Raw genomic sequence first — 57,671 nt, 5'->3', positions numbered from 1 at the left:
CTCTGGTATCAGGGGACACTGTTTCGCCGCCCTAATCAGTCGGCCAGGCTTCAACTCAGCTCTCAGCTCGGCGTTGAGGCGTTTGGTTATTCTGGGGTGGCCATTGAACTTGAGCAGCTCATTTTACAATATCGTTTCTTCCAGTTTCTCAAACTCGACGACTATGCCGAGCTACGAATTAACAATCCCGGATCGCCAGAGGAGTACCACCAGTTTCGTCGCGCCCTGTTAAACTACTATCACCCAATCCGTCATCTTCTTACCGCCGCTCAGAGTGAATTATTAGATACACAACCGGAGCTGCTGCTAACAGACCAGGACAGCCTTTTGCAGAGGCTGGCGACCACCGCGCCGTCACTTACCCACTTTCTGTCTGCTTCATCTAAAGCGCGCTTTGAGCATCTCGGCAACGGCCTTAATTGCATGGGGATTCCCTGGATACATGATACGAATATGTACCCTACCAATGACTACTGTCATCTGGTAGCCGAATGGCATAGTGATCGGAGCGCCTACACGGGATTACTGTGTCGCGGTGGGCGTTATGATGGGTGTGCCAGCCGGGTTACCGGGCAGCCAACCTTCGCCTGCGGCTTCGCATTTATGCTGGAGCCTATTATGCACTTGCTTCACGAGGTACGGCGTCCGACACTGCCAGCCAGGAAAGTGGATGTCATACTGATCCCCACGCAAAGTCACGCGCACTCACTCACGTTACATATTGCCGATCAGATACGGCAAGGCTACCCGGACCTCAGCATCGCCAGTGACTTCTCCGCGCTTAAAACCGCAACCCGACAAAAAAATGCCTGTCGTCAGGGAGCACGTTTCATTGTCACCGTCGATGATGAACTCCAACACGTGGTGCTCGACGATCTGGAAAAACAGCGACAGCAGCAGCTTTCCCCTCAAGCGTTACTGATGGCGCTGGGCAGCGCTACAATACTTTAAGCTCGCCGTCACAGATCCAGAATGTGTATTCAGGTTGTAAGAAACAGCTCAAAGCCCGCCTAACGGCTGGCATTTTATCTCTTCAGTCCGTATAACTGTCCCCTGTTTCTTTAGCCACTAAGTATCCGCAAAGATGAGTCATTCGCTAAGCCGCATTATCGCAACCGAATTGCAGGTCCGGGACGAACAGGTTGAAGCAGCCGTTCGTTTGCTGGATGAAGGAAATACCGTGCCCTTCGTGGCGCGTTATCGTAAAGAAGTCACTGGGGGGCTGGACGACACTCAGCTGCGCCAGCTGGAATCCCGCCTCGGTTATTTGCGTGAACTTGAAGAGCGACGCCAGACAATCCTCAAATCCATTGAGGAGCAGGGTAAGCTGACAATCGAGCTTGCCAGAGCGATAGGCGGCACGCTCAGCAAAACCGAACTGGAAGATCTTTACCTGCCCTATAAGCCCAAACGACGTACTCGCGGGCAGATTGCTATCGAAGCTGGTCTTGAACCACTGGCTGACAGCCTGTGGCAGGATCCATCCCAGCAGCCAGAAATCCTTGCACAACGCTACGTTGACAGTGAGAAAGGCGTTGTCGATAGCAAAGCCGCACTGGATGGCGCACGCTATATCCTGATGGAGCGATTTGCTGAAGACGCCAGCCTGCTAGCGAAAGTGCGTGATTACCTGTGGAAAAATGCGCACCTGGTAGCCAAGGTTGTTGAAGGCAAAGAGGAGGCAGGGGCTAAATTCCGCGACTACTTCGATCACCACGAAGCATTGGCTACCGTGCCTTCCCACCGGGCGCTGGCCATGCTGCGCGGGCGCAATGAGGGTGTTTTACAACTGTCACTCAATGCAGATCCCCAGTTTGATGAAGCGCCCCGCGAAAGTCAGGGTGAACAGATTATCACCAGCCACCTTAATCTCCGGCTGAATAACGCCCCGGCCGATAGCTGGCGTAAGGCCGTGGTCGGATGGACATGGCGCATTAAAGTGCTACTCCATCTGGAAACGGAATTAATGGGTGTGGTGCGAGAAAGAGCCGAAGAAGAAGCGATTAACGTTTTTGCCCGCAATTTGCACGACCTGCTAATGGCCGCACCGGCCGGGCAGCGTGCAACCATGGGACTGGACCCCGGACTGCGCACCGGTGTGAAAGTTGCCGTGGTAGACGCCACCGGTAAGCTGGTCGCGACGGATACCATCTATCCACATACCGGCCAAGCCGCTAAAGCGGCGACGGCCGTTGCTGCGCTGTGTGCTCAACACCAGGTTGATCTGGTTGCCATAGGCAATGGCACGGCCTCACGCGAAACCGAACGCTTCTTCCTCGATGTACAGAAACAGTTTCCACACATCCAGGCGCAGAAAGTCATAGTCAGTGAGGCGGGTGCATCGGTGTATTCAGCATCTGAATTAGCTGCGCTGGAGTTTCCCGGACTGGACGTTTCACTACGCGGGGCGGTTTCAATTGCCCGCCGGTTGCAAGACCCACTCGCTGAGCTGGTTAAAATCGAGCCGAAATCAATCGGTGTCGGTCAGTATCAGCATGACGTCACTCAGAGCCTGCTGGCTAAAAAGCTGGATGCCGTGGTGGAAGATTGTGTAAACGCCGTCGGCGTTGACCTGAATACCGCTTCCGTAGCCCTGCTAACACGCGTTGCCGGCCTGAGCAAAGTGATGGCGCAGAACATCGTTAGCTGGCGCGATGATAATGGCCGCTTCCAGGATCGCCAGCAGCTGTTGAAAGTCTCCCGGCTTGGCCCCAAAGCATTTGAACAATGTGCGGGCTTTTTGCGTATTGGTCAGGGTGATAACCCTCTGGATGCCTCTACCGTTCATCCGGAAGCTTATCCGGTGGTGGAACGCATTATGAAGGCTACTCACAAGACGATTAAAGAATTGATGGGCAATGCCGATGTGCTGCGCGCCATCAGGGCCGTCGATTACACCGATGATCGCTTCGGTTTGCCCACCGTTAACGATATTCTAAAAGAGCTTGAGAAGCCTGGACGTGACCCTCGTCCAGAGTTCAAAACGGCACAGTTCGCCGAGGGCATTGATACGCTTAACGATCTTCAACCAGGAATGATTCTGGAAGGTGCGGTAACCAACGTGACCAACTTTGGCGCTTTCGTTGATATCGGCGTCCATCAGGATGGCCTGGTACACATTTCATCGTTGTCGGATAAGTTTATTGACGATCCGCACAAGGTGGTAAAGGCAGGTGACATTGTTAAAGTCAAAGTGATGGAAGTGGATATCCCGCGTAAGCGTATTGCACTGACTATGCGCCTTGACGAGCAGCCCGGTGAGAATGTTAATCGGAAAAGTGGGGCAAATTCAGCGCCGCACGAGCATAACCGCAGCCAGCAAAAAATTAAGCCTCGCGGTCAGACCACCCTGGAGCCAGCAGGTAATAGCGCGATGGGTGATGCCCTGGCGGCCGCATTCGGAAGGAAAAAATAAAATTGCCAGCAATCCGCCCTGGCTCTGATCAGCGCCAGGGTAGCGGATTTGAATGCGAGATCTCTGCGGCCAGCCGCCGGGGAGACACCGGCAATGGCCACAGGCTTAATGCGTGTTACTTGTATACCTCTGCGGTAGCGTGAACATGCCCATTATCGCCCGCAGCAATAACCACAAAGTATTTGCCACCTTTCTCATCTGCTTTTCCCGAAAGGATACGCTTAGCATCCATCGGGCTGAGAGTGGAATTGGTATCGACGGTGCCGATCATTTCAAGCTTCATCTCTTTTGCTTTTTCGCGCGTGATCTCCTGTGCAGCAAAAACGCTAAAAGATAACGTGCTGATGATAGCGGCAGCGGTAAGGGTTTTGAATAATTTCATATTATCTCTCCTGAGCAAATAACGTCCATGCAAGGCCATCTAACCCGTCGGCACAGTTTTGCCCACCAGATAGCAACCTTACGCTGCTAATAGTATTAGTTGTAAATAATAAAAAATAAAGCAAAACCACTCAGTAAATGTGGTGATTTAGTGCTCAGATAGAATTTAACCGCCAGTAGTCCAGTAAAAAACGCGCCAGAGTTTAGCTATCGCCATGACCTGACGTTGCTTTACTGGATGTCAGCAGTAAAATTCAATAAATGGTCGCAAAACTCATGTGGATGAGAAATGAACGGCGCGTGGGCGGCATGAGCGATCACTTTGCTTTGACTACCGGGCCAACATTTATCCAGCAGCTCAGCTACTCGTCTTGGCACCAGGCCATCAAGATAGCCATAGATACGCAGTAAAGGCGTCGACAAATTAATCATCGTCTCACGCAGATCGGCTGTTTTCAGGATTTCCAATCCACCATTCAGCACCTCAAACGCCGGTGAAGGTTGCGCCAGAACGATCTGTTTTAGCGTACGAGTATCCTCACGCGCATTGCGGGTTCCTATTGACTGCAGGCCAATAAATCGCGCTACCGTGCGCGAATAGTTTTCACTGAGCTGACACTGAAAATCTTCAAGCGTACGGGGTTCAATGCCGGGCCAGGCTTCGCTGGCAGCAAAACGGGGCGAAGACGCAACGGTAATCAACGAAGCGATCCGCTCAGGTGCCTGCAATGCCGCCTCGCTCGCCACCAAACCACCCAGCGACCAACCCAGCCATATAGCCCGCTCCGGAGCGCGTTCGAGTAATGTCCCGGCCATCTGTGGAAGTGACATCGCGTCGAATCCCTGGCTTCGGCCATAACCCGGCAGGTCCACAAGATGCAGACGAAATTGTGCACTCAGTCGCGGGACAATGTCGTACCACACTTCGGCGTTCAATCCCCAGCCGTGGAGCAGCACAAGATCGCGATCGCCACTGCCTGAAGTGTGCCAGTAAAGGGAGGTCATCAGTTATGGTCCTTATTTTAACTATGAGGTCACTATGCTAACAATCCCAGCCTGCTGTTGGCTATGCCAGATGCCGCTGCGTCTGCCGCAGCACGGTATATGCAGCGTCTGTCTGGAGGCACTACCCGTGCCACCGTCGGTTTGTCCTCGCTGCGGTCTCCCTGCCAGTAAGCGCAATGTACCCTGCGGTCGCTGCCAGCGGCATCCCCCCCCCTGGCAACGAATGATTCTGGTCAGTGATTATTGTGAACCGCTGCGCAATCAGGTTCATCAGCTGAAATTTTCACAAGGAACCGCACGTGCGGTAATGCTTGCCCGGCTGATTCTGCTAACCTGGTTGGCGTTACGTCGCCAGTATGTTTTACCTCGACCTGACCTCATGCTGACAGTGCCGTTGCACCACAGGCGGGCGTTTAAGCGAGGATATAACCAGCTAGCCCCCCTGGCCCGGCAACTATCGTACTGGAGCCGAATTCCGTGGCAGCCGGAGGCACTGATTCGCTGGCGGGCAGGTAAAATACAGCACCACCTGAGCGCCAGCGCTCGCCGACTTAATATTCGCGGTGCATTTCGCCTTGAAACTAACGTAAGCGGTCTTCATATCGTCCTTCTTGACGATGTGGTAACGACTGGCAGTACCGTCGCTGAGCTGAGCCGCCTGCTGATGCGCGCCGGTGCGGCCAGTGTTGATATATGGTGCCTGTGCCGAACCTTGTGAACAGGCTGGCATCGGCGTATAATAACCAAGTAATTCAGTCAACTATTGAGCAATCACCATGATCCGTATCACTGATGCAGCACAAGAACATTTCGCCAAATTACTTTCAAACCAGGAAGAAGGCACCCAGATTCGTGTGTTCGTTATCAATCCGGGTACACCGACGGCAGAATGCGGCGTTTCCTACTGCCCGCCGGAAGCGGTGGAGGCAACCGATACTGAACTCAAGTTCGATAAACTCTCTGCCTATGTTGATGAGCTGAGCGCCCCCTATCTGGAGGATGCAGAAATCGATTTTGTGACCGATAACCTCGGCTCCCAACTCACATTAAAAGCGCCAAACGCTAAAATGCGTAAAGTCGCTGACGATGCGCCGCTTATTGAACGTGTGGAATATCAACTTCAGGCGCAGATCAACCCGCAGCTTGCCAGCCACGGCGGCCGCGTTTCGCTGATGGAAATTACCGATGAAGGTTATGCCATTCTGCAATTCGGCGGTGGCTGCAACGGCTGTTCAATGGTCGATGTCACGCTGAAAGAAGGTATCGAAAAGGAGCTGATGAATGCTTTTCCGGAGCTAAAAGGCGTTCGCGACCTGACCGAACATCAGCGCGGCGAGCACTCCTTCTATTAAACCAGCCAGGCCAGCGCGATGATTATCGCGCCGGTCCCCTGCTACGCCGTCGGCGATCGACCGCCATTACCAGTTTTTTTATTTCTTTATCGGCGAAAATACCGTCCAGCGGCTGGCTCAACTTACGCCGCCAGTTTGGATATTCATCTACCGTTCCCGGTACGTTGACCGGCAAATGCATCGCCAGCCAGTCTTCAGGCTGCAATCCCAGCAACGCGGATTCAGTTTGGGCCAGAAACAGATGTATTCCCCGACGCAACCCCGGAGACATAGCCATGCGCCGGGCATTTTTTCCCGCGGATGCAGGCAAACAGCCAGCATGATGCAGGGCATTAAGCAGCGCCTGCTTCTGACGCTCACGATCCTCCAATAACGACGGATATACCCCGGCGTCGGAATACATTGCAAGCTTCGCTCCCAGCTGTAAGTCTCTGCGGGTCCAGAAGCCTTCCAACGTAGGGAGATCGTGCGTGCTGGCGCTGGCAATTGCCTGCCGTGCCCAACGCGAAGGGGCACGATAGCGATCCGCTGCGGTCTGCTCAAACCACAGTACTTTCCATGAGTAGACAGCGCTGCGGCGAAGTTTACTGACGACCTGTTGCGGTACTGTGCCGAGATCTTCACCTATCACCATACAGCGATGACGCTGACTTTCCAGCGCCAAAACTGCCAGCAGATCGTCCACCGGATAGCTCACATAGGCACCGTGATCGGCGCTTTTTCCTTTCGGTATCCACCATAGCCGTAGCATCGACATAACATGATCGATACGCAGCGCGCCGCTGCTGGTCATATTGGCGCGCAGAAGGTCGATAAAGGGCTGATAGCCCCGCGCCTGTAAAACCTTTGGGTGTACGGGGGGCAAGCACCAGTTTTGGCCGAGTGGCCCAAGCGGATCGGGTGGTGCACCGACTGAGGCCGCCATACAGTACAGCTCACGATCGCACCATGTTTCAGCGCCACCTTGTGCTACGCCAACGGCCAGATCACGATAGAGGCCGATAGTCATGCCACTTTGCAGGCAGACCTGCCAACAACGATCGTACTGGCGTCGCGCCAGCCACTGTAACCATTGATAAAATTCCAGTGCATTTTGCCGTGGCTGGCAAAATGCTTTCACCGCGTCGCTGTTACCTTGACGCAGCGCTGCCGGCCACTGCTGCCAGTCGCCCCCCGAACCATCGCCGCCGGCCTGTTCAGCTTGTATCAGATCATACGCGGCCTGCTGCCACAAACTATCACCGCCTTGTTCGATGAAGGCAGCAAAAGCTATGCGTTCATCCTCCCCCTCATCACGCTTGCAGAAATAGTGCCAGGCGTGGCGTAATGCAGTCATTTTTAGCGTCGAGACGGCCGTGTAATCGACGAACTGGGTTTCGCGCGCCGCATCAAGCTGGCGCTGCGTTTTTTCACTTCGCCACCAGCGCTGCGCCGAACTGCTCAGCTGAAAATCTTCAACGGCCGGTACGTCGATATAATTGATATTAAGCCAGAGACGCGATGAAGGACTGTAAGGACTGGCGTACTCAGGCAGCGCAGGATAGAGCGCATGCAGCGGATTCAATCCTATAAAATCGCCCCCCCAATCCGCCACCTGACGAATTAGCTGCTGCAGATCGCCAAAATCACCGATTCCCCAATTATTCGCAGAGCGCAGGGTGTAAAGCTGCACCATAACGCCCCAGCGTTTCTCCCCGGCCTTCAATTCTGCGGGTTGGTAACAGCGCGAAGGCGCGATAATGATGCGACAGTGCCACTGCTGTTCCTGTACCATCAGGATCAGTCCGTGATAACCCAACGGCAGCGAGGCCGGTAATTTTATCTCCCCGCCATGCTCGACGCTTCCTCGCCAGCAGCGGCCTTGTTCACTGATGAGTTGCCAGCTACCACCGCGGCTGACCGCAATGCGATTACCCCGACGGCGTGTAAAGACCCTGACCCGTGGCAGCGGCCCGGTTTCTTCGGCAGGAGCCTGCGCCATCGCTGCCAACAGCAAAGTGATGTTTTCATCGCTGACTGTCAGCACCTCACCTTTAGCAGAACGGTATTCATCGATGATCCCGGCCGCCTGTGCGGCCTGATAGATTTCCGGGCTTCTCATTGTGGCTCCAGCTTAACGTTTAGCCTGCCGAGGCGCGGCTGATGCTTATTACCGCGGCCATTGTCGCGTCAGCGCGGCTGAAAACGCGACTTCCTGAATGTTTACCGTGGCATGTACTTTCTCTTTCTCAGGGAAATGAAAAAAGGCACAGCGGGTTCAACAATACATTCCGTTTTAGAATTGCCATCGTGGAGAAAAACTTCTCACGCATCCCGATCCACGTCCGGTTTTATAAAAAAATGCTCATCGGGAAGCCTGGGAGATAATCTGCCCGGCGGGTTATTTCATAAGCATAATCCAGCAACGGTAAAGGCGGATCGTTATCCGGGAAATTTCTTTGAAAAAGCTTCTTTATCCGATACGGTTCTCTCAGCCATGGTGCACCACCTCATCCCGTCTGATTCAGGTGCGTGTACGAGCGATGAAACGTATGTGGTAAGGCGTACGAAGCTTGTCGGGGCGACGTTTAGCACAGGCTTTGCCTGTCAGAGTCATCTAACCTGAAGGGCTTTCAAACGTAAGACGCCAGCGGCATCCGCTGGCCCAGGCGTGGATTTCAGCATAACTCAAGATGAACATCGTACTGTTCAATAACCCGCATAACGCTCTCGGGGGGCGTATCGTTAGTGAACAGATAATCAATCAGACTCATGTTGCCGAGATTAACCATCGCGTTACGGCCAAACTTTGAGTGGTCAGTTACCAGCATCACGCAGCGCGAATTCTCGATAATCGCGCGCTTGGCGCGTACTTCGTGATAATCAAACTCCAGAAGTGAGCCATCCATATCAATCCCGCTGATGCCAAGAATGCCGTAATCAAGGCGAAACTGCGAAATAAAATCGAGGGTAGCTTCTCCCACAATACCGCCGTCGCGTGTACGCACTTCACCACCAGCAAGAATGACGCGAAAATCACTTTTATCCATTAGCAGAGTCGCCACGTTGATATTATTGGTAACAATACGCAGGTTGGTGTGATTCATCAGCGCGTGTGCCACCGCTTCCGGCGTGGTACCGATATCGATAAATAGGGTTGATCCGTTGGCGATCTGGCTGGCAACGCGCTGTGCAATACGCGCTTTTTCCGCCGACCACATCATTTTGCGATCCTGCCAGGCCGTGTTTTCCGAGCTGGAGGGCAGTGCAGCGCCGCCATGATGACGATGGATTTTATTCTGCTCGGCGAGATCATTAAGATCGCGACGAATGGTCTGCGGGCTGACGGCAAAAAACGCCACCAGCTCCTCTGTGCTGACATAGCCTTGTCGGCGCACCAGATCGATGATGGCGTCATGACGTTGGGTCTGCTTCACGAAAGCCTCCTGCTGTTATTTGTTTCTGAGTTGTGGGACTAAAATCAGCGCTGCGCCTGTCTGGTATCAACCCAGGCCATAGCAAGACCCAGCAGCAGCCCGGTAAGATGTGCTGCATTGGCGATAGCCATCCCAAACCAGCCCATGTAGCCGATAAACAACCACAAGATGGCGAACCCCATCAGACCGCGCTCAAGATAAACACCGCTTTCAGGATCCCGTTCGCCTCGTAGCCACGCATAGCCCATCAGCGCGTAAACCACGCCGGAAAGGCCGCCGAACATGACGCCGCTAAAGTGTGCCTGCATCCAGCCGCTAAGCAATGCGGAAATAACCGTCAGTACGAACAGTTTTCCGCTTCCCAGACGCCGTTCGATCAGCCCGCCGATATACCACCACCAGATGAGGTTAAACACGATATGCAATAGCGAGAAATGCAGCAATATGTGAGAAAACCAACGCCACAGCTGAAAATATTGCCCGGCATCAGGCCAGGATAACCAGCTCATGACCACGGTTTCACCCAGCAGCTGCATCAAAATAAACACCAGTACAGCGGCGATCATCATACCGAGAGTGAAAGGACCAGCCCGCTGCCGCAGCATCGGCAAAATCGACGAGGAACGATACTGCAAACTACTACTCGTAGTGCCGCTGTGCCAGCTGGCGGCCTGATAGCGCGGATGATTAGGGTCGCGCACGAAAATGTGCAGTTCGTTTTCAACCGTTTCTCGCTGTACTTCACTCTCCAGCCAGACGGTTACACCGTCGTCATGTTCACCGTGTAGATGAACACCGCGACTGGACATATAGTCGATGAATGCCTGCGCCTGGCGCGGGTTGGTAAAATGCGCAATACGGATCATGCCAGCTTCCATGTTAACCTCAGCAAAAATACAGTATATCTTGCCGACCGGCGATTGCCGACTTAACGAACTTAAGATTCTATTTGTTCCGGGAAGGCCTGCCGCCAGCCTTCAAAACCGCCGTCAACGCTGTACACCGAATCAAACCCCTGAGTAAGCAGATACTCCGCCGCGCTCTTACTACTGACCCCGTGATAGCACATTACCAGCAGCGGCGTTTCAAATTCGGTTTGCTGAAGAAAGGTATTCAGGCTGCTGTTGGTCAGGTGAAATGCACCAACCGCGTGCGCTATTGCGAAACTCTGAGCATCACGAATATCCACCAGACGTACGCCACCCTGTGCCATCATTTCACTGGCCTGTTGCAGGCTGATACATTCAAATTGTTCCATTACATTCATCTCTTTTTTGCCATGATTACGCAGCAGTAGTTTACCGCGAACCCAGCCCACAATAACCTGAATAAGGGAAGGGATATCTGTATCAAATTTGTTATATGAATCACGTCCTAATGTTTTTATTTGGTTAACGCTGGCGCCGATGTTGCTTTGCGAGTACAATGATGCTCGAAAACGAACATTTAAGAACAAATACGAACATCGGAGGAGATGACGTGGAAACCAAAGACTTGATCGTTATCGGGGGCGGTATTAATGGTGCCGGTATTGCGGCTGATGCCGCAGGACGCGGCCTGTCAGTACTCATGCTCGAAGCGCAAGACCTGGCGTGTGCGACCTCCTCTGCCAGCTCCAAACTGATTCACGGTGGACTGCGCTATCTTGAGCACTACGAGTTTCGTCTGGTAAGCGAAGCGCTGGCGGAGCGCGAAGTGCTGTTAAAAATGGCGCCACATATTGCGTTTCCGATGCGCTTTCGCCTGCCCCATCGCCCACATTTGCGTCCAGCCTGGATGATACGCACCGGCCTGTTCATGTATGATCATCTTGGGAAACGCACCAGCCTGCCGGGAAGCAAAAGCTTGCGGTTTGGCTCCGATTCGGTACTCAAGCCAGAGATCGTCCGCGGTTTCGAATATTCAGACTGCTGGGTAGATGATGCGCGGCTGGTGGTTCTTAACGCTCAGGAAGTAGTGCGACACGGCGGTGAAGTGCGCACACGCACCAAAGTAACCCGCGCATGGCGTGAAAACGGCCTGTGGCAGGTCGAGGCGGAAGATATCGACAGCGGAAAAATCGTCACCTGGCAGGCTAAAGGCCTGGTTAACGCTGCAGGCCCCTGGGTTCGCGAACTATTCGATAACAAACTTCAGCTTAAATCGCCGTATGGTATTCGCCTGATTAAAGGGAGCCATATTGTCGTGCCGCGCGTGCATAATCAGAAGCAGGCGTACATTCTGCAAAATGAAGATCACCGTATTGTGTTTGTCATCCCTTGGATGGATGCGTTTTCCATCATTGGCACCACGGACGTCGAGTATAAAGGCGCTCCACAGGATGTTTGTATCGATGACAACGAAATTGATTATCTTCTGAGAGTTTATAACGCGCACTTCAGGCAGACGCTGAGTAAAGAGGATATCGTCTGGAATTACTCCGGCGTGCGCCCACTGTGTGATGATGAATCAGATTCGCCGCAGGCCATTACTCGCGATTACACTCTCGACGTTCATGATGAAAACGGCAAGACGCCGCTGCTTTCTGTGTTCGGCGGTAAACTGACAACTTACCGTAAGCTTGCCGAACATGCACTGGAAAAGCTGGCAAAATACTATCCAAATGCTGGCCCCGCATGGACGCGTCACGCTGTATTATCGGGTGGTAACTTCATCGGCAGCCGTGAAGATTACGCTAACAGCCTTCGTCGCCGCTATCCGTTCATCAGCGAGACGCTGGCCCGTCATTATGCCCACACCTATGGTAGCAATACTGAGATACTGCTCGGTGAAGCGACCACGCTGGAACAGCTGGGCGAGAATTTTGGTCATGAATTCTATGAAGCGGAACTGCGCTATCTGGTGCAGCATGAGTGGGTGCGTGAGCTGGATGACGCCATCTGGCGCCGGACTAAGCAGGGTATGTGGTTGAATGATGCGCAGAAAGCCCGTATCCGCGAATGGCTGGATAGTCACAGCGAAGCACTGATCCTGGCCATCGCCTCCTGAAAACCCGATAACGTAGAAGCGGGGGCTTTTCCCACGCTTCTATTTCTTTAAAGCTGCACAGGTTTAATTGACCAGATCTCATCGGCATACTCCTGAACAGTGCGGTCCGAAGAGAAAAACCCCATGCTGGAAATATTAAGTAGCGCCTTACGCGTCCACTCCTCGTGGTTACGGTACAGATCGTCAACTCTATCCTGGGTATCCACATAGCTGCGATAATCCGCCAGCAGCTGATAGTGATCTCCGAGGTTCACCAGTGAATCAAAAATATTACGATAGCGCCCCGGCTCCTGCGGGCTGAACACCCCGGTCGCAATTTGTGTCAGCACCTGATGCAGCGCTTGATCCTGTTCATAAAACGCGTGCGGGTTATAGCCATTGCGGCGCAGCGCGTCCACCTGTTCAGTGGTATTACCAAAAATAAATATATTCTCTTCACCCATGTGCTGGCGCATTTCGACATTAGCGCCATCCAGAGTACCTATGGTCAGGGCGCCGTTCAGCGCAAACTTCATGTTACTGGTGCCAGACGCTTCCGTACCGGCAGTGGAAATTTGTTCGGAAAGATCAGCCGCTGGAATAATGATCTGCGCCAGACTTACGCTGTAGTTGGGAATAAAGACGACTTTCAGCTTATTTTTAACCTGAGGATCGTTATTTATCACCGCCGCCACGTCATTAATCAAATGGATAATATGCTTTGCCATGTAATAAGCTGAAGCAGCTTTACCGGCAAAAATACACACGCGTGGCACCCAGTTACCTTGCGGTTCGGCTTTGATGCGGTTATAGCGGGTGATAACCTGGAGGACATTAAGCAGCTGACGTTTATATTCATGTATACGTTTAATCTGGACATCAAACAGCGCGTTAGGATCCAGCACGAGATCCATTTTCTGAGCGATATATTGCGCCAGGCGTTTTTTATTGGTCAGCTTGGCATCGGCAATGCGTTGGATAAAGGCTGGATAGTCAATGTACTGTTTTAGCTCTTCCAGCTGGCTGAGATCGGTGCGCCACGTCTTACCAATAGTATCATCCAGCACGGAAGAGAGAGATGGATTCGCCAGTGCCAGCCAGCGTCTCGGCGTGATGCCATTGGTCTTGTTGCAAAAGCGCCCAGGAAACAAACGGGCAAAGTCAGCAAACAGCGACTGAACCATCAAATTTGAGTGCAAATCTGATACGCCATTCACCTTGTGACTCACCACCACGGCCAGCCACGCCATGCGCACCTGGCGACCATTACTTTCATCGATAATTGAAATACGTGACTGCAAATCCCAGTCATCGGGATAGTGTTCGTTGATGGTTTTCAGGAAATAGTCGTTAATTTCAAAAATTATCTGTAAATGACGAGGCAGAATTTTACCCATCATATCCACCGGCCATCTTTCCAGCGCTTCCTGCATCAGGGTATGGTTGGTGTAGGAAAATACCTGGCAGGCTACCTCAAAAGCATCATCCCAGCCAAATTTATGGTCATCAACCAGCACCCGCATTAGCTCCGGAATTGCCAGTACCGGATGAGTATCATTAAGGTGAATAGCGATTTTATCCGACAGATTGTCGAAGGTCTGATGCATAATCCAGTGACGGTTGAGGATATCCTGTACCGTAGCGGAGACCAAAAAATACTCCTGCCGCAGACGCAGCTCGCGACCGGAGTAGGTCGAATCATCAGGGTAGAGCACGCGTGAGACGTTTTCTGAATGATTTTTGTCTTCGACGGCGGCAAAGTAATCGCCCTGATTAAACTTACCGAGGTTAATTTCATTGCTGGCCTGTGCCCCCCACAGCCTCAGCGTATTGGTTGCATCGGTATCATAGCCCGGAATGATCTGATCAAAGGCAGTCGCCAGCACCTCTTCGGTCTCTACCCAGCGAACGCGGCTTCCCTCATGCTGTAAGCGCCCGCCAAAACGCACCTTGTAACGTGTGTTGTAACGTTGGAATTCCCAGGGATTTCCGTATTCCAACCAGTAATCCGGTGATTCCGCCTGGCATCCATCGATAATATTTTGTTTGAACATGCCGTAATCATAGCGAATACCATAGCCGCGCCCCGGCAGGCCAAGTGTCGCCAGAGAATCAAGAAAACAGGCCGCCAGACGCCCTAACCCACCGTTACCCAGACCAGGGTCGTTCTCTTCTTCGATTAGCTCAGCCAGGTCCAACCCCATCTCTCTTAGCGCCATGTCAGTGTCTTCATACATCCCTAACGCCAGCAGCGCATTCGACAGTGAACGGCCAATAAGAAACTCCATCGACAGGTAATAAACCTGGCGTACATCCTGTGACAGCTGAGCACGATTTGAGCGTAACCAACGCTCGACCATGCGGTCGCGTATCGCGAGCAACGCGGCGTTGAGCCATTCATGTTTATTGGCAGCCGCCGGATCTTTGCCAATAGTAAACATCAATTTATAAGCAATTGAGTGTTTCAAGGCGTCTACGCTAAGCGTCGGCGACGAATAGGAAAACGGTGCGTTCATATTGGCTACCCTCTGAACTGGTTACAACAAGCGTTGATAAAGATCGCGATACGCTACGGCAGCAACTTGCCAGCTGAAATCCATGCCCATTGCCTGGCGCTGAACATAACGCCACAGGCTGGGCCGAGACCAAAGTACAAAGGCACGCCGGATAGCACGCTGCAGAGAGCTGGCGTTACTGTCTTCAAAACTGAATCCGCTGGCGATACTATCGGCAAGATTCTCCAGTGAAGCGTCATTTACCGTATCCGCCAGGCCACCGGTTCGCCTCACCAGCGGCAACGTGCCATATTTAAGGCCATAAAGCTGCGTCAGTCCGCAAGGTTCAAAGCGGCTGGGCACCATAATCACGTCGGCGCCCCCAATGATGCGGTGAGAAAAGGCTTCGTGATAGCCAATCTGGACGCCGACTTGCCCCGGATGTTCTGCCGCTGCAGCTAAAAATCCCTGCTGCAATACGGCATCGCCAGCACCAAGCAAAACCAGCTGCCCTCCCTGCTCCAGCAGGCCCGGCAGCGCCTCCAGCACCAGATCCAACCCTTTTTGCTTCGTCAGGCGGCTAACAACGGAGAAGATCAGCATTTTTTCATCGATTTTCAGGCCCATCGCCACCTGTAGCTGGCGTTTATTTTCCAGCTTGGATTCCAGCGTATCGCGGTTGTAGCGTGCGGTGAGTAACAAGTCGTAGGTCGGATCCCAGATCGCCGGGTCCACCCCATTCAGAATACCGCTCAGACGACCTTCAGACAGACGCTGCTGGAGCAACCCCTCCATGCCGTATCCAAACTCAGGTAAGGTTATCTCTTTAGCGTAGGTCGGACTGACCGCCGTGATATGGTCGGCGTAAAACAGTCCCGCTTTGAGATAAGAAATCTGATTATAGAACTCCAAACCATACAGGTTGAAAAATGAGGGCGGTAGCTGGATCTGCGCCAGATGGTGAGCCGAGAATAGCCCCTGATAAGCAAGATTATGTACGGTGAACACCGATTTTGCCGGGCGACCGCGCGCGGCCAGATAAGCGCAAGTCAGACCTGCATGCCAATCATGGGCATGCACAATATCAGGACGCCAGTAGGTATCCAGCCCACAGGCTATTTCACAGCCCACCCATCCCAGCAGCGCAAACCGTAGATAGTTATCGGTGTAGTCATATTGAGATTCATCATGGTACGGACTACCTGGCCGATCGTAGAGCCCCGGCGCATCAATCAAATAAATACCCACCCCGTTAAACTGGCCGAAGCGCAGCTCAACATAGCCGGCAAAGGTTTGCAGCGTCGCCACGCTTTGCGTATCAACAATGCCTTTTTTCAGGTCGGGAAATGCGGGAAGCAGCACTCTGACATCTGATCCATCAGCAATCTGGGCCGCCGGCAAAGCGCCAATGACATCTGCTAGGCCGCCCGTTTTTAACAGCGGAAATATTTCCGAACATACGTGTAGCACCTGCATTATCGGCTCCTTACCAAGTGCAATGGTATCCCTGCAAAGCGGGGAATTTTATAATGTTCAGTCTGTTAAATGTCTTGGCTGGCCAGCATGCTGCGTGTTACCAGCACTATCCCTTCTTCGGAACAATAGAAACGTTTGCGGTCCTCGTCCGGGTTCTCTCCAATCACCATCCCTTCAGGTAACTCACAGGCGCAGTCGATGATACAGCGGCTCAGGCGACATGCGCGGCCAACCACCACATCAGGCAGCAGAACGGAAGAATCGATAGCGCAGAAGCCACGCACCCGCACGCGCGCAGACAACACCGAATGCATCACCCGCGAGCCGGATATAATGCAGCCGCCGGAAACCAGTGAATTCATCGTCATGCCATGATTACCTGAGCAATCCTGAACGAATTTTGCAGACGGCAGCGGTTCGGTATGTGTGTGAATCGGCCACTGATGATCATCGATGCCCAGCGCCGGCGTAGACGAGGCTAAATCGAGATTCGCCCGCCAGTAAGCTTCCAGCGTGCCGACATCGCGCCAGTAGGGCTTAGCACTTTTATCAGCAGGAACGCATGACAGCGCAAAAGAGTGAGCATGAGCTTTACCGCTGGCGACAATTTTTGGCAGCAGATCTTTACCAAAATCATGCTCAGATGTTTCATCGGCCTGATCATCTTCCAGCAGCTGATAGAGATAATCGGCGTTGAAAATGTAAATTCCCATGCTAACGAGTGAGTGTGTGTCATCGTCAGGCATTGGTAAAGGATTCTCCGGCTTCTCAATAAAATTCACCACCCGGTTATTTTTATTTATCGCCATCACGCCGAACGCACCGGCCTCAGTGATGGGTACTGGCAGGCAAGCGATAGTGCAGAAAGCGCCGCTTTCGACGTGATCGCGCAGCATGCGCGAATAGTCCATCTTGTAGATATGATCTCCGGCGAGGATCACGATGTATTGGGCGTGATAGCGACGGATAATAGCGAGATTCTGCCTGACCGCATCGGCGGTGCCGCGGTATTTACCGCCGCTAGAAAATCGCTGTTGCGCCGGTAACAGATCAATTGATCCGTTGATTTCCTTATTAAACAACGACCAGCCGCGCTGAATATGCTGCACAAGGGTATGAGACTGATATTGCGTGAGAACGCCAATACGGCGAATACCTGAGTTAATGCAGTTTGAGAGTGCAAAATCGATGATGCGAAATTGCCCACCAAAATGAACCGCTGGCTTAGCACGATCGGCGGTCAGATCTTTTAATCTCGATCCGCGCCCGCCTGCCAGGATTAGCGCCACAGTCTTGCCCGAAAGCTGTCTGGCCTGCATCAGGTTATCGGTATCGCTTTGGATCAACTTAACCATGTCTGTTCCCTCATACCCTTTCTTGGAACACGCAAATACCGCCAGCAGGACTGCGCCATACCGTTTGCGTTTCCTCGCTGTGTTCTGCGGCAAAAGGAGACGCAACGTTCCAGTTTCCTGCGGGAAGCCGGAGCTCGCGCTCACGGTCGCTGGCATTCAGCGTAATCAGCCAATGCTGCGACAGGCGGATCTGCAGCAGATTAGGCCCCTTGCCCCATCCCGCCGCATCCATCGGCATACCTTCTGAATTAAGCCATTCAACGTGACCGTCACCGTCCTGCCACCAGCGATCGGCCGTCAGCGCCGGGATACGGCGTCTTAAATCAATCAGCTCAGCGACGAAAGTAAACAGTTCGTGGTCCCGATGCTGCCAGTCAAGCCAGGTCATCGCGTTATCCTGGCAATAGGCATTGTTATTACCCTGCTGCGAGTGACCAGATTCATCGCCCGCTAACAGCATAGGTGTACCTTGTGCAAGTAACAGCGTGGTTAACAGTGCTTTGGCGCTGCGCCGCCGCTGTATCTGCACGGATTCGTCAGCGTCCAGCCCCTCAACACCATAATTATTGCTGAAATTGGCATCATGGCCGTCACGGTTATCTTCGCCATTGGCCTGATTATGCTTGTGGTTGAAGCTAACCAAATCGCGCAGCGTGAATCCGTCATGCGCACAGATATAATTGATGCTGGCAGATGGAAGACGTTCGCCGCGTTGAAACAGGTCACTGGAGGCGGCGAAACGACGGGCAAACTCCCCTTTGCCCACCTCACCCTTAAGCCAGAAGCGCCGCATGACATCACGAAATTGGTCATTCCACTCAGCAAAGAGCGTCGGAAAATTGCTGACCTGATAGCCATTCGGGCCGATGTCCCACGGCTCCGCGATCACTTTAATGCCAGAAAGCAGCGGGCAAGCGGCCATCGCCTCAAACAGCGGTGCATTCTGACGAAAGTCTGGCACCCGGCCCAATACCGTTGCCAGATCAAAGCGAAAACCATCGACCTGAAAGTCACTCACCCAATATCGCAAACAATCGAGTATGCTTTCGACAACCTGCGGATGAGTCAGATTGCGTACATTGCCGCAGCCGGTCCAGTTTTGATACTCGCCGCCCTCAGTCAGCCAGTAATAATGCTTATTATCGATGCCGCGTAGCGACAGCATCGGCCCACTCTCTTCCAGTTCGGCAGTGTGATTAAACACCACGTCGAAAATCACCTCGATACCGGCCTGATGCAGGCTCTTGATGGCTGTTTTAAGCTCACAGAGCGGATCATCAGTGCTGGCATAGCGGCCATCAGGTGCCCAGGATGCCAGGGTGTTATAACCCCAGTAGTTGCTAAGTCCCCTTTGCTGTAAGCGCGGTTCGCTGGCAAAGCAGGCGATCGGTAGCAGCTCAAGGGTACTGACTGATAGCGCTTTCAGGCTGTCGATGAGCGCCGGATGGCCGAGGGCGGCATAACGCCCGCGCAGAAGCGGTGGAATGCCCGGATGATGACGCGTCAGCCCGCGCACGTGGGCTTCATAGATAACCGTTTCGCCCCAGGGAACACAGGGGCGTCCGACACCCTGCCAGTCAAACTGGCCGTCAACGACTACGCTCTTTGGTGCCAGAGCTGCATTGTCGTGAGGATCGGGACAGCCATCGCCGCCGTGAAAAAGCGGATCGTCAACAACGTTGCCGTCTACCAGACGTGCGCAGGGATCAAGCAGCAGCTTCGCCCGGTTAAAACGGTGACCTTGCTGCGGCGCCCACGGGCCGTCAACGCGGTAACCATAGCGCTGGCCCGGCCCGATACCGTCCAGATACCCCTGCCAGATACCGTTGCTACGCTGCGTCAAAGCGTGCTGCGTTTCTTCTCCGGATATGTCAAAAAGACAGAGGGTGACGCCTCTGGCGTGCCTGGAGAACAGCGTGAAATTGACCCCCCGGCCGTCCCAGTAGGCACCTTGTGGAGCATCAGCATCTGAACGCACGATGCTCATGTCACCTCCCTCAGCAGCCAGAGCGTTGCCAACGGCGGTAGCGTTAGCGCCATCGAATAAGGGCGGCCATGACTGGCGATATCGTCGCTGTACACGGTGCCCATATTGCCAGTATTACTACCGTGATAGCGCTCAGCATCGCTGTTTAACACTTCACGCCATACCCCTTGATGATTCACACCAACGCGATAATGATGGCGCGTGACAGGGGTGAAATTGCTGGCAACAATCAGCTCATTACCGGTCCGATCGCGACGTACGAAAACCAGCACTGAGTTTTCTGCATCATCGGCCACCAGCCATTCAAAGCCATGAGGGTCGAAATCACATTGGTGCAATGCCGGTACATCGCGGTAAAGATGATTAAGATCGCGCACCAGACGTTGAACACCGTGATGCCAGTTGTCATCGCCCTCCAGCAGATGCCAGTCAAGACTGCTATCGTGGTTCCATTCACGTCCCTGAGCGAACTCATTGCCCATAAACAGCAATTTTTTGCCCGGAAAACCGAACATCCAGCTGTAATAAGCACGCAGATTGGCAAATTTCTGCCACGCATCACCCGGCATACGATCCAGAAGAGAGCGCTTGCCATGAACGACCTCATCATGGGAAAGCGGCAGAACAAAGTTCTCGTTGTAATGATAAAGGATGCCGAAGGTCATCAAATTATGATGATAACGACGGTGAATCGGGTCGAGCTTCATGTAATCAAGGGTGTCATGCATCCAGCCCAGGTTCCATTTAAACCAAAACCCCAGCCCACTCATTTCAGGGGGCCGTGAAACACCGGGATAATCGGTAGACTCCTCCGCCAGCGTGATAGATCCCGGCGCCGTATGGCCAAGCGTATGGTTGGTGTAGCGCAGGAAAGAGACCGCCTCAAGATTCTCGCGGCCACCGTAATAATTGGGTATCCACTCCCCTTCAGCGCGACTGTAATCACGGTAGATCATGGACGCTACCGCATCGACGCGCAATCCATCAAAACCAAAACGCTCAATCCAGTACAACGCGTTGCCTGCGAGATAGTTACGCACTTCCCGACGGCCAAAGTTATAGATCTGAGTATTCCAGTCCTGATGAAAGCCCTCGCGCGGGTCGCTATGCTCGTACAATGCCGTACCATCAAATTGGGCCAGGCCAAAGTCATCTGACGGAAAATGGCCGGGAACCCAGTCAAGCAATACGTTAAGACCGGCCTGATGGGCGGCGGCGATAAAAGCAAGAAACTCATCGCGTGTGCCAAATCGCCGGGTGGGAGCGTACATCCCGAGCGGCTGGTAGCCCCAGCTACCATCAAAAGGGTGTTCATTAATTGGCATCAGCTCAAGGTGCGTGAAACCCATCTCAACCGCATAGGGAACTAACTGCTCGGTCAGTTCCTGGTAACTCAGCCAGAAATTGTTGTCGGTATGGCGCCGCCAGGAGCCGAGATGCACCTCATAAATTGAGATGGGCGCATCGAAACCGTTGGCACGCTTACGCGCCTCGCTCATGTCGACTTTTTCCGGTAGCCCGCAAATCATGGAGGCCGTTTCCGGGCGCATCTGCGCTTCAAAAGCGAAGGGATCGGCTTTCAATCGCAGCTGCCCTTTAGCATCGATCAGCTCAAACTTATAAAGCTGCCCCTGACGCGCCCCGGGAATAAACAACTCCCAGACGCCGTTCTCAATGCGCTGACGCATCGGATGGCGACGACCATCCCAGTAATTGAACTCGCCAACGACCGACACGCGCCGGGCGCTCGGCGCCCAGACGATAAACCGCGTACCGCTAACGTCATCAATCACACAGGGGTGCGCCCCCATCGCTTCGTATGGGCGCAAATGCGTACCCTCGGCCAACAGCCAACTGTCCATTTCCGCCAGCAGCGTACCAAAACGATAGGCGTCATCAATAAGGTTCTGCTGGCCATGCCAGGTAACCGCCAGCTGATAACGAAACGCTTTTTTCCGCCGTGGTACCACGCCCTGGAAGTAGCCTCTTGCATCAAGGCAGGCAAGCTGGATGCATTTGCGCCCGGTCGAGGTTTCAATCACCCATACTTCGCTGGCATCCGGCAGCAACGCACGAACCTCCAGCCCGCGCGTGGTCAGATGCATACCAAGTAATGAAAAAGGATCGGCATAATGACCTGAGATCAACGCATCAATGGCGCGATGATCGCGATGTTCTGACATGGCTCTCTCTTCCTGGGGTCGGTGGCAGCTAATTGCATTTCGCTGTAAGAACCTACCTAAGCTGCACGTTTTGTAAGTCAGACTAAGCCAGCATCAGGCCGGGCAAGAATTCCCATACGGTGTCAATTGCAAATCAGGTTTGCAGTAGAAAGTCGTATTGTTAAAGCATAGCCAGCTGATTAATAAATCAGGGATTGAATAACAAAAATTTTTAATGCCAACGGCAGAATGAGTCCCGGCGGGCAAAAATCGAAAAGGCGTCGCGGATTTGACGGAAGATATTTTGCTCAGATGCTACGGCAGTGATGCCATTTAGTGGTCAGAATAAGATATGAAGGCAATCGCGGGACAGGGCAAAAACCGGGGTAATTTCCGGTTTTTGCCGGGATAAATTTTTAGTCAACCAATAAACGCAGCATACGACGCAGTGGTTCCGCCGCGCCCCACAGCAGCTGATCACCCACGGTAAAGGCCGACAGATACTCCGGCCCCATATTCAGCTTACGCAGGCGACCAACCGGCGTTGCCAGGGTTCCCGTAACCGCCGCAGGCGTTAGCTCACGCAGAGTTATTTCGCGATCGTTTGGAACCACCTTAACCCAATCGTTATGATCGGCCAGCATTTGTTCAATTTCAGTCAGCGGGATGTCTCTTTTCAGCTTAAGCGTAAACGCCTGGCTGTGGCACCGCAGAGCGCCGACGCGTACGCACAGGCCGTCCACAGGAATGAGATTACGCGTTGCCAGAATCTTATTGGTTTCAGCCTGGCCTTTCCACTCTTCGCGGCTCTGACCGTTTTCCAGCTGTTTATCAATCCAGGGGATCAAGCTTCCAGCGAGCGGAACGCCAAAGTTATCGGTCGGTAACACGCCGCTGCGCGACATCTCTGTTACTTTCTGTTCGATATCCAGTATGGCTGATGATGGATTCTGTAAAGCCTCGGCTACGCCGTTGTGCAGCAGCCCCATCTGAATCAGTAGTTCGCGCATGTGGCGCGCGCCGCCGCCAGAGGCCGCCTGATAGGTGGCGACAGAGGCCCACTCCACCGCCTCGTTAGCAAACAACCCACCCAGCGACATCAGCATCAGGCTGACAGTGCAGTTGCCACCAACAAAAGTTTTGATGCCTCTGTCCAGCCCCTGGCTGATCACCTGATGGTTAACCGGATCGAGAATAATAACCGCATCGTCTTTCATGCGCAGCGTTGACGCGGCGTCGATCCAATAGCCTTGCCAGCCCGCACTGCGCAACTTAGGATAAATCTCGGTCGTGTAGTTGCCGCCCTGGCAGGTAATAACAATGTCCAGTGCTTTTAACGCTTCAATATCGTAAGCATCTTGCAGCGTTCCTCCTTCTCGACCGTGAAAAGACGGTGCGGTGGAACCATGCTGAGATGTTGAGAAAAAGATCGGGCGGATCGCGTCAAAATCGCGCTCTTCGCTCATACGTCGCATCAGCACAGAACCTACCATGCCGCGCCAGCCTACAAGACCTACTGTTTTCATTCTACACCTGTCCCTTTGGATGCGTTTCCTTGCATCGTATAATTTGGTTTACCTCTGACAAACAACTCTACAAAATGCAGCACAGCAGGCAAGTGAATAAATTCGATAAGGCCTGTTTTTTTTGCAATGCTGCTTATAACGCCTGAAACAGGCGAACATTTAGAGAATGGCAACGATGAGTGAAATGATCTCGGCAACAGTATTATTGTTGCTAATTATGGACCCACTGGGCAATTTACCGATTTTTATGTCGGTTCTTAAACATCTGGAGCCAAAACGTCGGCGGATAGTCCTGATTAGGGAACTGCTGATAGCGCTGGCAATTATGCTGCTATTTTTATTTGCTGGTGAAAAAATTCTCGCGTTTCTCAACCTGAGAACTGAAACCGTTTCTATTTCCGGCGGAATTATCCTGTTTTTAATCGCGATACGGATGATTTTTCCGGTGCATGATAACCCTAGCAGCGGCCTTTCCGCTGGCGAAGAGCCTTTTCTGGTTCCGCTCGCCATCCCGTTAGTTGCCGGGCCGTCGCTGCTGGCAACACTGATGCTACTGTCGCATCAGTACCCGCATCAGATGAGTTATCTGGTCGGCGCGTTGCTGATTGCATGGGGTCTTACCGCACTTATTCTGCTACTTTCGGGGCTTTTTCTACGGCTGCTGGGTGAGAAGGGAGTCAATGCGCTCGAACGTCTGATGGGGCTGATTTTGATCATGCTTGCCACCCAGATGTTTCTGGATGGCATCCGGACCTATCTCAAGCTTTAGTCAGCCGACTGCCAAACTGTTTTTTTAGCTTTTGCAGTTTAGGGGGAATAACCGCCAGACAATAACCATTTTGCTGGCCTTCCCCCTGCCAGTAATCCTGGTGATATCCCTCAGCTGCATACCAAATGCTCGCAGGTTCGATCGCCGTAACAAGGGGATCACTATAATCGGCCTGCGCGCGCTGTAAGGCATCTTCTGCCGCCTGCCTCTGCGACGCATTCTGTGGGAATATCGCCGAGCGATACTGAGTACCGATGTCGTTACCCTGCCGGTTCAGCTGTGTTGGATCGTGTATCGCAAAAAAGATATCCAGCAGATCGCTGTAAGCGATCTTACTGGCGTCAAATCCTATGCGGATTGCTTCTGCATGGCCGGTCTCACCGGAGCAGACCTCACGATAGGTCGGGTTTTCCGTATGGCCTCCGGTGTAACCGCTCTCGACGCTCAGCACGCCATCAATTTGCTTATATACTGCCTCCGTACACCAGAAGCAACCGCCAGCCAATACAGCATATTCAGTCGACATTTATTCTCCCCAGTTTTTAGTTTCTCCGCGTCACCTCAGGCTAAGGGACGTGCGCCAGCATTTTCGCCCGACTCACCGCCAATACGGCTCTGAACCGGCCACGGTGACATAGGCAGATCTATCATTTTTCCAGCCCGCCGGGGTACTGGCGTTGGCGTCCGAACCGATCGATATATTGTTCCATCACCGCCCGGTTTATTCGTAGACTTAGCGTAGAGCAAGAGTGCTTTAGCGACGGTAGCGAAGTTGCTTCATCGCCATACCGCCAGAAAAGATCCTGCGCTTTATCAGCCACCATCTCACGCCTCAGCCGAAACCGCCCGGATGTTTAAATTATCAATCACCATAAAATTAATCAACTTCGCTTTAATCACCATTAAGCTTCTTTTTCTCGCCGTTACATAAGCATCAGAAAAAAATTTAAAGTCTTATTATTCATGAGAGTAGACGTATATTTAGTCATTATAAAAAACGACTGCGACGTATATCCCCCCTACATTTTATATCGGCCGTTAATCAACCAGCGATGAAATATCCAGACTGCAAATTAAGCCTGATCATCACTCAATTATTATCAAAAACTGACCAATCCGGTGCTGTATCTTTTCACCGCCGGGAAACAACAAGCTGGACGATATCGCGTAAAGCTTTCAGTACGCATTGCGGCAACGGTAAGACACCAAACCACCGACTATCAACGACGGCTTAGCAGTTAACTCCCAATCAACTGAATGCGGAACGCATTCGTACGTTGTTCAACCTACGCGCGAAGAGCAACACAACAGATACCACATCACCTATTTCGCCGACGCACCAGTTGAAATAATGTGCAAACGATACAGAGTTAGTCAGACGGCATCGCCATCACCAGTCGCAAACAGCCAATTGATAATAAAGGATTTTATGTCTGACTACACGCACAGCAAAAAAACAGCGTCTGTGGTAAATCGCCTTTACGCTATTTTCTCCTGTTATTCTCCGCATTATTCCCCTTGCTACTGAAATAGAGTCAGATACGGCTTTTCGGTGAAAAAGGTGATGACACTGACACGTTCTCAATGAGAGTTTACACTGCGATAAAGCACTTATTATTTGCAGATTTAAGATATAAATGGCTGCAAAATAAAAAAACCGCCCTGCAGTGGATAGTTGTTTATCAGCTTCTATTCTTAAAATGCGACGCTCTTGCTGATTATCCGGGAGTATCTGGATGATTGATCATCGAGCCGCTTTATGAACCAGGACATAACCATAAATAAGCACGCCCAGAGGCGTGTAATTGGCACCCGATGCTACGTTTCTTTCTGAAACGTCAGCGCTTAAAGGAAAACGCAAAGGTCATTACTATGGAATCAAAAGCATCCATATCACGCTTACTTGTGATGCTCACCACTTTATTTCTCGCTCTGAGTGGCATTTATCTGGTCGGTGGCGGCATCTGGCTAATCTGCATAGGCGGTTCGGTTTATTACCTGGCGGCCGGTATAGCACTGCTGATAACCGCATGGCTATTATATCGCCGCAAGGCCACTTCCCTGCTCTTTTACGCGGGATTCCTGCTTGCTACGTTGATCTGGTCTTTATGGGAAGTAGGCTTCGATTTCTGGGCGTTAACACCACGCCTCGACGTCGTGTTCTTCCTCGGGCTGTGGATGGTACTGCCTTTTATTGCTAAAGCTATGGTAGCCCCCAGCCCCAGCGCTCGCGGCGCGTTAAGCACCGTTCTGGTGATCACCGTTCTGGCGTTGGGATGGGCGATATTCCACGATCCGCAGGAAATTAATGGCACGCTGCCGGGACAGAATGAGTCAGCAACCGCTGTCAGCGATCCAACGATCCCGGCTGGTGACTGGCCGGCATATGGACGAACTCAGGAAGGAACGCGCTATTCGCCACTCAGTCAGATTAATGACCAGAATGTCAAAAATTTGCGCGTAGCCTGGATTTTTCGTACCGGCGATTTTAAAACTGCCAACGATCCGGGAGAGCTCACGAATGAAGTCACACCGATTAAAATTCGCGATACGCTTTATCTCTGCTCACCGCATCAAAAGCTCTTTGCGCTGGATGCGGCAACCGGCAAAGAGAAGTGGACTTTCGACCCAGGGCTGAAGCCAAATCCCACCTTCCAGCACGTTACCTGTCGTGGTGTTTCCTATCATGAAGATAAAGCAGCGCTTTCGGCTGCGGCTGATAATACTCCGGTAGCTTGCGCCCGACGAATTATATTGCCGGTTAATGATGGCAGGCTTTATGCGCTGGATGCAAACAGCGGCGAACGCTGTCAGGGCTTTGGTCATAACGGAGAAGTGAATTTACAATCCAATATGCCCTTCGCCACACCGGGTGCCTATGAACCAACCTCACCGCCAGTGGTTACCGATAAGGTAATCATTGTCGCTGGGGCGGTAACCGATAATTATTCAACAAAAGAACCTTCCGGTGTCATCCGTGGTTTCGATGTGAACAATGGCAAACTGCTATGGGCATTTGACACCGGCGCGAAAGATCCCAATATCATTCCTCAGGGCGAGCAACACTACACCCCCAACTCTCCTAACTCCTGGGCACCAGCGGCTTATGATGACAAGCTGGATTTGGTCTACCTGCCGACAGGCGTTGCCACGCCGGATATTTGGGGAGGCCACCGCACACCAGAAATGGAGCGTTTTGCCAGCGGTATGCTGGCGCTTAACGCGACCACCGGTAAACTGGCCTGGTTCTATCAGACCGTGCATCACGATCTCTGGGATATGGATGTACCGGCTCAACCCACGTTGGCTGATATCAGCAAAGGTGGTGAGACGATACCGGTTATTTATATTCCGGCTAAAACCGGTAATATCTTTGTACTCGACAGACGAACCGGAAAGCTCGTTGTCGCCGCACCCGAAAAGCCGGTGCCGCAAGGCGCAGCCAGGGGCGATCACGTTGCCGCTACGCAACCCTTCTCTGACCTGAGCTTCCGTCCTAAGAACAATTTGAGCGGCAAAGATATGTGGGGTGCCACTATCTACGATCAGTTGGTGTGCCGGGTAATGTTCCACCGCTTGCGATACGATGGCATTTTCACTCCCCCATCTGAACAAGGTACTCTGGTCTTTCCGGGCAATCTCGGCATGTTTGAATGGGGTGGAATTTCGGTAAACACTGACCGCCAGGTGGCTATAGCTAACCCGATGGCTCTGCCGTTCGTGTCCAGACTGGTGCCTCGGGGTCCAGGTAATCCTATTGAGCCAGATGAAAACAGCCGGGGTGGTAGCGGTACGGAAACCGGTATTCAGCCGCAGTATGGCGTACCTTATGGGGTAACGCTGAACCCGTTCCTGTCGCCCTTTGGTCTGCCCTGCAAGCAACCCGCCTGGGGTTATATTTCCGGTCTCGACCTGAAAACTAATCAGATCGCCTGGAAAAAGCGTATCGGTACTGTGCGTGACAGTTCACCGCTACCTTTGCCTTTCAAAATGGGTATGCCGATGCTGGGTGGTCCTGTTTCTACGGCAGGCAACATTTTCTTTATTGCCGCCACCGCAGATAACTATATCCGCGCTTTTGAGATAACGAATGGCAAACAGCTGTGGGAAGCGCGCCTGCCAGCAGGTGGTCAGGCTACGCCAATGACCTACGAGGCCAATGGCAAACAATATGTGGTGATTGCCGCTGGTGGTCATGGATCCTTCGGTACTAAGCTTGGCGATTACGTAATCGCCTATGCCTTACCCGACCAACAGAAATAATTTCAGTAAGCGTTGAAGAAATACTCGTACAAAATCGCGACCCGTTCCGCTGGTCGCGATTTTTTTCTATTTCGTGTTGTGACATTAATCTGGCAAGCAGACTTGCCATAGCAGATGACAGCCCGCGTCATGAGCAGAATAAGATTGCGCCAGGCTTCATCAGGAGAATGGATAGGGTTGAGATCGGTTTTGTCAGTACCCGCATGGCTTATCTGGTAGATTTTTCTCCTGAGTTATAATAACAGGGGCGCAAAAATGCACAGTGATGGTAACGGCTATTTGGCAAATCAAAGACACTTGCCATCAGCACAACAAAAAGTATTCGTCATCCATAATTAATAACATATTGAAATTCAGGTAGATTAATATCAGAACTCTGTCGAGATGATCTGCAGAATGAGAATAGCATCCTGTCCGGCGGACATTGTTTGTCAATTATCTTTTTGGGCGTACAACTCTAAAAACACTGAATCATTTAATCTGATTACCCCAATCGCTCAGGCAAACCAAGCGTCTGTCTCCCGCACTCTGCCACCACTCCCCACGCGGCAAGAGCGACAAGTCAGTGTCCCGGATATTTCTCGGGCTTCATAGCCAAAAAAAATTGGCAACAATAAGGATAAAGCAATCAGCGTTGGGATTGATCCTGAGAAATCAGCCTACGCATGTTTATTAAGTCAAGTTTTGAAAAATTTTCACTGCCAGATACGCATTGATAACGTGACGACATTTCCTGTTTTGCGAGATCAAAGGCCTGTATATTATTGGCAGTACTGTGTTAAGTACAGTTAACCGTTTAAATGTCATGCTTCCTGATGTGGCTAAGTGACAGTAAGATAAGTTGAAGTTCAGATGATCCACCTGACTGCAATACATATAGCAGTGATCGTTAGTGGGGTCTGGTGCAATGATTTTGATTTGCTTCACTAAATAAAGAGATAATAATCAGACATAACAATGACACATCTCTTCGTGCTCCAGTTATCTATCTCTCAACCGGGGCGAATGATGTTATTATGTTGTTGCTCTTTATCGTCATACTATTTATCAATTATTTACCTTATAGCTCTGGGCTATCTCTATAAAAAAATTAACGCACTATGCAATCTACCCCCTGACTAATATCATTATCCGGGTTTAATTATAGCCATAATGCATCATATTCAGAGCATAATATCGCCTGGTAACTATCCTCCAGGAATCATCTTACTGAAATCATATTCTAAACGGCAGATTAATGTTCGCTAACATAGCCTTTATCATGTAGACAAATTTATTTAAATCAACTATTTTTAATATAGACATTTCCCGGTACACTATGCCGCTAAATGACACCAAAGTGATTAATCTAATTTACTCTACGGACTGTTTTATGAGCGAAACTCTTAAGATTTTAAATAACATCCGGACTCTACGCGCGCAGGCTCGTGAACTTCCGCTGGCCGAGTTGGAAGAAATGCTGGAAAAACTGGATTCAGTTGTTAGCGAACGCCGCGAAGCTGAAGCCGCTATTGCGGAAGAAGCCCGTCAGAAAGAAGAGAAACTGGCTAAATATCGTCAAATGCTTCTGGAAGACGGTATTGATATTAATGAACTAACCGCAGGCGACAGCGTATCTTCCAAACCACGTTCAAAACGAGCTCCACGCCCGGCTAAATACAAATATACAGATGAAAACGGCGATGAAAGATCATGGACAGGTCAGGGACGTACGCCGGCCGCGATCAAACAAGCACTGGACGAAGAAGGCAAAAAGCTGGAAGACTTCCTAATCAAGTAAGTAAAGTCCGCCGGTTAACACTCAGTACGGGTTTAAGAACCGGCAGCTTTATTCGCTCAACCGCCGATGGTTAATATTCTGAAGCAGCGCTTATGCGCTGCTTCTTTATTTGTGCTTTCGTCGTTATTTACCCAACATGCTGCTGGTTTATTTGACGATGGTACCACTTCGCAGTTGATAATTTTGAGGCCTCAACGGTTCGCTATGACCGGCAACCCGTTCACCCCGCGGATACGGCGGGGGCGGCTCGGGCTGCCACTCAGAAATAAGGACCTGACGCTGTACAATCCAAGTAAAACCTCATTGGTTCAGCGCGGCACTCCGGCGCGGTACAGGGATGATGGATATCGTACGGCGCTGACCAGAAAATCAGAAATTGTAATGACGCTGTTTGAAGCGTGAATTGAGGTAGCAAACTGGCAATTTCTCCGCCTTAGCATAAACGCAGAGTGAATGCTGAACAGCGGGTTGTAAGATGCGAGGAAAGCTTGCCTGTATGAAGACCGGGAGGGTTTAATTGAGCGAACGTCTGTCTGAGACTGCAAACCACTCCAGCGTTCCACCAGCACTGATAAAGCTTTTAATCGCCTTCATTTCATGGTGATGATGATAAGAGCTGTCCGCAAGATGTAGGCCGATGATTTCACTTTGACGACGGAGATAGTGCGCGATCACCTCTCCCCCTGGTTGAGACTGTAGCAAATTGGCCTCGTTCTCCAGTCCCTGCTGATGCTGACGGATACGAGCTGTTTCATCATCGCTGAAAGCCGGCATCAGCACTAAAAAAGTTGGCATGAGTTGGATACCAACGACCAGACGCTGGCGGGAGTCTTCGATGGTAGCAAATATGGGCTGAAAAACATCATCATACTCATCGAGCCGCTCAAAGCCCTGCTCACCAATAATGCTTGATATCCAACACTGACTGCGAAAAGCCGCAGCCACTCCGGCAATGGCGTCATAGATAGCATTGGTAGCCAGCAAGCGAAAGCGGTGTGCTGGCAAATCTGGCGATGTATCGCCGGTGATAACCGCAAAAAACCACTCGTCTTCATGCTCGATATCTTCCGGTTGATGAGCAAAGCTTGAGCTTTGATGTTCATTTTCCGGTTTCATTCGGGTGGCCCTGACATCGCGTAATAGGTAAACCATTGGGGCAAATCATCATATTTAATCATATTTTAAGCCCCCACAAAGATTATCACTCCTTGGTATAAATCGATCATGCGCATTCTTACGAATGTGCAATATACGGAGAAACCTCACCAACAGCTACGCGTTTGTCAAGGTTTACTTTATCAGAAAGAACAACTTTGTTACGCATGCTTTACCGGCTACATTGCGGAATATTTCACATACTGAAGAAAAAAAAGCCGTCATAAGTTTATTGGTAAGGGATAAAGATAAATTATTTTTGTGACCACATATTCCCCTGAAGTACAGGAGAACATCATGATAATTTTTGATGAATTAACGACGCCACATGAAGCGCCCAGATGAGACTACCCGGCTTTGTTTTGAATAATGCGAATGGTATTCGCAACAACCTCATCTAAGGAGGGCTTAATATCAACCACCAGAACATCAGACTCATCACTACCCGGTTCCTGTAGAGTTGCAAATTGAGTCACCAGCATCTGAGGTTTAAAAAAGTGGCCTTTACGCGCACGCAGACGGCTCTCAATAGTATCAAAATCACCCCTGCAATAGATAAAAGAGAGATTCTGACTCCCTTTACGCAGCAAATCTCGATAGCTCTTTTTTAGCGCAGAGCAGACGATCAATGACACGTTATGCGTGCGCTGCATGGCAAAAGCGGCATCGTTCAGAGCCTGCAACCAGGGCTCGCGATCTTTGTCGTTAAGCGCGAGACCCCGCGACATTTTATCAATATTGGCACGCGGGTGTAAAAAATCACCATCCAGGAAAGCCGCTTTCATTCGATAAGCCACTTCGCTGGCAACGGCGGATTTACCACTTCCTGAAACGCCCATCAGGACGAAAACGTGATTAGTGCAAGCAGATGTCGTCATCGCAGCCCCGCAATCTCATAGCAATGTTATCGGTAACATTCTGTAATGATGGCCTATTAAGGCAACATGGCACATGGAGAAAGCCCGAATATGTGAGACGGCGCATAAAAAAATCACCTCCATCAATACAGATCATCTGTAGTAATCCGCCATCAGACGCGTGTCAGATACTCCCCCCGTCAAAAAGCGTGAAACCAACATCCACCATTTTCTGCGTTATCGCCTCTCCCTGAATGCGCGCCAGCAGCATTCTGGCGGCCATGTTTCCCATTTCCTCACGGGGTGTAATAACCGTTGCCAGGGTCGGATTGACCACCCGGGCGATATCGTGTCCGTGAAATCCGGCAATCGCCATCTGTTGCGGTATACGCAACCCCTGGCGCTGACATTCAAACATCGCGCCTACTGCCAGATCGTCATTAGTACAAAAAAGACTATCCGTTTCAGGATAACGTCTCTGTGCCTCGCACAACAGGGTGCCGCCTGCGGAAAATGTCGAGGGTTCTGGTGTCATCACGCTGCGCGGTTCGCGGCCCGCCTCACGCATCGCACGCTCATACCCTTGTTGTTTTTGCAGAGTTCGTTCATCCAATCGCGCGCCAAGATAGACCGGATAACCGTAGCCCTTTTTTAAAATAGTCTGTGTCATTTGTCGGGCAGCTTCGTAATTATTAAAACCAACGGCCATGTCCAGACAGGGGGAGACACTGTCCATCATTTCCAGTAACGGAATGCCGGCGGTGTTAATCATGCGCAGGCTACCGGGCGTATGCGTACGCTCAGTCAGAATCAAACCGTCAATATTCCAGCTCAATAGTGAGCGCATCTGCCGCTCTTCTTTTTCAGAGCTGTAGCCAAAATGCGCCACCATCGTTTGATAACCCGCCGTATCGGTTATACTCTCAATTCCGCGTAATACGTCGGCAAAAACCTGATTAGTAAAGGAAGGTAACAACACACCGATCGCGCGGCTGGTCGCATTAGAGAGGATATCGGGCGCACGGTTGGGAATATATCCTAATTCATCTAATGCAGCGGCAATACGGGTTTGCAGCGCAGCCGAAACCTGAGTAGGGTTGCGTAAATAGCGGCTGACCGTCATCTTGGTAACGCCGACGCGATTGGCTACATCCTGTAAAATCGGTCTTTTCTTTTTCATGGTACAGCATCAGCCTAAATAAAAGAGTTTAATGCTGAGTGTATCAAAATTGCCACGCGGAGGATGCTTGGCTACTTGCCAACATCAGATACTGATACGCCCTGGGCCTGTTCGACCTATTCCGATGGAAGGTCGAACAGTAAGACTTCTGCATCGCTGCTGGCGGCAAGCCTCAGCTGGGTTTCATCCCAGATGGCTACCCCATCGCTGGTGCCTGCAGTCTGCCCGTTAATGCTGATATCCCCTTTGACTATCTGCAACCAGTAGTGGCGTTCAGGCTGTAAACTCAGGGCCTCGCTGTCATTAACCCTGAACGCCCAGCGCGATAGTGTCATGTCCTGGTACACCTGTAACGAGCCGTCACGGGCGTCCGGAGATAGCACCAGATGGCGCCCCTGGCGCTGGTCAAAACGACGCTGTTCATAGCGTGGGGTAATGCCGATACTCGTTGGAATTATCCAGATCTGGTACAAATGTAGCAGCTGATCACTGCTGGCATTGTATTCAGAATGACGAATACCGCTGCCAGCACTCATAATCTGAAACTCTCCAGCAGGGATCTGCGCTTTGTTACCCATACTGTCCTGGTGCTCAACAGTACCAGAGAGCACGTAGGTCAGAATTTCCATATCCTTATGGGGGTGAGTACCAAACCCCTTGCCGGGGCCAATGACGTCTTCGTTAATGACTCGCAGCGCCGAGAACCCCATAAAATCCGGGTCGTAATAGTCAGCAAATGAGAATGTATGCCAACTGTCCAGCCAGCCATGGTTTGCGTGACCGCGATCGTTCGCCCGTCGTAAAGAGATCATCTTTATTCCTCCGCAATATTTTCTAATAGTTTGCAATGACGGGAGATAACAAGATAGCGAAGAGAATTGACCTCTCTGTTCAAATTTACCGAAGAAGCTCGCTGTGCAGATAAAAAGAAGCCAGCACTCGGCTGGCTAGAAAACACGGGAAGCAATGTGAGCAATGTCGTGCCTTCAAAGGATCGTCCGTCCCCCTGAAGGCGAATTAATAATAACCATTATCATTCGTATTTTTAAAGTTATTTCATCGGTTTTTTTACGCTCCATAAACATCAAAATCCATGATGCTCAAATGGCTTTTCTACACAACTTACCGTAGGCATATGTCAACGTACCGGAATATAAATGGTTTACTCGCCTTGCCGGAGGCGGTTTTTTGCCATCACGGTCCGAATGAGACGAGAAATAATCCCAGCGCATAAGCGCCCGAGACTATGCTGGGTAATTGAGAAAGCTAGTATCCGGCGGTCAAATCACCGGGCGTACGCGGATCGGAAGAGCCATACAACATTCCCTGTTGTCCAATCATAATACTTTGTGTACTGCCCATCGCTGGTTGCACCCTCACATGTTGCCCCCTTGACTCAAGTATCCTCAGGGTATCCGGGCTGAAGCCCTTCTCAACCCGCAACTCGTCCGGTAGCCACTGATGATGAAAGCGCGGCGCATTGGTCGCCTCAGCGACATTCATGCCAAAATCGATACTATTGATCACCATTTGCAGCACGGTGGTGATAATGCGGCTACCGCCAGGGCTACCGGTTACCAGCCAGGTTTTGCCGTCTTTCGCAACAATTGTCGGAGACATTGAGGAGAGCGGTCGTTTAAAAGGTCCAATCGCGTTAGCCTCCCCCCCAACCAAACCATAAATGTTAGGCGTTCCCGGTTTAGCGGAAAAATCATCCATTTCATTGTTCAACAGAATACCGCTCTCTGCCGCCACGATGCCGCTACCGAAATTGGTATTCAGTGTATAAGTCACCGAAACGGCGTTACCCTGCTGATCTACCACCGAGAAATGTGTGGTTTGCTTGCTTTCATAAGGTGCCAGATTGCCGGGCTTAATATCGATTGATGGCCGCGCTTTAGACAGATCGATTTTCTCCGCCAGCGACTTCGCGTAAGCCTTGCTGGTCAATGCACGCCATGGCACGCTGACAAAATCCGGATCGCCGAGATATTGAGAGCGATCGGCATAGGCATACTTCTCCGCCTCGGCGGTTACCTGCATCGCATCCGCGCTGCCAAAGCCCATTTTCGACAAATCGAAATTTTCCAGAATATTCAGGAGTTGAATAATGTGAATACCACCTGATGAGGGCGGCGGCATAGAATAAATCACGTAGCCGCGATAGTGTCCGGTAACGGGCTGACGCTCAATTGCTTTGTAAGCAGCAAGATCGGCTTTAGTGATGAATCCGCCGTGCTGCGCCATCTCTTTGGCAATCTGATCCGCAATCCACCCCTTATAAAAAGCGTCCGCTCCCTGGCGGGAAATCAGCTCAAGGCTGTGTGCCAGGTTAGTTTGTACAAGCCGCTCACCTTTTGCCCACGGCGTACCGTCAGGTTTGAAAAAAATCGCTTTGCTGTTGGGGTGATTAACCAGCACTTCGCTACCATAGGTTTTCAAATCATCGGCCAGACTATCATTCACAATGATCCCCTTTCTTGCCAACATTAGCGCAGGCTGAATGAGCTGACTCAGCGGCAAGGTGCCATATTTTTTATTTGCCAGCGCAAAGCCTGCTACTGTGCCGGGGATACCGGAGGCCAGATGAGAGGTCAGCGACTTTTTGCTATCAATATTACCCTTGTCATTCAGAAACATATCTGCATAGGCCCCATTCGGTGCCATTTCCCGGAAATCGATTGCCGTAGTATGTCCGCTGGCGGTACGCAGCATCATGAATCCGCCACCGCCGAGATTACCGGCCTGGGGATGCGTCACCGCCAGTGCGAAACCGACGGCAACGGCGGCATCAACGGCGTTCCCTCCCTGCTTTAATATCTCAACGCCAACGTTAGTCGCCGTCGCATCAACCGATGCTACCATGCCATGCTGTTCTTTTACCGGATGAAAAATATCGGCCTCTACACCATAGGAAACGGGTGAAGGCGCTGAGTTAGCGGAACTCAACCAACATAAAAAACAGCCAACAAAAAACACTGCCAGCCGGCGTTGTTGCTTTACTCTCATCTGATTTTCTCCTTATGATTATGATAAAATACCCAGCCGTTCTGTCCTGCCGCTGTAGCTTAAACTTAGCAAAAATTACCGGTTTAACTACGGAATACACTGAGAAGAAAGTGATCCTTACGGGAATAAGGAAACCCTCCAGAATCGGGGTTGGACGTTATGTCTTATCATTTATCGAAAATATAAGGAGGATTAAATATGAAATGGCTCATTTTTCTGACGGTCGCATTTCCCATCGTCGGTATGGCTAATTCGTTAAACAACACAAATCAGCCTTTCCAACGGGGTTACAACCCTAGTACACAGCGCATGCAAAATCAGATGTTTAACCAACAGCAAAATGAGCAGTTAAAGCTGCAACAAGAACAGCGCAACCAGGCGCAGCAGTTTAACACTCAAATCCAACAGGGGAACCAGACCGCCCCTCGCAGCAGTGATTAATCATTGAAATTGGGGCCAATCAGATCGATACGATCGGTACATATGGCATCAACCCCCCAGTCTAATAAAGTTTTTGCCCGACGCGGATCGTTAACGGTATAAACCAGAATCCTCAGCCCTGCCTGCTTCACTGCCGCAATGCGCTTCTCATTGAGAAGGCTATGGTTAAAGTGTAGAGAAACACACTCAAGTGCCAGGGCTTTTTCCAGCCAGTCATCAATCCATTCATGTAGCAGATAGCCACGTGCCAGCTCCGGCGCGACCTCTTTTGCCGCCGCCAGCGCATCGTAATCGAATGAGGAGAGCAGCGGCGGCGTCATTCCTCGCCACAATGCATCGGCGGCTACTGCAACGGCTCGCCCCGTCTCCTTGACTAAACCGGTTGTCGGTTTAATTTCGATATTCGCCATCATCTCATAGCGACGACAGCGATCGGCAACCTGTTGCAGCAGTGGTAAACGCTCGTTGGCAAAAAGGCGGCCAAACCAACTGCCTGCATCGAGCATAATCAATTTTTCCCACGGTAGCGCCCCGGCTATACCCCAGCCATTGCTGGTGCGATCGAGCGTATCGTCATGTAGCAAAAATACTTCACCATCACGCGATAACTTCGTATCAAATTCGATCATCCTATGCCCAAACTCGGCACCTTTATCGATTGCTGCCAGGGTATTTTCCGGCGCCAGAGAGCCTCCACCACGATGCGCAACAATCGCAGGATAAGGCCACGCTTTTTGCATCACTTATTCAATTCACTGTCCCTTTTTTTACTAGCATAGTAGTGTAGCAATTTGGTTGGTAAATGCAGCCACAAGGTACTGTCAACGGTTGATCTATCGTCCTGAGGCCGCCGAACTATCACGTAGCCCTCCCCACCTGCAGATTATAAACACCGGGCATTTCCAGCCTATTGGCTTTCAGCGGTAGAATTTCTCGCACATAAAAGATCTATTGGGTCGCGGCGTAAGTAAAAAGCAGAATATTTAGGTTAAATTCACTTAAAATCATGGAAGTATCCCGGCTTATCATTTCGGATCTGATGATGAAACTGACTATTATCCGCTTAATAAACTTAACGTCACAAGACCAGACAGATTTGAGTAAGATCTGGCCTCTGCAAGCAATACCATCGCTTGTCGGAGCGCTCAACGAGCAGTCACAAATATATGCCGCCCGCTTTAACGATCGCCTTCTTGCAGCATTACAGCTAGACGTCCGTGGCACTCAGGGCCGGGTCCATCATCTGGCAGTTCGTGAAATAACCCGGCGGCGTGGAGTAGGGAAATATTTACTGGAAGAGGTTATCGCGCAGAACACGATGATAACGTTATGGCGCGTTGCCAGCGACGGTAGCGGTGAAAGCAGCACTATTGCCGCCTTCATGCAACGTTGCGGCTTTCGCGCCGAAGACGATGATTGGGTAAAACACACGCGCGGATAACTGAAGCGAGGCCGTTTTTCACACCATAAAAAAAGCGCTCTTATCGGGAGCGCTTTCTGACGATGTTAAATAGGGAACCCTCAGGCTTCAATCGCCATACGCAGCTTTTTCATTGCGTTTTTTTCCAGCTGGCGTACGCGTTCAGCGGATACACCGTAGCGATCGGCCAGTTCCTGCAATGTAGTTTTATTATCTTCATCCAACCAGCGTGCGCGAATAATATGCTGGCTACGTTCGTCTAATCCTTTCATTGCAAGCGTGAGTTTGTCAGCTGCGTGGCCTTCCCAGTTGTCTTCTTCAATGCCGTCGGCGAAATCGGACGTTTTATCCTGTAGATAGAGCACCGGCGCCATCGGCTTACCCTCACCTGGCTCATCGTCGGCACCCATATCAAATGCCATATCCTGCGCGGCCATACGAGACTCCATCTCGCGCACGTCCTGAGCTGAGACGCCCAGTTCACGAGCCACCATTTCAACTTCTTCCTGATTAAACCAACCCAGGCGCTGCTTATTCTTACGCAGATTAAAGAACAGTTTACGCTGAGCTTTTGTGGTTGCGACCTTCACGATACGCCAGTTACGTAGCACGTACTCATGGATCTCCGCCTTAATCCAGTGAACGGCAAAGGAGACCAGTCGCACACCCACTTCAGGATTAAAACGGCGCACCGCCTTCATCAGACCGATGTTACCTTCCTGAATCAGATCCGCTTGTGGCAGCCCGTAGCCTGCATAGTTACGAGCAACATGAACAACAAACCGCAGGTGAGACAGGATCAGCGTTTTTGCTGCATCCAGATCGCCCTGGTAATGCAGCCGTTCAGCCAGCGCTTTTTCCTCTTCTGCCGTCAGCACAGGCCAGGCATTGGCCGCCCGGATGTAAGAATCCAGGTTACCTAAGGGAGCAATAGCTAAAGTTTGCATTTCTTTGGTCATTCAAATCCTCTCATTTAATCTATTCAAACGCTGCGCATTCCCTGACGCGAGAGTCAGCCTAAGCTAACCACAGCTGAAAGCCAAAAGCTATCCGTGCGCAATCACTATATCTCAGACCCTGGACTTATCCACAAGTTCACTTTCACCTGTGCATAATTATATATTTTGGTTGTCCTTCAGGTGCCGGATTGACAAAGAGATGATGAGTACAGACGATCCTTCCCCACCGGTTTTATCACGCAGTGAGGAAAGATTATATCAAAAAAATGTGAAAGTGGATTACTGCGGAGTAAATCGGCGTAAATGTCGTACCGTTGCCAGTAAAGCAGCGGTCCACCCAATGATCGCCGCGACAAGCAGTAACATAAAGCTCTCATCCCAGGATAAACCATGCAGTGTGAAGGTTGTTCCAAAAACCGCCGCAACCTGCGATACCACCGACTCCAAACGCAGCACCATAATTTCAGATAACACCAGCGAGAAAACCGCACCAACCAAGCCCAGAAGGGCACCGCCGTAAAGAAAAGGGCGTAATATAAAACCATCGGTAGCACCGATAAGCTTTTGCACGTTGATGATATCGCGACGGGCAAAGATACTGAGACGCACGCTATTACCAATCACCAAAAATACAGCGATAATCATCAGCACGCCGATTATTGTGGCGACCTGACCAGCCAGCCCGGTCAACGCTGCCAGTCTGGCGTACCAGCTGTCATCCATTTTAACTTCATCCACACCCTGAGTGCGCGCCACCCGTTCGCGCAACGCTTTCATGGTATCTGAACTCTGAAAACTCAACCTGGGCGTAATAATGGCCACCGCTGGCAGCGGATTTTGCTCCAGCATATCCAGCGCGCCGCCAAATCCCGACCAGTTGCGGAACTCGCCGCGCGCTTCTTCGCGCGACAGGTAGTTAACTTTATCTACGCCCTGCTCTTTTTTCAGGATGGCAACAACATTCTCTGCCGCGTTATTGTCGAGCGTTTTATCGAGATAGACCGTCAGCTGCGGCGCCGGATACCACTCTGTTGCCGCCTGATGCACGTTTTTCCAGGCGATATAGCAAATGCTGGGTAGCGTAAGCGAAATGGCGATAACCATCACCGTTAACAGCATCGCCAGCGGTTGACGCCACATATCAGTAAGCGCGCCCTTCAGAGCGTACCGCCATTGTTCCTGCCATCCGCCTTTCAGCGCCTTACTTTTCGACGGCACTCTCTGTTTCTTCACTTTGGGGGCAGGAGGGCGCTTATTACGTTTATTCACCATCATGACCTCCGTGCAGCCGCCCCTGGTTAAGGGTCATCACGCGATACTGACGACGGGCAATCAGTCCCATATCATGCGTGGCCATCAATACGGTGACCCCTACACGGTTAAACTCCTCAAACAGACGCAAAATATCCTCTGAGAGTGCGTTATCAAGATTGCCGGTTGGCTCATCGGCCAGCAGCACAACGGGTTTATTCACTACCGCACGAGCGATACCTACACGCTGCTGTTCACCACCAGATAACTGAATAGGAAAGCTTTTAGCCTTGTCGAGCAGGCCGACTTTATCCAGTGCCGCGGAAACGCGACGACGAATATCTTCGACGCTGGCACCCGAAATAATGAGGGGAATGGCCACGTTGTCGTAAACAGAGCGATCCATCAGCAGATGATGGTCTTGGAAAATCATACCTATCTGACGACGTAAAAAAGGAACCTCACTGTTTTTAAGACGGCTGATGTTATGGCCACTAAACCAGATCTGACCAGCACTCGGGCGTTCAATGCCGCAAATCAGTTTCAGCAGCGTACTCTTACCAGCGCCAGAGTGTCCGGTAAGGAATGCCATCTCACCGGGCTGAAGATGAAAATCCACACCTTGCAATGCCTGGCGGCCGCCAAGATAAGCCTTACTGACCTCTTCAAAGCGAATCATCCTAATCAGTCCTCTTGGGCAAAAAGTGCCTCAATAAAATCGTCAGCGTTAAACGGACGCAAATCCTCAATACCTTCGCCAACGCCAATATAACGAATCGGAATGCCGAACTTATCAGCTACGGAGAAAATCACTCCGCCCTTCGCTGTTCCATCCAGTTTAGTCAAGGTAATCCCGGTTAGATTGACCGCCTCGTGAAATAACTTCGCCTGACTGATAGCATTTTGCCCGGTACTGGCATCAATTGTCAGCATGACCTCATGGGGCGCATTTTCATCAAGCTTCTTCATAACACGTGTAATCTTTTTTAACTCTTCCATCAAATGGGCCTTGTTCTGCAAGCGACCCGCCGTGTCGGCTATCAGAACGTCAACATTCCGCGCCTTTGCTGCCTGGATGGCATCAAAAATTACCGATGCCGAGTCAGCACCTGTATGCTGCGCAATGACCGGAATATTATTCCGCTGTCCCCATACCTGTAGCTGTTCAACTGCTGCAGCACGAAACGTATCACCTGCGGCCAGCATGACCGATTTTCCTTCCGACTGATACTGGCGCGCCAGCTTACCGATGGTCGTGGTTTTACCCACGCCGTTAACACCCACCATCAGAATAACGAACGGTGCCTCATGGCCGATCTCCAGCGGAGCATCAACTTTTGCCAGAATTCGCGCCATTTCATTTTTCAGCAGGCCGTAAAGCGCCCCGGCATCCCGTAGCTGCTTGCGACTGGCCTGCAGAGTAAGGCTGTTAATGATACGCCGGCTGGTGTCAACGCCGACATCAGCAATCAGCAACTGTTCCTCTAACTCTTCAAACAGATCTTCATCTATTTTCTTACCGTGGAATAATCCAATAAATCCTGAACCCAAATTCTGACGTGTTTTGACCAGACCACGTTTCAATCGGGTAAAAAAACCCTCACGCGCTGGGCGTTCCTGCGTCACAGGCAGTATCGCCTCTTCGGCCTCTTCAGGGATTTTCCGGGATAAATCGTCATCCTGTGGATCTACGGCCAGCGCAGCAGCCTCCAGCTCTGCTTCTGACAGCGCATCTTGCTGACTGCTGGTAGGAATTTCATCCGGCGCTAAAACAGTATCCGGTGATGATTCAATCGACTTTTCATCATCAGAGTTATCATGAGGAATCTCGCCCTGTACGGGGGCGACGGCTGGCGCTAAAGCATCGGGCGGCAGGATAACAGGTCGGACCACCTCCAGTGACGTGGCCTCATGACTAACCTGGGTAGATACATCGTTCTCTGACTCTGAGACTGTGACTGAGTCTGACGACTTGTCATCATCTTGCCGTCTATTCTGCATCTGACGCTGCGCTTCCGACGTCGCCTTATGCTCCTGTTCAGAACCAGCACGATCTGCATCTTCAGGCAGCCACTCTTCGGCACTGTTTTTTTGTTCAGGCGTTAATACCGCCGGCATTGCATTATCAGGGGCAACCGGGGGCGGTACAGCAGGCTGAGCAGATGCTATCTTTTCTTCCTTCGCGGCCTGCTCCGCCTCTTTCTGCTCATCCCGACCTAACCCCAGCCAGGAAAAAAAGCCACGTTTTTTCTCTTTTGCCATTGTGCTTCAACACCCCTTGATGGCTGACCCGGGATCACGCGCCCGGTTTTTATTGTTCAGATGAATTAGTGCGCTAGTCTAACACTTTCCGACTGACGCAAAACAGCACCCTTTTACCGTTCCCTGCTGGCAGTAACCCCGCTAAACTAGGCAAAAATGATGACGAGTTGTAACGATGAAAAAATCACCAGGGCGTAATCAGGGCCAAATCCGCATTATTGGCGGTCAATGGCGCGGACGTAAACTCCCGGTACCTGAGAGCGATGGCCTGCGTCCGACCACCGACAGAGTACGTGAAACCCTGTTCAACTGGCTGATGCCTGTCATGACCGACGCACGCTGTCTCGACTGCTTTGCTGGAAGCGGCGCGCTAGGTCTTGAGGCTCTCTCCCGCAATGCCCGTGGCGCGACGCTGCTGGAGCTGGAGCGTCCGGTAGCACAACAGCTTGAAAAAAATTGCCAGACGTTAGGAGCCAGCCATGCTCAGATCATTAACACCAACTCACTGACCTGGTTATCCCAGCCAGGCGAGGCTTACGACGTGGTTTTTATCGATCCCCCTTTTCGTAAAGGCTTACTGAATCAAATGCTGCCTTTACTTGAACAACACGGCTGGCTGGCAGAACAGGCGATGATTTATATCGAAAATGAAATCGAAGGTGGCATCCCTCCGGTTCCCGCCAACTGGCATTTATATCGCGAAAAAATCGCCGGGCAGGTGGCTTATCGCCTGTATCAGCGCCACCCCAGAAAGCAAGGAGCGCAAAATGATGATTAATTTCGGACGCCTGCTGATGATATGCGTCTGGCTATTTTTACTGTGGAATCTGGTTGAGCCTTTTCCTAAACCGCTACGCTACTTTGTACATGTTGCACTGTTCTTCATGATCATCATGCACGGCTTGCAGCTCGCTCTGATGAAAGCCACTCAACCGAAAGACGCACCGCCGCTTAGCAGCAAAGTTCAGCTGAAAGTTTTTATTTTTGGCGTATTTGAACTACTGGCCTGGCAGAAAACATATTATCCAAAGAAAAAATAGCCAGTTATGTAATTTCTTCCGCGCACGACTTTCCCGCTGGCCTGTAACGGATACGGATAAAGCGCGAATCATGCATATCTAAGGCACCTCTTTCGCCTTGTCCAACTGCCGATGATCCGTTAACGGTCGTGTTGATCTAAAAGCATCCGCACCATTAAGGACGGTGAAATCCGTCCTGATTTGTCTCTTTCTCAGCGGTGACTTTATACTGATACGCGCGTTGACTGGAGGCCGTAAGCTCCCGACTGACTTTCACCTCTGTTTGTATCATATGCACAGCGTAACGTCATTTACCGCAGCGTCCTGACGTTGTTTTATAAACGACTCGGCTACCAGCACGCCAATAACAACCATAATAATATTGAAAACATAGGGGCTTGCTCATCACAGAAGCCTCTTACCGTTTTTCATAAAATGCGGTTAAGGAGATGAGTCGAATCGAATCTGTCCCATTGTCACATTGGCTCGCCCTCACCTACACTGTCAGCGAAAGAATGGATTTCCCTATACTCTTTAGTGTTTATGCAGCTTTTCAGGCTATGCATATTCCGTTTAGAAGGAATAACTATGATCTGGTCTTTTTTGGCGGTTCTGTTTTCCGGTTGGCTGTATGTGGACGCCTCTTATCGTGGTCCCCAATGGCAGCGTTGGGTATTCAAACCCGTAACCATGCTGCTGCTACTCGGTTGGGCGTGGCAAGCGCCTCTTCATACTACGGAATATTTTATTTTGCTCGGTCTGCTGGCAACGCTTATTGGCGATGCGCTGATGTTGCTGCCGCAAAAACGCATGCTGTATGCCATCGGTGCGTTCTTCCTTTCTCACCTGCTTTATACCCTTTGCTTTACCAGCCATATAGCGATGAATTTTTATTGGCCCATCCCGCTGGCACTGTTAATTATCGGCGCGCTACTGATTACCACCCTCTGGAGCCGCCTTGATACGCTACGCTGGCCGGTTTGCACCCTGATTGGCATGACACTGTTAATGGTATGGGTTGCGGCAGAAAGCTACGTTATTTTGCCAGACGATCGTAGTTTCTCAATCGCCGTCGGTGCCTCACTGCTTTTGGTGGGGATTGCCATCTGGTTGATTAGTCATTACCGCTGGCGCTTTCGGGCTGACAGCGCGCTGATTGCAGCCTGTTATTTCGCGGGTCATTTTATGATAGTCAGGTCACTTTGGCTGTGACCCCGTGAAAAATCCGCTTGACTCTGGAGTCAACTCCAGGGTGTAGGATAGCTCCCGCGGCAACGTTCGCCGCAGTAGCATAGCGGAGGTTTTCATGCGCACACATTCAGGCTGCGGCTGTAATCACAATCATGCTTTCCGCCAACACGGATGCAGCATCAGCACACGTCCTCCGCTGGCAAAAATAGGTAAAATTGATCCATTAACGCCCAGTTCCAGCTCCTGCTGCGATAGCAACGACGGCTGCGGCAGCTCATCTACTGACGAGAACGACAGGCGCACACCGCCAAAAATCAGCCGTCTCGTATCCGCAGCACCCGGCACTGAGCCATGCGGCAATAGTCCTATCGATAACGGCGATCTTCCGGTCGATAACGGTACCGGACCCGGAGCGCAGCAGCGTTTCCGCTGGTCCATTACCGGCATGGACTGCCCCTCCTGCGCCCGCAAAATAGAAGTCACGGTTCGCCGGATAGCCGGTGTTCATAAGGCCCAGGTGCTGTTCAGTACTCAAACGCTGCAAGTGGAGGCGGCTACCAACATAACAGCGCTTGTTGAACACGCCGTCACGCAAGCAGGCTTTTCGCTGATGCCGGAAAACCGGCCGGTGGCAAAGCCTAATCCCGATTTCTGGCGTGAAAACGCACTGTTGATCATCGTCGCACTCTTCACAGCCATCAGCTCACTGATCGCACATTTACTGCCCCACGCGGGAAGCCTGGCTTTTACGGTTACCACGATTACAGGTCTGGCACCGGTTATCCGCCGCGCCTGGGGCTCGCTGCGTAATGGGCAGCCTTTTACTATCGAAATGCTGATGAGCATCGCGGCGCTTGGTGCCTTATCGATAGGTGCCACCGCAGAAGCATCGATGGTTTTATTGCTCTTCATGCTCGGTGAGCGCCTTGAAGCCTTCGCCGCTCAGCGCGCCCGCCGCGGTGTCACCGCCTTAATGGCGCTGAAACCTGAAACCGCGACCCGCCTCAATGGTGACCAGCATGAACTGGTCTCTCTCTCTGAACTTAAACCGGGAGATGTGATTGTCGTTTCTCCCGGTGGCCGCCTGCCTGCCGATGGTGTTCTGATTACCTCTACGGCCAGTTTTGATGAAAGCGCCCTGACCGGTGAATCGATGCCCGTCGTCCGTGAAGCTGGCGCTGTGCTGATGGCGGGCGCGCTTAGCATTGATGCGAGCGTACAGCTGAGCGTCACCTCAGGCCCCGGAGAAAGCGCGATAGATCGCATTCTTCAGCTTATTGAGGAAGCGGAAAGCCACCGTGCGCCGGTAGAACGTTTCATTGATAGTTTCAGCCGCTTTTATACGCCAGCCGTGATGGTGCTGGCTTTACTGACTGCTATTCTGCCACCGTTGCTATTCACTCAGCCGTGGCATGAATGGCTATATAAAGGATTAACGCTATTGCTAATCGGCTGCCCGTGCGCACTGGTGATTTCCGTACCGGCCTCCATTACCTCGGCGCTGGCTACGGCCAGTCGATTGGGGATATTAATTAAAGGCGGGGCCGCCCTTGAGCAACTGAGTAAAATCCGCACCCTGGCATTCGATAAAACCGGCACGCTAACCGCCGGTCGGCCGGAGGTGACCACCGTCGAAAGCTTCACAGCCGCTCAGACTGAAGTCACGCTGTCACTGGCAGCTGCTGCTGAACAAGGTTCCAGTCATCCTTTAGCCAGGGCTATCGTTGCAGAAGCCCGGATGAGAAAAATTGTTATCCCCGCAGCGAAAAATCACCGGGCGCAGGCAGGTATCGGCGTGACAGCACAGATAGAGGGATCACAGCTGATGCTTTGCTCACCTTCCGGCCTTCAGGCTGATCAGCTTAGCGCCGGGCAATGGTCACACGTTCGCCGTAGGGAGGATGCCGGAAATACCGTGGTGATATTAATGAAGGACGGCCAGCCCGAAGGCATGATAGCCCTGCGTGACCAGCTACGTGACAACGCACGGGAAGCCCTGGCTGAGCTGCAAACCCTAGGCATTGAGAGCGTCATGTTAACCGGTGACAACCCACGCACGGCGGAAGCCATCGCATCAGAGCTAAAAATCAGATGGCGTGCTGGCCTGTTGCCCGCAGACAAAGTAAGCGAAATTAAGCGCCTGTCACAACGAAAACCGGTTGCCATGATCGGCGACGGCATCAATGACTCTCCGGCGATGAAAGCCGCAACCCTCGGCATTGCAATGGGGAGCGGTAGCGATATCGCACTTGAAACCGCTGACGCAGCGCTAACCCATAGTCGTCTCAATGCTCTGGCGCCACTGATCCGCCTGGCGCGCAATACCCGCCGCAATATACGGCAAAACATTAGTATTGCGCTGGGATTGAAGGGAATTTTTTTAGTAACGTCGCTGTTGGGGATCACCGGCCTGTGGCTGGCTGTGCTGGCCGACTCCGGCGCGACGGCGCTGGTAACCCTTAACGCACTGCGCCTGTTGCGACAAATCCGTTAATACCATTGTGGTCTGGTGGTGTCTCAGGCCACGCCTTTTTTTATCAGATAGCGATAAGGCCTGGTATCAACCTCCTGCGCCAGCAGAGTATGTTCCATAAAGGTACAAAAACCGGGAATATCACGGACAGTTGCCGGATCGTCAGCAATGATCAGCAGCGTTTCACCTGCCGCCATATTCCGCACAGTTTTGCGCACCATCATTACCGGCTCAGGGCAGCGCAGCCCCATCGCATCAAGGGTTTTATCCACGTGGGCGTTAATATCGCCTGTCATTTCATATCACCAACCAGAGTAAAACGAGGGCGTTAGTTTAACGCCTGTCATCGCCCCTGCAAACCAGGATCGCGATGCCAACGTTTGCGTATTCATTCATCATTGCATAGTCTGGTGTTTAGCGTATTATGCCGCCGTTAATCTAATGCTGATATCTGCTTTGACAGAATAAAGCCGGGTTCCCTCACCCCAACATAAAAAGGTTGAAGATGATCGCTTTCACACCGCGCCAGCGCCTACGCGCGCTTTTTTGGCTATCGCTTTTCCATCTGCTGGTGATTACTTCCAGTAATTATCTTGTGCAGCTCCCGGTTGCCATCTTTGGCCTCCATACCACCTGGGGTGCATTCAGCTTTCCCTTTATTTTCCTGGCGACCGATCTGACCGTACGCATATTTGGCGCACCGTTGGCCCGACGAATCATCCTGGCAGTAATGCTACCAGCGTTGTTTGCCTCATATGTCATCTCTGCACTATGGTTTAATGGCGAGTGGCAGGGCGTGGCAGGATTACATCAGATTAATATGTTTGTCGCTCGCATCGGCTGCGCCAGCTTTATGGCGTATGTTTTGGGGCAGATCCTTGACGTTCACGTATTTAATCGCCTGCGCCAAAAAGCACAGTGGTGGGTCGCGCCGGCTGGTGCGATGTTCCTCGGTAATATCAGCGATACGATAGCCTTCTTTTTTATCGCATTTTATAAAAGCCCGGACCCTTTCATGGCGCAGCATTGGGTGGAGATAGCCTTAGTAGACTACAGCTTCAAGATTATGATCTGCATGATTTTCTTTCTGCCCGCTTACGGCGTCTTACTCACTAGCCTGCTCAAACGCATGGCGGAGAAATCGGAGCAACGCCGGCTCAATTTCGGCTGAGATCAAAAAAAAGTATAATGGCGGTCTGCCTGAAGTTGGAGATCGCCATGTCTATAATCCTTCGCCACGCCTCGCTGCAAGAAGTCCATCCGCTTTACAATCAGCTGCCTGAGTTCGAAACCCGCTGTTCATTGAATGATATGGCGTTGCGCATCGCCGATAAACCGCATCTGGTGCGCATTGCAGAAATTGATGGAAAGATGGCCGGTTCCAGGCTGGGCTATGCCCCGGATGAAAACGGATTCTACAGCTGAGCAGGTGGCTTATCGCCAGGCTTTCGTCGTAAAGGTATTGCCCACGCGCTGTTTCTTGACCAGGAACTTTGGGCGCAGTCGCAGGGCTATTTAAGGCTTTGCATTAAAACCCGTAATCGCTTCAAAGAAGTGCTACTTTTACTTATCAGTCGGAATTATCAGCGAGTCGCGCTTGGGCCTTTTGAAACAGCAGCAGACAATAAGCTGAGTTTTGAAAAAGCGTTATGACTCATAACAGGTTGCCTTTACAGGCTCAATACGTTTGACTGTGACAGTAAAAAGGCATGGTAAATAAGGGAAGAGAATGCGTAATCTACTTAAATATGCAGGAATAGGTTTACTGGTCGTCGGCCTGGCTGGCTGTGACGGTAAAAGTGATAAAGTGGGCGGTGACAGTAGCAGTACAAGCAGTAGTACAAACACCAGTACCAGTACAAACAGCAGCCAGTCTGCACAAACTGTTTCGCTATTAAACGGCAAGCTATCCTTCACGCTCCCCGAAGGCTTGTCAGACAAAAGCGACAAGCTGGCAACTCAGGCCAGCAACATGCATGTCTATGCTGACAACTCGCAGCAACGGACCATCATCGTGCTTATTGGCGACAACTCACATCAGAATCTCGACGTTTTTACTCAACGTCTGGAAAAAGAGCAACGTAACCGCGACCCTCAGCTTCAGGTTATCAGTAATAAAGCGTTAACGTTGGATGGCCATCCGGCGCAGGAGTTAATTACCGTGATCTCTGCAAATAATCAGACCAACCTGTCCTCCATTATTCTGGCTAAGCTGGATGATAGGGTCATGACCATGCAAATTTCTCTGCCAGCAGGTAATCAGCAACTAGCGCAGAACGAAGCGCAAAAAGTCGTTGATTCACTCAAGCTGAAATAGTGGCTTAAAAACCATTCGCCTCGACTAAAAGCGCCGGAAAAGAGCGCTTTTAGTCAGACAATGCATTAAATACCCGCCTTATCACGCAGATAACCCCGGGCTTTAACGGCATACTCAAATGGATTAGCCAAGGCCGGATCCTGCTCAGCCTCAACCACCATCCAGCCTTTATAATTCGCTTTATCTAAGGCCGTAAATACCGGTTCGAAATCGATATCGCCATCACCGGGCACGGTAAAAGTTCCACGTTTAACGCCGTCGAGAAAAGACAAATGCTCGAGCCGTACCTGTTCAATAATAGAGTTTCTGACATCTTTAAGATGGACATGGTTAATACGAGGCAGATAACGGATCAGGATAGCCAGCATCTTTTGCTGGCAGCCTTCAGAGTAATACGCATGGCCGGTGTCATACAGTAAGTAAACATTGTCATTAGTCATCGCCATAAAACGGTCGATTTCCTCCGTTGTCTGGATACCTGTTCCCATGTGATGATGCAGGCAAACCTGCATTTCCTTTTCAGCTGCCAGTTCTGCCAGTTGATTATATCCCTCCGCCGTCAGACGCCATTCCTCATCGCTGAAGCAAGGTTTATCCTCCAGCACAGCCTTATCAGTTCCCTGAATACTTCGACTCTGTTCCGAGCAACCAATCACTTTAGCCCCCATGGCATGGAGAAAGTCGCGATGATTGATAAATTCATCGATGGTTTTCGCCTTATTGCCCTTAGCAAAGAAGGTGCTGAACCATGCGTTGACGATCTGTAAACCGCGCATTTCGAGCATCGGTTTCAACACCGCCGGATCGCGCGGATATTTATTCCCCACCTCACTGCCACTAAACCCGGCCAGCGCCATTTCACTGATAATTTGCTGGAAGGTATTTTCATTACCCAGCTCCGGCAAATCATCGTTGGTCCAGCCAATAGGGGCGATAGCCAACCTCACGTTATCTTTATTCATGATGCCCGCCTTACTTGTCTTACAACTCTCGTGAACGTTCTGGTTACATCGGCCTTTGACCTGATGACCTGCTATGATTAGCCAGACGGTAATACAGAAACCGATGGTTCCTGAAATCACAATCGGCTTCGGCTATACGGTGATTCACCGGTAGTAGAATGCCGGGCGCAAAGGCATACTCACAGGCTCTATCGCCGAGCTCTGCTGCGCTTTAAGGCAGGCATCTGCCGCTACCGATGCAGCAAAGCCATCCCATGCTGAAGGGCCGGTCAGCCGATCGGCTTTTACATCGTTAATGAAGGCTTGCAGCTCAACGTCATAGGCTTCAATAAAACGATCTTTCCAGTCCGTCAGGATGGTATTAGCCAGACGCGCATCCTTACGCAGCTGAATGGAGGAGGGTTCCGGTAAACGAGCAATGCCTTCTTCACCAACGACTTCGCACTGAATGTCGTAGCCGTAGGCACAGTTGACGAATATTTCCACGTCAATACGGATGCCCTTGTGAGTTTCGAACAGCACAATCTGCGGATCTTTTAGCTTCGCATGTGCCTTTGAGGTGGTACGCGGGTAGACTACCTGCACCGTTTTGTAGTCATCGTCGGTCAACCAACGGAGCACGTCCAACTCATGGATCAGGGTATTGGTGATCGCCATCTCCGTAGTATAATTTTCCGCTACGCTCTGGTTTCGATGGGCGCAATGCAGCATCAGCACTTCACCGATAGCCCCCTCATCGATCACTTTTTTCAACGCCCGGTAGCCGCTGTCATAGGGCCGCATAAATCCGACCTGAACCAGCCGCTTACCTTGGGCAATTTCAGCCTCAACGATGCGACGACAACCTTCGGCACTCATTGCCAGCGGCTTTTCGCAAAATAAATATTTACCAGCAGCCACCGCCGCCAGGGTAAACGCCTCGTGCGTCGGGTCCCACGAGGTAACCAGGATTGCCTCTACGTCGGGCGCATTGATCACGTCCATACCATTGGCATAGGCCTCTGCGTTTAGCGCCAGACTTTCAACCGCATTTCTGGCACCGTCAAGATTGATATCAGAAACTGCGACCACTTCAGCCCCTTGCAACACATGACTGCAACGGCGTATATGCTCACGCCCAATCGCGCCGGTACCGATTACACCCAGTTTTAAATTCATGTTATTACCCTTGTCGATGTAGGGTTGGTATCAGATGACTGTCAGTCAGTCTGACAACGAGACCTGTTTAATATTTACGTGCCTTATCAATATGTTCATTGAGTATGCGTGCAACGTCATTAATGCGTTCAGATTCAGATATCTGAGCGACACCAACACGCCACCAGCTCAGGTAGTTATGTACCATCGTCTTTGGCAGCACCTTCACATCAATTAATGTTGAAAAAGGAGAGTGGCGTGACTCTTCCAGCGCCTGCCCCAGCTGCTCAAGAGTCGTAACTTGCCATGTTTGACAGCCGTACCCGGCGGCGACCGCAGCAAAATCTATTGGGATCAGGCCGCCGTCTAACCTGGAGGTTTGGGTATTACGAAAGCGAAATTCTGTGGTGAAGCTGCCCATACCGTGACCAATTTGCAGGTTATTAATGCAGCCGTTAGCCATATTATCGAACAGTATGACGTTGATTTTGGCGTTTTCCTGAAGAGAGGTCACCAGCTCCGAGTGCAACATCATGAATGCGCCATCGCCCACCAGGGCGTAGACCTCTCGCTGTGGCTCTGCCAGTTTCACACCAAGGGCTGCATTCACTTCATAACCCATGCAGGAGTAGCCGTACTCGACGTGATAGCTGTTGTAAGCTTTGGTGCGCCATGTGCGTTGCAAGTCGCCCGGCAGGCTACCTGCAGCACCAACAATAATCGAGTCGGCAGGCAGGCGTTCATTAATCATACCCAGTACGCTACTTTGCGTGAGAAAGGAGTGGGTGAGGCGATTAAATTCCGCAAAGACAGCGTCACGATCTAGCGCATCGTCAATTTCAGGCACGTAGCCCTCGCTGCCATAGGTCGCCTGAAAGACGCGCTCAGTTTCCAACCGCTGTTTATCCTGCGCCTGCTCAATCATAGATCCCCAATCGCTGTGAAAATTGCTATCGAGTAATCTTGATTCCAGCGCGCTTATGGCTTCTCGTGCATCGGCAACCAGCTGAACGGCATCCAGCTTGTAAGCATCAAATCGACTGACGTTAATATTGAGATAGTCGACCTGGGGGTGCTGGAACAGCCATTTCGAGGCGGTGGTAAAATCGGTATAGCGCGTACCAATGCCGATGATCAAATCGGCTTCTTTTGCCAGCATATTGGCAGACAGGCAACCGGTTTCCCCCAAGCCACCAACATTGAGCGGATGATCTGAAATAACAGTACCCTTACCTGCCTGGGTCTCTGCAAACGGGATCTGAAAACGCTCGGCGAACTGACACAGTGCCTGACCGGCTTCAGAATATTTCACCCCGCCGCCGCAGATAATCAGCGGTTTTTGCTTTCTGCCTAGCAGCTCAGCTGCCTGCGCCAGCTGACTTTCAGTCGGTAAGCGGCGATCAAGAAGGTGGACGCGTTTTCGGAAAAAATATTCAGGGAAATCCCAGGCTTCACCCTGAACATCCTGCGGCAGGCAGAGAGTGACTGCCCCCGTCTCCGCCGGATCGGTTAAAACGCGTAGCGCATTGATACATGCCGTCATCAGCTGTTCCGGACGGCTAATCCGGTCCCAGTATTTACTGACAGCCCGAAAAGCATCGTTGGTGCTGATACTTAAATCCTGGCTCAGCTCAATCTGTTGCAGCACGGGATCTGGCTGGCGCGTGGCAAACACATCACCAGGCAGCAACAGCAAAGGTATGCGGTTAGCCGTAGCGGTTGCAGCTGCGGTAAGCATATTGGCCGCCCCTGGTCCTACAGAGGAAGTACAGGCGATAATTTCCCGCCGCAGTTTTTGCTTAGCAAACCCCAGTGCGGCATGCGCCATTCCCTGCTCATTACGCCCTTGATATACCACTAAATTACCGCGATCCTGCTCCAGCGCTTGCCCCAGCCCAAGCACATTTCCGTGACCGAAAATAGCAAAAATACCTTTGATGAATTGATGCTCGACTCCGTCAACTGACAGATACTGTTTATTGAGGAATTTGACCAACGCCTGAGCGGTGGTTAAACGGATGGTGCTCATAATAACGTCCTTAGCTTTCTTGCTCGCCATGCGACCGGTAAGTGCGTCATGCTGACGTTATTACGCCAGCTTGAGATCACAGGAACAGATGAAACATGTCGAGATTATAAACAAATTTTTTTTTCACTAAATACGATTACAGAATTAACATTTCATTATGCGAGAGAGATCGCATATCAGACGCCAAACGAACCACCCCACTAAAATACGATCGCTGTGAAGACAACAGCATCCACTCATTAACAATGCAGGATAACCACCAGCCAGACAGGGCTAAAAACAGTAAGGTGGACGGAGAGCGTACAGGCAGAGACAGTGTTGGTTAGACGATAAAATCAAAGATGAATAGCACAACGATCAAGAGTTTTATCTGGCTCACAGTTCCAGCCATTTAATTTCATTTTCAATTGAAAGTGAAATTTTTATTTCTTATGATCAGGTTAAATTTACAACGATTGGATCGTCGGCGACAGGCTCAGCTGAGTCCACTAATCACTGAAAGGAATAACTGATATGCAAAAACAAGTTTCACAGCTTGACGTGATTTGTATTGGTCGTATTGCCGTTGATCTTTATGGTCAGCAGGTCGGCGCCAGACTGGAGGATGCCAGCTCATTTGCCAAATATCTTGGTGGTTCTTCCGGAAATGTGGCTTACGGTACCGCAATTCAGGGTTTAAAATCCGGGATGCTCGGGCGCGTCGGCGACGAACATATGGGGCGTTTCTTACGTCAGGAGTTGCAGCGGGCGGGCGTCGATACGCGCTGCTTATTTACCGATAAAGAGCGGCTCACCGGGCTGGTTATCCTCGGCATTAAAGATCAGGAAACTTTTCCGCTTATTTTCTATCGCGAGAAGTGCGCCGATATGGGGCTTGTGCCGGAAGACATTCACGAAGACTACATCGCCTCCTCACGTGCTGTGGCAGTCACCGGCACTCACTTGTCCCACCGAGATACGCGCGCTGCCGTGCTTAAGGCGTTGAAAATTGCGCGTCATCACAACCTGAGAACAGCACTGGATATCGATTACCGACCGGTATTATGGGGTTTAACTTCACTTGGCGATGGCGAGACGCGCTACATCGAATCCGAACGTGTTACTGCCGAACTTCAGGAAGTATTGCACTCTTTTGACTTGATCGTTGGAACGGAAGAGGAATTTCATATTGCTGGCGGCAGCACTGATACCCTGGCGGCGTTAAGAGAAGTACGCAAAGTGACGTCGGCAACGCTGGTCTGCAAACGCGGAGCGCTAGGCTGTGTCGTGCTGGAAGGAGATATTCCGCAACGCTGGGATGAAACAAAACTGCACAGTGGTGTGCGCGTTGAAGTGCTAAACGTGCTGGGCGCCGGCGATGCTTTCATGTCCGGGTTGCTGCGCGGCTGGCTCAACGACGAAGGTTGGGAGCAAGCCTGTCGCTATGCAAATGCCTGCGGCGCGTTGGTGGTATCTCGCCACGGCTGCGCACCAGCCATGCCAACCAAAGAGGAACTTGATGACTACCTTAGTCGGGCAGCATCCGTCCCACACCCTGACCGCGATCCCCGTCTTAATCATTTGCATCGTGTGACCACTCGCAGGCAGAGCTGGCCTGAACTGTGCGTTTTTGCCTTTGATCACCGTAAACAACTGGTAGACATCGCACAGCAGGCAGGCGCCGATACGGCACGAATACCCGAGCTTAAAATGCTCTTGCTACGCGCTGCGCAAGAGACAGCCGAAGCGACTGGTCTGCAAGGACGCAGCGGTATCCTCGCTGATACAACCTACGGACAGGCGGCGCTGAATGCCATAAGCGGTAAAGGATGGTGGATTGGCCGCCCTGTTGAATCTCCTGGCTCCCATCCGCTGCGCCTGGAACATGGCAATGTCGGCTCTCAGCTGATTGACTGGCCGTTGGAACAGGTGGTGAAATGCCTGGTTTTCTATCATCCTCATGATGGCGAAGCAGTTTGCAAGCAACAAGATGAGCTGATACTGGATATCTGGCGCAGCTGTAATAAATCCGGTCACGAGCTTCTGCTGGAGATAATATTGTCGCCAAAGCAGGCCGATCAAAAAGAGTCTTACTATCTGGATATTATGCGCCACTTCTATGCTCTCGGCGTCCAGCCCGACTGGTGGAAATTGCCGCCGCTTTCTGCCGCCTGCTGGCGCGATGCAGGCAGTTTAATCGAGCAGGAAGATCCCCACTGTCGGGGTATTTTGCTACTGGGCCTGGATGCACCGGAGGAGTCGCTCAAGGCTGGCTTTGCCGCCGCCGCCGATGCACCCTGGGTAAAAGGTTTTGCCGTGGGACGAACCATATTCGGCCAACCTTCGCGGGAATGGCTGCTAGGCAAGCTGGATGATGAGGCGTTGGTAAATCAGGTCAAGAATAATTATCAAACGCTGATTAACTACTGGCGTGAAGTTCGCCCGGCAACCTGACGCCAGTGAAAACGCCCCCTTAGCAGGGGCGTTTGCGTTCTTTTCTCGTATATCTTCGCAGGCCGCTTCTCTCCCGTACACTGCAACCAGGCGTATACCCATGCTGCCAGACAGCTGATATCGCAATGAAATAGATCGGATTAACTATGGATTAAAATGAAATTTTTATTCATTTTGGTAAAGTATGTCCTCTCGTATGCCCCATTCCTATTTAGCGAGTTAAAGCAATGAGCACTCCTAATCCTACACAGCTGACTTTGTTGCAGGACGAAATCCGTCGCCGTTACGAAACGCTCAGTAAGCGATTGAAACAGGTGGCGCGCTACATTCTCGATAACAGCAATAGCATCGCTTTTGACACCGTCGCCTCTATTGCACAGCAAGCGGACGTCCCCCCCTCCACGCTGATACGCTTCTCCAATACGTTCGGATTTAGCGGTTTCAACGAAATGAAACACGTTTTTCGCCAGCACCTGATGGAAGAAACCGCCAGCTATACTGAACGAGCGCGGCTCTTTCGTCAGACAGCAGCCAATGACACCAGCACGCCTGAAAGCCCGGCGGAAATACTCAATGTGTTCACTATGGTTAACTCTCAGGCATTGCAGCAGCTGGCGATGCAAACCAATCCAGAGCAGCTGAAACGCGCCGTGTCGTTGCTGGCCGCCGCGGAAAATATCTATGTCATTGGTCTGCGCCGCTCGTTCAGCGTCGCATCGTACCTCACCTACGCTCTGCGTCATCTTGAACGCCGGGCGTTTCTGCTTGACGGCCTGGGCGGCATGTTTGCTGAACAACTGAGCATGGTTAATCCAAAAGATGTGGTTATTGCGATTAGTTACTCACCTTATGCCCGCGAAGCTGTAGAGCTGGTAGAGCTGGGTGCCAGACGTGGAGCACAGCTGATTGCCATCACTGACAGTCAGGTTAGTCCGCTGGCCGCCTTTAGCGACGTCTGTTTTGTTGTTCGTGAGGCACAGGTGGATGGTTTTCGATCGCAGGTCGCCTCGCTCTGCCTGACACAGACGCTGGCAGTATCACTGGCGCTTAATAACGCCAGCGATGCCAATAATAAATAATTTACGTAAGGCATTCGCCGCTGCTGAGGGCGTGCAAGACTCTGCATTTGTTGTGTGAGGCGTCTTACCCGATACTGTCCACAACCACACCTGGCAACATAACAGTGAAAAAGCAGGTCAGAGAAGACCTGCTTTCAGAATGAATGAA

At 51.4% G+C, this 57,671-nt stretch carries 47 protein-coding genes (1 of these 47 only partly in view); 19 read left to right on the top strand and 28 right to left on the bottom strand.

Going from position 1 to position 57,671, the window contains the following annotated elements; all coding sequences use genetic code 11:
* Positions 1-951, top strand: partial view of an ATP phosphoribosyltransferase regulatory subunit gene (locus BM191_RS11295; protein WP_092878205.1) — the 3' portion only. Its footprint begins 894 nt before the window's first position; only the last 951 of its 1,845 coding nucleotides appear in the window; its start codon lies beyond the left edge, outside the window; it ends in the stop codon at positions 949-951.
* 133 nt (positions 952-1,084) lie between these two features.
* On the top strand, positions 1,085-3,415 hold the full coding sequence (locus tag BM191_RS11290) for a Tex family protein (RefSeq protein WP_092878203.1): 2,331 nt from the start codon (positions 1,085-1,087) through the stop codon (positions 3,413-3,415).
* A gap of 115 nt (positions 3,416-3,530) precedes the next feature.
* Here the strand turns inward: BM191_RS11290 and BM191_RS11285 are convergent, their stop codons facing one another.
* Positions 3,531-3,797, bottom strand: coding sequence for a YdgH/BhsA/McbA-like domain containing protein (locus tag BM191_RS11285; RefSeq protein WP_092878201.1), 267 nt, complete (start codon positions 3,795-3,797; stop codon positions 3,531-3,533).
* A gap of 230 nt (positions 3,798-4,027) precedes the next feature.
* On the bottom strand, positions 4,028-4,801 hold the full coding sequence (gene bioH / locus BM191_RS11280) for a pimeloyl-ACP methyl ester esterase BioH (protein ID WP_092878199.1): 774 nt from the start codon (positions 4,799-4,801) through the stop codon (positions 4,028-4,030).
* Between the two features lie 34 nt (positions 4,802-4,835).
* On the opposite strand from bioH, the gene gntX reads away from it, so the two are divergent.
* Positions 4,836-5,519, top strand: coding sequence for a DNA utilization protein GntX (gene gntX / locus BM191_RS11275; RefSeq protein WP_092878197.1), 684 nt, complete (start codon positions 4,836-4,838; stop codon positions 5,517-5,519).
* A gap of 58 nt (positions 5,520-5,577) precedes the next feature.
* The gene (gene nfuA, locus BM191_RS11270) at positions 5,578-6,153 is read left to right on the top strand and encodes a Fe-S biogenesis protein NfuA (RefSeq protein WP_092878195.1); all 576 of its coding nucleotides are present in this window, start codon (positions 5,578-5,580) and stop codon (positions 6,151-6,153) included.
* Between the two features lie 22 nt (positions 6,154-6,175).
* Here the strand turns inward: nfuA and malQ are convergent, their stop codons facing one another.
* The 4 genes from malQ to glpE form a co-directional block, all read right to left on the bottom strand.
* On the bottom strand, positions 6,176-8,254 hold the full coding sequence (gene malQ / locus BM191_RS11265) for a 4-alpha-glucanotransferase (RefSeq protein ID WP_092878193.1): 2,079 nt from the start codon (positions 8,252-8,254) through the stop codon (positions 6,176-6,178).
* Positions 8,255-8,810: 556 nt separating this feature from the next.
* On the bottom strand, positions 8,811-9,569 hold the full coding sequence (locus BM191_RS11255) for a DeoR/GlpR family transcriptional regulator (RefSeq protein ID WP_092878189.1): 759 nt from the start codon (positions 9,567-9,569) through the stop codon (positions 8,811-8,813).
* A gap of 44 nt (positions 9,570-9,613) precedes the next feature.
* Positions 9,614-10,432: a rhomboid family intramembrane serine protease GlpG gene (gene glpG, locus BM191_RS11250; RefSeq protein ID WP_092878343.1), complete on the bottom strand. Its 819-nt coding sequence runs from the start codon at positions 10,430-10,432 to the stop codon at positions 9,614-9,616.
* A gap of 74 nt (positions 10,433-10,506) precedes the next feature.
* Complete coding sequence (glpE, locus tag BM191_RS11245) at positions 10,507-10,827, bottom strand: thiosulfate sulfurtransferase GlpE (protein ID WP_092878341.1); 321 nt, start codon at positions 10,825-10,827, stop codon at positions 10,507-10,509.
* Positions 10,828-11,048: 221 nt separating this feature from the next.
* On the opposite strand from glpE, the gene glpD reads away from it, so the two are divergent.
* Entirely contained in the window at positions 11,049-12,557 is a 1,509-nt protein-coding gene (gene glpD / locus BM191_RS11240) for a glycerol-3-phosphate dehydrogenase (protein WP_092878187.1), read from the top strand.
* 47 nt (positions 12,558-12,604) lie between these two features.
* Here the strand turns inward: glpD and glgP are convergent, their stop codons facing one another.
* From glgP to asd, 6 genes are all read right to left on the bottom strand, one after another.
* Complete coding sequence (gene glgP / locus BM191_RS11235) at positions 12,605-15,052, bottom strand: glycogen phosphorylase (protein ID WP_092878185.1); 2,448 nt, start codon at positions 15,050-15,052, stop codon at positions 12,605-12,607.
* 21 nt (positions 15,053-15,073) lie between these two features.
* On the bottom strand, positions 15,074-16,507 hold the full coding sequence (glgA, locus tag BM191_RS11230; RefSeq protein WP_092878183.1) for a glycogen synthase GlgA: 1,434 nt from the start codon (positions 16,505-16,507) through the stop codon (positions 15,074-15,076).
* 65 nt (positions 16,508-16,572) lie between these two features.
* Positions 16,573-17,862 (bottom strand): glucose-1-phosphate adenylyltransferase, encoded by a 1,290-nt coding sequence (glgC, locus tag BM191_RS11225; protein WP_092878181.1) that lies wholly within the window; start codon positions 17,860-17,862, stop codon positions 16,573-16,575.
* Positions 17,863-17,872: 10 nt separating this feature from the next.
* Positions 17,873-19,849: a glycogen debranching protein GlgX gene (glgX, locus tag BM191_RS11220; RefSeq protein ID WP_092878179.1), complete on the bottom strand. Its 1,977-nt coding sequence runs from the start codon at positions 19,847-19,849 to the stop codon at positions 17,873-17,875.
* Positions 19,846-22,032: a 1,4-alpha-glucan branching enzyme gene (gene glgB, locus BM191_RS11215; protein WP_092878177.1), complete on the bottom strand. Its 2,187-nt coding sequence runs from the start codon at positions 22,030-22,032 to the stop codon at positions 19,846-19,848. The genes glgX and glgB overlap by 4 nt, the downstream gene beginning before the upstream one ends.
* Positions 22,033-22,427: 395 nt before the next feature.
* Positions 22,428-23,537, bottom strand: coding sequence for an aspartate-semialdehyde dehydrogenase (gene asd / locus BM191_RS11210; protein ID WP_092878175.1), 1,110 nt, complete (start codon positions 23,535-23,537; stop codon positions 22,428-22,430).
* 175 nt (positions 23,538-23,712) lie between these two features.
* Here asd and BM191_RS11205 point away from each other — a divergent pair, with 175 nt between their 5' ends.
* Entirely contained in the window at positions 23,713-24,306 is a 594-nt protein-coding gene (locus BM191_RS11205; protein WP_092878339.1) for a YhgN family NAAT transporter, read from the top strand.
* Here BM191_RS11205 and msrA read toward each other — a convergent pair.
* Both msrA and BM191_RS16805 read right to left on the bottom strand, forming a co-directional pair.
* Positions 24,296-24,832 (bottom strand): peptide-methionine (S)-S-oxide reductase MsrA, encoded by a 537-nt coding sequence (gene msrA / locus BM191_RS11200; protein ID WP_092878173.1) that lies wholly within the window; start codon positions 24,830-24,832, stop codon positions 24,296-24,298. The two genes, BM191_RS11205 and msrA, sit on opposite strands and share 11 nt — an antisense overlap.
* A 121-nt stretch (positions 24,833-24,953) precedes the next feature.
* Positions 24,954-25,130, bottom strand: coding sequence for a hypothetical protein (locus BM191_RS16805; protein ID WP_177203330.1), 177 nt, complete (start codon positions 25,128-25,130; stop codon positions 24,954-24,956).
* A gap of 1,048 nt (positions 25,131-26,178) precedes the next feature.
* Here BM191_RS16805 and BM191_RS11195 point away from each other — a divergent pair.
* Complete coding sequence (locus BM191_RS11195) at positions 26,179-28,569, top strand: glucose/quinate/shikimate family membrane-bound PQQ-dependent dehydrogenase (RefSeq protein WP_092878337.1); 2,391 nt, start codon at positions 26,179-26,181, stop codon at positions 28,567-28,569.
* Between the two features lie 1,372 nt (positions 28,570-29,941).
* Entirely contained in the window at positions 29,942-30,349 is a 408-nt protein-coding gene (locus BM191_RS11190; RefSeq protein ID WP_092878335.1) for an H-NS family histone-like protein, read from the top strand.
* Between the two features lie 513 nt (positions 30,350-30,862).
* Here BM191_RS11190 and BM191_RS11180 read toward each other — a convergent pair.
* The 5 genes from BM191_RS11180 to ggt all read right to left on the bottom strand — a co-directional run bounded on the left by BM191_RS11180 (position 30,863) and on the right by ggt (position 36,550).
* Positions 30,863-31,465, bottom strand: coding sequence for a hypothetical protein (locus BM191_RS11180; protein WP_092878169.1), 603 nt, complete (start codon positions 31,463-31,465; stop codon positions 30,863-30,865).
* Positions 31,466-31,851: 386 nt separating this feature from the next.
* Positions 31,852-32,382, bottom strand: a complete 531-nt coding sequence (gene gntK / locus BM191_RS11175; RefSeq protein ID WP_092878167.1) for a gluconokinase — start codon at positions 32,380-32,382, stop codon at positions 31,852-31,854.
* Between the two features lie 163 nt (positions 32,383-32,545).
* On the bottom strand, positions 32,546-33,541 hold the full coding sequence (gntR, locus tag BM191_RS11170; RefSeq protein ID WP_092878165.1) for a gluconate operon transcriptional repressor GntR: 996 nt from the start codon (positions 33,539-33,541) through the stop codon (positions 32,546-32,548).
* Positions 33,542-33,657: 116 nt separating this feature from the next.
* Positions 33,658-34,353: a pirin family protein gene (locus BM191_RS11165; protein WP_092878163.1), complete on the bottom strand. Its 696-nt coding sequence runs from the start codon at positions 34,351-34,353 to the stop codon at positions 33,658-33,660.
* A gap of 454 nt (positions 34,354-34,807) precedes the next feature.
* Positions 34,808-36,550 carry a gamma-glutamyltransferase gene (ggt, locus tag BM191_RS11160; protein WP_092878161.1) on the bottom strand — a complete coding sequence of 581 codons (1,743 nt, stop codon included), beginning with the start codon at positions 36,548-36,550 and terminating at the stop codon, positions 34,808-34,810.
* 198 nt (positions 36,551-36,748) lie between these two features.
* Here ggt and BM191_RS11155 point away from each other — a divergent pair, with 198 nt between their 5' ends.
* A complete protein-coding gene (locus BM191_RS11155) occupies positions 36,749-36,991 on the top strand; it encodes a DUF2756 domain-containing protein (protein WP_092878159.1) in 243 nt (80 codons plus the stop codon).
* Here BM191_RS11155 and ugpQ read toward each other — a convergent pair.
* A complete protein-coding gene (gene ugpQ / locus BM191_RS11150; protein WP_092878157.1) occupies positions 36,988-37,731 on the bottom strand; it encodes a glycerophosphodiester phosphodiesterase in 744 nt (247 codons plus the stop codon). The two genes, BM191_RS11155 and ugpQ, sit on opposite strands and share 4 nt — an antisense overlap.
* Positions 37,732-38,033: 302 nt before the next feature.
* Between ugpQ and panM the strand changes: the two genes are divergently transcribed.
* Complete coding sequence (gene panM / locus BM191_RS11145; RefSeq protein WP_092878333.1) at positions 38,034-38,432, top strand: aspartate 1-decarboxylase autocleavage activator PanM; 399 nt, start codon at positions 38,034-38,036, stop codon at positions 38,430-38,432.
* Between the two features lie 80 nt (positions 38,433-38,512).
* On the opposite strand, the gene rpoH is transcribed toward panM, so the two are convergent.
* From rpoH to ftsY, 4 genes are all read right to left on the bottom strand, one after another.
* The gene (gene rpoH / locus BM191_RS11140; protein WP_092878155.1) at positions 38,513-39,370 is read right to left on the bottom strand and encodes an RNA polymerase sigma factor RpoH; all 858 of its coding nucleotides are present in this window, start codon (positions 39,368-39,370) and stop codon (positions 38,513-38,515) included.
* A 279-nt stretch (positions 39,371-39,649) separates the two neighbouring features.
* Positions 39,650-40,642, bottom strand: coding sequence for a permease-like cell division protein FtsX (ftsX, locus tag BM191_RS11135; protein ID WP_092878153.1), 993 nt, complete (start codon positions 40,640-40,642; stop codon positions 39,650-39,652).
* The gene (ftsE, locus tag BM191_RS11130) at positions 40,632-41,300 is read right to left on the bottom strand and encodes a cell division ATP-binding protein FtsE (protein WP_092878151.1); all 669 of its coding nucleotides are present in this window, start codon (positions 41,298-41,300) and stop codon (positions 40,632-40,634) included. Before ftsE ends, ftsX begins: the two co-directional genes overlap by 11 nt.
* A gap of 5 nt (positions 41,301-41,305) precedes the next feature.
* On the bottom strand, positions 41,306-42,883 hold the full coding sequence (gene ftsY, locus BM191_RS11125) for a signal recognition particle-docking protein FtsY (protein ID WP_092878149.1): 1,578 nt from the start codon (positions 42,881-42,883) through the stop codon (positions 41,306-41,308).
* A 175-nt stretch (positions 42,884-43,058) separates the two neighbouring features.
* Between ftsY and rsmD the strand changes: the two genes are divergently transcribed.
* From rsmD to BM191_RS11105, 4 genes are all read left to right on the top strand, one after another.
* Positions 43,059-43,661 (top strand): 16S rRNA (guanine(966)-N(2))-methyltransferase, encoded by a 603-nt coding sequence (gene rsmD / locus BM191_RS11120; RefSeq protein ID WP_092878147.1) that lies wholly within the window; start codon positions 43,059-43,061, stop codon positions 43,659-43,661.
* Positions 43,651-43,923, top strand: a complete 273-nt coding sequence (locus tag BM191_RS11115) for a DUF1145 family protein (protein WP_092878145.1) — start codon at positions 43,651-43,653, stop codon at positions 43,921-43,923. The genes rsmD and BM191_RS11115 overlap by 11 nt, the downstream gene beginning before the upstream one ends.
* A 567-nt stretch (positions 43,924-44,490) precedes the next feature.
* Positions 44,491-45,114: a lysoplasmalogenase gene (locus BM191_RS11110; protein ID WP_092878143.1), complete on the top strand. Its 624-nt coding sequence runs from the start codon at positions 44,491-44,493 to the stop codon at positions 45,112-45,114.
* Between the two features lie 94 nt (positions 45,115-45,208).
* Complete coding sequence (locus BM191_RS11105) at positions 45,209-47,587, top strand: zinc/cadmium/mercury/lead-transporting ATPase (RefSeq protein WP_092878141.1); 2,379 nt, start codon at positions 45,209-45,211, stop codon at positions 47,585-47,587.
* A gap of 23 nt (positions 47,588-47,610) precedes the next feature.
* Here the strand turns inward: BM191_RS11105 and tusA are convergent, their stop codons facing one another.
* Positions 47,611-47,862: a sulfurtransferase TusA gene (gene tusA / locus BM191_RS11100; protein WP_092878139.1), complete on the bottom strand. Its 252-nt coding sequence runs from the start codon at positions 47,860-47,862 to the stop codon at positions 47,611-47,613.
* A gap of 209 nt (positions 47,863-48,071) precedes the next feature.
* Between tusA and BM191_RS11095 the strand changes: the two genes are divergently transcribed.
* The 3 genes from BM191_RS11095 (at position 48,072) to BM191_RS11085 (ending at position 49,883) form a co-directional block, all read left to right on the top strand.
* Positions 48,072-48,737 carry a 7-cyano-7-deazaguanine/7-aminomethyl-7-deazaguanine transporter gene (locus BM191_RS11095; protein ID WP_092878137.1) on the top strand — a complete coding sequence of 222 codons (666 nt, stop codon included), beginning with the start codon at positions 48,072-48,074 and terminating at the stop codon, positions 48,735-48,737.
* Between the two features lie 47 nt (positions 48,738-48,784).
* A complete protein-coding gene (locus BM191_RS17170; RefSeq protein WP_230479579.1) occupies positions 48,785-48,991 on the top strand; it encodes a hypothetical protein in 207 nt (68 codons plus the stop codon).
* Positions 48,992-49,295: 304 nt separating this feature from the next.
* Positions 49,296-49,883, top strand: coding sequence for a DcrB family lipoprotein (locus BM191_RS11085; protein WP_092878135.1), 588 nt, complete (start codon positions 49,296-49,298; stop codon positions 49,881-49,883).
* 65 nt (positions 49,884-49,948) lie between these two features.
* Here the strand turns inward: BM191_RS11085 and iolE are convergent, their stop codons facing one another.
* The 3 genes from iolE to iolD all read right to left on the bottom strand — a co-directional run bounded on the left by iolE (position 49,949) and on the right by iolD (position 54,011).
* Positions 49,949-50,845, bottom strand: a complete 897-nt coding sequence (gene iolE, locus BM191_RS11080) for a myo-inosose-2 dehydratase (RefSeq protein WP_092878133.1) — start codon at positions 50,843-50,845, stop codon at positions 49,949-49,951.
* Positions 50,846-50,989: 144 nt separating this feature from the next.
* The gene (locus BM191_RS11075) at positions 50,990-52,003 is read right to left on the bottom strand and encodes a Gfo/Idh/MocA family protein (protein WP_092878131.1); all 1,014 of its coding nucleotides are present in this window, start codon (positions 52,001-52,003) and stop codon (positions 50,990-50,992) included.
* A 67-nt stretch (positions 52,004-52,070) separates the two neighbouring features.
* Positions 52,071-54,011 carry a 3D-(3,5/4)-trihydroxycyclohexane-1,2-dione acylhydrolase (decyclizing) gene (gene iolD / locus BM191_RS11070; RefSeq protein ID WP_092878129.1) on the bottom strand — a complete coding sequence of 647 codons (1,941 nt, stop codon included), beginning with the start codon at positions 54,009-54,011 and terminating at the stop codon, positions 52,071-52,073.
* 513 nt (positions 54,012-54,524) lie between these two features.
* On the opposite strand from iolD, the gene BM191_RS11065 reads away from it, so the two are divergent.
* Both BM191_RS11065 and BM191_RS11060 read left to right on the top strand, forming a co-directional pair.
* Positions 54,525-56,444 (top strand): bifunctional 5-dehydro-2-deoxygluconokinase/5-dehydro-2-deoxyphosphogluconate aldolase, encoded by a 1,920-nt coding sequence (locus BM191_RS11065; RefSeq protein WP_092878127.1) that lies wholly within the window; start codon positions 54,525-54,527, stop codon positions 56,442-56,444.
* A gap of 227 nt (positions 56,445-56,671) precedes the next feature.
* A complete protein-coding gene (locus BM191_RS11060; RefSeq protein ID WP_092878125.1) occupies positions 56,672-57,523 on the top strand; it encodes a MurR/RpiR family transcriptional regulator in 852 nt (283 codons plus the stop codon).
* The last annotated feature ends 148 nt before the right edge of the window (positions 57,524-57,671 follow it).

Origin of the sequence: Izhakiella capsodis (genome assembly GCF_900115045.1) — a bacterium.
Taxonomy (GTDB): domain Bacteria; phylum Pseudomonadota; class Gammaproteobacteria; order Enterobacterales; family Enterobacteriaceae; genus Izhakiella; species Izhakiella capsodis.
The sequence above is the reverse complement of the archived record's forward strand: the minus strand, read 5'-3'. Positions and strand labels throughout refer to the sequence as shown.

What these genes read in the sequence shown, in the direction of transcription:
- asd (WP_092878175.1), bottom strand. Translation starts at nt 23,537, where the DNA reads ATGAAAACAGTAGGTCTTGTAGGCTGGCGCGGCATGGTAGGTTCTGTG.
- BM191_RS11155 (WP_092878159.1), top strand. Translation starts at nt 36,749, where the DNA reads ATGAAATGGCTCATTTTTCTGACGGTCGCATTTCCCATCGTCGGTATG.
- BM191_RS11110 (WP_092878143.1), top strand. Translation starts at nt 44,491, where the DNA reads ATGATCTGGTCTTTTTTGGCGGTTCTGTTTTCCGGTTGGCTGTATGTG.
- iolD (WP_092878129.1), bottom strand. Translation starts at nt 54,011, where the DNA reads ATGAGCACCATCCGTTTAACCACCGCTCAGGCGTTGGTCAAATTCCTC.
- BM191_RS17170 (WP_230479579.1), top strand. Translation starts at nt 48,785, where the DNA reads ATGTCTATAATCCTTCGCCACGCCTCGCTGCAAGAAGTCCATCCGCTT.
- nfuA (WP_092878195.1), top strand. Translation starts at nt 5,578, where the DNA reads ATGATCCGTATCACTGATGCAGCACAAGAACATTTCGCCAAATTACTT.
- BM191_RS11195 (WP_092878337.1), top strand. Translation starts at nt 26,179, where the DNA reads ATGGAATCAAAAGCATCCATATCACGCTTACTTGTGATGCTCACCACT.
- ggt (WP_092878161.1), bottom strand. Translation starts at nt 36,550, where the DNA reads ATGAGAGTAAAGCAACAACGCCGGCTGGCAGTGTTTTTTGTTGGCTGT.
- rpoH (WP_092878155.1), bottom strand. Translation starts at nt 39,370, where the DNA reads ATGACCAAAGAAATGCAAACTTTAGCTATTGCTCCCTTAGGTAACCTG.
- ugpQ (WP_092878157.1), bottom strand. Translation starts at nt 37,731, where the DNA reads ATGCAAAAAGCGTGGCCTTATCCTGCGATTGTTGCGCATCGTGGTGGA.
- tusA (WP_092878139.1), bottom strand. Translation starts at nt 47,862, where the DNA reads ATGACAGGCGATATTAACGCCCACGTGGATAAAACCCTTGATGCGATG.
- glgC (WP_092878181.1), bottom strand. Translation starts at nt 17,862, where the DNA reads ATGGTTAAGTTGATCCAAAGCGATACCGATAACCTGATGCAGGCCAGA.
- BM191_RS11095 (WP_092878137.1), top strand. Translation starts at nt 48,072, where the DNA reads ATGATCGCTTTCACACCGCGCCAGCGCCTACGCGCGCTTTTTTGGCTA.
- ftsE (WP_092878151.1), bottom strand. Translation starts at nt 41,300, where the DNA reads ATGATTCGCTTTGAAGAGGTCAGTAAGGCTTATCTTGGCGGCCGCCAG.
- rsmD (WP_092878147.1), top strand. Translation starts at nt 43,059, where the DNA reads ATGAAAAAATCACCAGGGCGTAATCAGGGCCAAATCCGCATTATTGGC.
- BM191_RS11075 (WP_092878131.1), bottom strand. Translation starts at nt 52,003, where the DNA reads ATGAATTTAAAACTGGGTGTAATCGGTACCGGCGCGATTGGGCGTGAG.
- gntR (WP_092878165.1), bottom strand. Translation starts at nt 33,541, where the DNA reads ATGAAAAAGAAAAGACCGATTTTACAGGATGTAGCCAATCGCGTCGGC.
- BM191_RS11105 (WP_092878141.1), top strand. Translation starts at nt 45,209, where the DNA reads ATGCGCACACATTCAGGCTGCGGCTGTAATCACAATCATGCTTTCCGC.
- glpE (WP_092878341.1), bottom strand. Translation starts at nt 10,827, where the DNA reads ATGGAACAATTTGAATGTATCAGCCTGCAACAGGCCAGTGAAATGATG.
- glgA (WP_092878183.1), bottom strand. Translation starts at nt 16,507, where the DNA reads ATGCAGGTGCTACACGTATGTTCGGAAATATTTCCGCTGTTAAAAACG.
- iolE (WP_092878133.1), bottom strand. Translation starts at nt 50,845, where the DNA reads ATGAATAAAGATAACGTGAGGTTGGCTATCGCCCCTATTGGCTGGACC.
- ftsY (WP_092878149.1), bottom strand. Translation starts at nt 42,883, where the DNA reads ATGGCAAAAGAGAAAAAACGTGGCTTTTTTTCCTGGCTGGGGTTAGGT.
- gntK (WP_092878167.1), bottom strand. Translation starts at nt 32,382, where the DNA reads ATGACGACATCTGCTTGCACTAATCACGTTTTCGTCCTGATGGGCGTT.
- gntX (WP_092878197.1), top strand. Translation starts at nt 4,836, where the DNA reads ATGCTAACAATCCCAGCCTGCTGTTGGCTATGCCAGATGCCGCTGCGT.
- malQ (WP_092878193.1), bottom strand. Translation starts at nt 8,254, where the DNA reads ATGAGAAGCCCGGAAATCTATCAGGCCGCACAGGCGGCCGGGATCATC.
- BM191_RS11180 (WP_092878169.1), bottom strand. Translation starts at nt 31,465, where the DNA reads ATGAAACCGGAAAATGAACATCAAAGCTCAAGCTTTGCTCATCAACCG.
- BM191_RS11085 (WP_092878135.1), top strand. Translation starts at nt 49,296, where the DNA reads ATGCGTAATCTACTTAAATATGCAGGAATAGGTTTACTGGTCGTCGGC.
- glgB (WP_092878177.1), bottom strand. Translation starts at nt 22,032, where the DNA reads ATGTCAGAACATCGCGATCATCGCGCCATTGATGCGTTGATCTCAGGT.
- glgX (WP_092878179.1), bottom strand. Translation starts at nt 19,849, where the DNA reads ATGAGCATCGTGCGTTCAGATGCTGATGCTCCACAAGGTGCCTACTGG.
- BM191_RS11290 (WP_092878203.1), top strand. Translation starts at nt 1,085, where the DNA reads ATGAGTCATTCGCTAAGCCGCATTATCGCAACCGAATTGCAGGTCCGG.
- BM191_RS11115 (WP_092878145.1), top strand. Translation starts at nt 43,651, where the DNA reads ATGATGATTAATTTCGGACGCCTGCTGATGATATGCGTCTGGCTATTT.
- BM191_RS11205 (WP_092878339.1), top strand. Translation starts at nt 23,713, where the DNA reads ATGAGTGAAATGATCTCGGCAACAGTATTATTGTTGCTAATTATGGAC.
- bioH (WP_092878199.1), bottom strand. Translation starts at nt 4,801, where the DNA reads ATGACCTCCCTTTACTGGCACACTTCAGGCAGTGGCGATCGCGATCTT.
- glgP (WP_092878185.1), bottom strand. Translation starts at nt 15,052, where the DNA reads ATGAACGCACCGTTTTCCTATTCGTCGCCGACGCTTAGCGTAGACGCC.
- BM191_RS16805 (WP_177203330.1), bottom strand. Translation starts at nt 25,130, where the DNA reads ATGGTGGCTGATAAAGCGCAGGATCTTTTCTGGCGGTATGGCGATGAA.
- BM191_RS11060 (WP_092878125.1), top strand. Translation starts at nt 56,672, where the DNA reads ATGAGCACTCCTAATCCTACACAGCTGACTTTGTTGCAGGACGAAATC.
- ftsX (WP_092878153.1), bottom strand. Translation starts at nt 40,642, where the DNA reads ATGGTGAATAAACGTAATAAGCGCCCTCCTGCCCCCAAAGTGAAGAAA.
- BM191_RS11285 (WP_092878201.1), bottom strand. Translation starts at nt 3,797, where the DNA reads ATGAAATTATTCAAAACCCTTACCGCTGCCGCTATCATCAGCACGTTA.
- BM191_RS11190 (WP_092878335.1), top strand. Translation starts at nt 29,942, where the DNA reads ATGAGCGAAACTCTTAAGATTTTAAATAACATCCGGACTCTACGCGCG.
- panM (WP_092878333.1), top strand. Translation starts at nt 38,034, where the DNA reads ATGAAACTGACTATTATCCGCTTAATAAACTTAACGTCACAAGACCAG.
- msrA (WP_092878173.1), bottom strand. Translation starts at nt 24,832, where the DNA reads ATGTCGACTGAATATGCTGTATTGGCTGGCGGTTGCTTCTGGTGTACG.
- BM191_RS11165 (WP_092878163.1), bottom strand. Translation starts at nt 34,353, where the DNA reads ATGATCTCTTTACGACGGGCGAACGATCGCGGTCACGCAAACCATGGC.
- BM191_RS11065 (WP_092878127.1), top strand. Translation starts at nt 54,525, where the DNA reads ATGCAAAAACAAGTTTCACAGCTTGACGTGATTTGTATTGGTCGTATT.